This window comes from Paenibacillus sp. DMB5, assembly GCF_001517085.1.
Classification (GTDB): Bacteria; Bacillota; Bacilli; order Paenibacillales; family Paenibacillaceae; genus Paenibacillus_AQ.
Window position 1 is genome coordinate 1 of the sequence record NZ_LRAC01000144.1, and the last position, 57,671, is coordinate 57,671.

The 57,671-nt window shown below is 50.3% G+C and carries 46 protein-coding genes, 5 pseudogenes, 1 riboswitch and 1 other annotated feature (1 of these 53 running past the window's edge); of the genes and pseudogenes, 37 read left to right on the forward strand and 14 right to left on the reverse strand.

Translation table 11 applies throughout. From position 1 onward, the window contains the following. The 7 genes from AWJ19_RS24735 to AWJ19_RS24765 all read left to right on the forward strand — a co-directional run. Positions 1 to 907: AAA family ATPase (locus AWJ19_RS24735; RefSeq protein ID WP_157890084.1), on the forward strand; the 907-nt coding region annotated here is incomplete at its 5' end. 197 nt (positions 908 to 1,104) lie between these two features. Beyond that, positions 1,105 to 5,244 (forward strand): HEAT repeat domain-containing protein, encoded by a 4,140-nt coding sequence (locus AWJ19_RS24740; RefSeq protein ID WP_068727921.1) that lies wholly within the window; start codon positions 1,105 to 1,107, stop codon positions 5,242 to 5,244. A gap of 513 nt (positions 5,245 to 5,757) precedes the next feature. Next, positions 5,758 to 6,744, forward strand: a complete 987-nt coding sequence (locus AWJ19_RS24745; protein ID WP_068727922.1) for a hypothetical protein — start codon at positions 5,758 to 5,760, stop codon at positions 6,742 to 6,744. Next, positions 6,744 to 6,962: a hypothetical protein gene (locus tag AWJ19_RS24750; RefSeq protein ID WP_068727923.1), complete on the forward strand. Its 219-nt coding sequence runs from the start codon at positions 6,744 to 6,746 to the stop codon at positions 6,960 to 6,962. The genes AWJ19_RS24745 and AWJ19_RS24750 overlap by 1 nt, the downstream gene beginning before the upstream one ends. 253 nt (positions 6,963 to 7,215) lie before the next feature. After that, positions 7,216 to 7,947 (forward strand): hypothetical protein, encoded by a 732-nt coding sequence (locus AWJ19_RS24755; RefSeq protein WP_068727924.1) that lies wholly within the window; start codon positions 7,216 to 7,218, stop codon positions 7,945 to 7,947. 320 nt (positions 7,948 to 8,267) lie between these two features. Then, positions 8,268 to 8,576: a hypothetical protein gene (locus tag AWJ19_RS24760; RefSeq protein ID WP_068727925.1), complete on the forward strand. Its 309-nt coding sequence runs from the start codon at positions 8,268 to 8,270 to the stop codon at positions 8,574 to 8,576. Further along, the gene (locus AWJ19_RS24765) at positions 8,563 to 9,015 is read left to right on the forward strand and encodes a VOC family protein (protein WP_241781873.1); all 453 of its coding nucleotides are present in this window, start codon (positions 8,563 to 8,565) and stop codon (positions 9,013 to 9,015) included. Before AWJ19_RS24760 ends, AWJ19_RS24765 begins: the two co-directional genes overlap by 14 nt. Here the strand turns inward: AWJ19_RS24765 and AWJ19_RS37700 are convergent. Continuing rightward, positions 8,958 to 9,398 (reverse strand): annotated as a pseudogene (locus tag AWJ19_RS37700) (DUF2785 domain-containing protein); the annotation flags it as partial. The gene AWJ19_RS24765 and the pseudogene AWJ19_RS37700 overlap by 58 nt on opposite strands. 751 nt (positions 9,399 to 10,149) lie before the next feature. On the opposite strand from AWJ19_RS37700, the gene AWJ19_RS35400 reads away from it, so the two are divergent. The 3 genes from AWJ19_RS35400 to AWJ19_RS24780 all read left to right on the forward strand — a co-directional run bounded on the left by AWJ19_RS35400 (position 10,150) and on the right by AWJ19_RS24780 (position 12,099). Continuing rightward, a complete protein-coding gene (locus AWJ19_RS35400; RefSeq protein ID WP_157890085.1) occupies positions 10,150 to 10,293 on the forward strand; it encodes a hypothetical protein in 144 nt (47 codons plus the stop codon). Between the two features lie 95 nt (positions 10,294 to 10,388). Next, a complete protein-coding gene (locus AWJ19_RS24775) occupies positions 10,389 to 11,453 on the forward strand; it encodes a suppressor of fused domain protein (RefSeq protein WP_068727926.1) in 1,065 nt (354 codons plus the stop codon). 79 nt (positions 11,454 to 11,532) lie between these two features. Next, on the forward strand, positions 11,533 to 12,099 hold the full coding sequence (locus tag AWJ19_RS24780; protein ID WP_241781874.1) for a histidine phosphatase family protein: 567 nt from the start codon (positions 11,533 to 11,535) through the stop codon (positions 12,097 to 12,099). Positions 12,100 to 12,209: 110 nt separating this feature from the next. On the opposite strand, the gene AWJ19_RS36865 is transcribed toward AWJ19_RS24780, so the two are convergent. Both AWJ19_RS36865 and AWJ19_RS36870 read right to left on the reverse strand, forming a co-directional pair. Beyond that, positions 12,210 to 12,662, reverse strand: a complete 453-nt coding sequence (locus AWJ19_RS36865; RefSeq protein ID WP_241781875.1) for an AraC family transcriptional regulator — start codon at positions 12,660 to 12,662, stop codon at positions 12,210 to 12,212. After that, entirely contained in the window at positions 12,632 to 13,069 is a 438-nt protein-coding gene (locus tag AWJ19_RS36870) for an AraC family ligand binding domain-containing protein (RefSeq protein ID WP_241781876.1), read from the reverse strand. Before AWJ19_RS36870 ends, AWJ19_RS36865 begins: the two co-directional genes overlap by 31 nt. A gap of 166 nt (positions 13,070 to 13,235) precedes the next feature. On the opposite strand from AWJ19_RS36870, the gene AWJ19_RS24790 reads away from it, so the two are divergent. The 10 genes and pseudogenes from AWJ19_RS24790 (at position 13,236) to AWJ19_RS24835 (ending at position 26,589) form a co-directional block, all read left to right on the forward strand. Beyond that, the gene (locus tag AWJ19_RS24790) at positions 13,236 to 14,537 is read left to right on the forward strand and encodes an alpha-glucosidase/alpha-galactosidase (RefSeq protein ID WP_068727927.1); all 1,302 of its coding nucleotides are present in this window, start codon (positions 13,236 to 13,238) and stop codon (positions 14,535 to 14,537) included. 13 nt (positions 14,538 to 14,550) lie between these two features. Further along, entirely contained in the window at positions 14,551 to 15,165 is a 615-nt protein-coding gene (locus AWJ19_RS24795) for a sugar O-acetyltransferase (protein WP_068727928.1), read from the forward strand. Positions 15,166 to 15,631: 466 nt separating this feature from the next. Beyond that, a pseudogene (locus AWJ19_RS24800) lies at positions 15,632 to 16,123 on the forward strand (response regulator); the annotation flags it as partial. Between the two features lie 83 nt (positions 16,124 to 16,206). Further along, entirely contained in the window at positions 16,207 to 17,172 is a 966-nt protein-coding gene (locus AWJ19_RS36875) for a helix-turn-helix domain-containing protein (protein WP_082708103.1), read from the forward strand. Positions 17,173 to 17,198: 26 nt separating this feature from the next. After that, on the forward strand, positions 17,199 to 18,965 hold the full coding sequence (locus AWJ19_RS24810) for a histidine kinase (RefSeq protein ID WP_068727931.1): 1,767 nt from the start codon (positions 17,199 to 17,201) through the stop codon (positions 18,963 to 18,965). Between the two features lie 277 nt (positions 18,966 to 19,242). Beyond that, positions 19,243 to 20,553 (forward strand): extracellular solute-binding protein, encoded by a 1,311-nt coding sequence (locus AWJ19_RS24815; protein WP_068727932.1) that lies wholly within the window; start codon positions 19,243 to 19,245, stop codon positions 20,551 to 20,553. A gap of 110 nt (positions 20,554 to 20,663) precedes the next feature. Then, on the forward strand, positions 20,664 to 21,551 hold the full coding sequence (locus AWJ19_RS24820; RefSeq protein ID WP_068727933.1) for a sugar ABC transporter permease: 888 nt from the start codon (positions 20,664 to 20,666) through the stop codon (positions 21,549 to 21,551). Then, positions 21,551 to 22,375: a carbohydrate ABC transporter permease gene (locus AWJ19_RS24825; RefSeq protein ID WP_039877315.1), complete on the forward strand. Its 825-nt coding sequence runs from the start codon at positions 21,551 to 21,553 to the stop codon at positions 22,373 to 22,375. Before AWJ19_RS24820 ends, AWJ19_RS24825 begins: the two co-directional genes overlap by 1 nt. A gap of 33 nt (positions 22,376 to 22,408) precedes the next feature. Then, entirely contained in the window at positions 22,409 to 25,462 is a 3,054-nt protein-coding gene (locus tag AWJ19_RS24830; RefSeq protein ID WP_068727934.1) for a glycoside hydrolase family 2 TIM barrel-domain containing protein, read from the forward strand. Between the two features lie 227 nt (positions 25,463 to 25,689). Continuing rightward, positions 25,690 to 26,589 carry a DUF6612 family protein gene (locus tag AWJ19_RS24835; protein WP_068727935.1) on the forward strand — a complete coding sequence of 300 codons (900 nt, stop codon included), beginning with the start codon at positions 25,690 to 25,692 and terminating at the stop codon, positions 26,587 to 26,589. A gap of 69 nt (positions 26,590 to 26,658) precedes the next feature. On the opposite strand, the gene AWJ19_RS24840 is transcribed toward AWJ19_RS24835, so the two are convergent. Next, the gene (locus AWJ19_RS24840; protein WP_068727936.1) at positions 26,659 to 27,822 is read right to left on the reverse strand and encodes a KamA family radical SAM protein; all 1,164 of its coding nucleotides are present in this window, start codon (positions 27,820 to 27,822) and stop codon (positions 26,659 to 26,661) included. Between the two features lie 146 nt (positions 27,823 to 27,968). Next, positions 27,969 to 28,110, reverse strand: a riboswitch (cyclic di-AMP (ydaO/yuaA leader). A gap of 148 nt (positions 28,111 to 28,258) precedes the next feature. On the opposite strand from AWJ19_RS24840, the gene AWJ19_RS24845 reads away from it, so the two are divergent. After that, complete coding sequence (locus tag AWJ19_RS24845) at positions 28,259 to 28,750, forward strand: isochorismatase family protein (protein WP_068727937.1); 492 nt, start codon at positions 28,259 to 28,261, stop codon at positions 28,748 to 28,750. Positions 28,751 to 28,854: 104 nt separating this feature from the next. Here the strand turns inward: AWJ19_RS24845 and AWJ19_RS24850 are convergent, their stop codons facing one another. Further along, entirely contained in the window at positions 28,855 to 29,955 is a 1,101-nt protein-coding gene (locus AWJ19_RS24850; RefSeq protein ID WP_068727938.1) for a hypothetical protein, read from the reverse strand. A 158-nt stretch (positions 29,956 to 30,113) separates the two neighbouring features. Here AWJ19_RS24850 and AWJ19_RS24855 point away from each other — a divergent pair, with 158 nt between their 5' ends. Next, on the forward strand, positions 30,114 to 31,250 hold the full coding sequence (locus tag AWJ19_RS24855) for a copper amine oxidase N-terminal domain-containing protein (RefSeq protein WP_068727939.1): 1,137 nt from the start codon (positions 30,114 to 30,116) through the stop codon (positions 31,248 to 31,250). Between the two features lie 101 nt (positions 31,251 to 31,351). Here the strand turns inward: AWJ19_RS24855 and AWJ19_RS24860 are convergent, their stop codons facing one another. Continuing rightward, positions 31,352 to 32,392, reverse strand: a complete 1,041-nt coding sequence (locus AWJ19_RS24860) for an LLM class flavin-dependent oxidoreductase (RefSeq protein WP_068727940.1) — start codon at positions 32,390 to 32,392, stop codon at positions 31,352 to 31,354. A gap of 208 nt (positions 32,393 to 32,600) precedes the next feature. Here AWJ19_RS24860 and AWJ19_RS34905 point away from each other — a divergent pair, with 208 nt between their 5' ends. Next, positions 32,601 to 32,870, forward strand: a complete 270-nt coding sequence (locus tag AWJ19_RS34905) for a hypothetical protein (protein WP_128083690.1) — start codon at positions 32,601 to 32,603, stop codon at positions 32,868 to 32,870. Then, a complete protein-coding gene (locus tag AWJ19_RS24865; RefSeq protein WP_241781877.1) occupies positions 32,843 to 34,087 on the forward strand; it encodes a peptidase G2 autoproteolytic cleavage domain-containing protein in 1,245 nt (414 codons plus the stop codon). The genes AWJ19_RS34905 and AWJ19_RS24865 overlap by 28 nt, the downstream gene beginning before the upstream one ends. Before the next feature lie 259 nt (positions 34,088 to 34,346). Here AWJ19_RS24865 and AWJ19_RS34910 read toward each other — a convergent pair whose 3' ends face one another. After that, positions 34,347 to 34,550, reverse strand: coding sequence for a hypothetical protein (locus AWJ19_RS34910; RefSeq protein ID WP_128083691.1), 204 nt, complete (start codon positions 34,548 to 34,550; stop codon positions 34,347 to 34,349). Between the two features lie 33 nt (positions 34,551 to 34,583). On the opposite strand from AWJ19_RS34910, the gene AWJ19_RS24870 reads away from it, so the two are divergent. Beyond that, positions 34,584 to 35,111: a WG repeat-containing protein gene (locus AWJ19_RS24870; protein ID WP_068727941.1), complete on the forward strand. Its 528-nt coding sequence runs from the start codon at positions 34,584 to 34,586 to the stop codon at positions 35,109 to 35,111. Between the two features lie 112 nt (positions 35,112 to 35,223). Further along, positions 35,224 to 36,513: an arsenic transporter gene (locus tag AWJ19_RS24875; protein WP_068727942.1), complete on the forward strand. Its 1,290-nt coding sequence runs from the start codon at positions 35,224 to 35,226 to the stop codon at positions 36,511 to 36,513. A gap of 91 nt (positions 36,514 to 36,604) precedes the next feature. Here the strand turns inward: AWJ19_RS24875 and AWJ19_RS24880 are convergent, their stop codons facing one another. Further along, entirely contained in the window at positions 36,605 to 37,804 is a 1,200-nt protein-coding gene (locus AWJ19_RS24880) for an oxalate decarboxylase family bicupin (RefSeq protein ID WP_068727943.1), read from the reverse strand. A gap of 196 nt (positions 37,805 to 38,000) precedes the next feature. Here AWJ19_RS24880 and AWJ19_RS24885 point away from each other — a divergent pair. The 4 genes and pseudogenes from AWJ19_RS24885 (at position 38,001) to AWJ19_RS24895 (ending at position 43,483) form a co-directional block, all read left to right on the forward strand. Continuing rightward, positions 38,001 to 39,556, forward strand: a pseudogene (locus AWJ19_RS24885) (tetratricopeptide repeat protein). A 47-nt stretch (positions 39,557 to 39,603) separates the two neighbouring features. Further along, positions 39,604 to 39,872: a binding site (T-box leader), on the forward strand. 90 nt (positions 39,873 to 39,962) lie between these two features. Next, positions 39,963 to 41,674: pseudogene (locus tag AWJ19_RS24890) on the forward strand (glutamine--tRNA ligase/YqeY domain fusion protein). A gap of 48 nt (positions 41,675 to 41,722) precedes the next feature. Continuing rightward, a complete protein-coding gene (locus AWJ19_RS37400) occupies positions 41,723 to 41,854 on the forward strand; it encodes a hypothetical protein (protein WP_277815839.1) in 132 nt (43 codons plus the stop codon). Between the two features lie 333 nt (positions 41,855 to 42,187). Further along, positions 42,188 to 43,483, forward strand: coding sequence for an Nramp family divalent metal transporter (locus tag AWJ19_RS24895; protein WP_068727944.1), 1,296 nt, complete (start codon positions 42,188 to 42,190; stop codon positions 43,481 to 43,483). A 74-nt stretch (positions 43,484 to 43,557) separates the two neighbouring features. On the opposite strand, the gene AWJ19_RS24900 is transcribed toward AWJ19_RS24895, so the two are convergent. The 3 genes and pseudogenes from AWJ19_RS24900 to AWJ19_RS24910 form a co-directional block, all read right to left on the reverse strand. Beyond that, on the reverse strand, positions 43,558 to 44,865 hold the full coding sequence (locus tag AWJ19_RS24900; protein ID WP_068727945.1) for an extracellular solute-binding protein: 1,308 nt from the start codon (positions 44,863 to 44,865) through the stop codon (positions 43,558 to 43,560). 121 nt (positions 44,866 to 44,986) lie between these two features. Next, positions 44,987 to 45,823: a carbohydrate ABC transporter permease gene (locus tag AWJ19_RS24905; RefSeq protein ID WP_068727946.1), complete on the reverse strand. Its 837-nt coding sequence runs from the start codon at positions 45,821 to 45,823 to the stop codon at positions 44,987 to 44,989. Beyond that, positions 45,823 to 46,712 (reverse strand): annotated as a pseudogene (locus tag AWJ19_RS24910) (sugar ABC transporter permease). Before AWJ19_RS24910 ends, AWJ19_RS24905 begins: the two are co-directional and overlap by 1 nt. A gap of 253 nt (positions 46,713 to 46,965) precedes the next feature. On the opposite strand from AWJ19_RS24910, the gene AWJ19_RS34915 reads away from it, so the two are divergent. Genes AWJ19_RS34915 through AWJ19_RS24925 form a run of 3 tightly spaced genes read left to right on the forward strand, consistent with a single transcriptional unit; the run spans position 46,966 to position 50,474 of the window. After that, entirely contained in the window at positions 46,966 to 48,171 is a 1,206-nt protein-coding gene (locus AWJ19_RS34915) for a hypothetical protein (protein ID WP_068727947.1), read from the forward strand. Positions 48,172 to 48,188: 17 nt separating this feature from the next. Continuing rightward, the gene (locus AWJ19_RS34920) at positions 48,189 to 48,875 is read left to right on the forward strand and encodes a histidine kinase (protein ID WP_068727948.1); all 687 of its coding nucleotides are present in this window, start codon (positions 48,189 to 48,191) and stop codon (positions 48,873 to 48,875) included. Between the two features lie 3 nt (positions 48,876 to 48,878). Continuing rightward, positions 48,879 to 50,474: a response regulator gene (locus AWJ19_RS24925; protein ID WP_082708102.1), complete on the forward strand. Its 1,596-nt coding sequence runs from the start codon at positions 48,879 to 48,881 to the stop codon at positions 50,472 to 50,474. 28 nt (positions 50,475 to 50,502) lie between these two features. Here AWJ19_RS24925 and AWJ19_RS24930 read toward each other — a convergent pair whose 3' ends face one another. Beyond that, entirely contained in the window at positions 50,503 to 51,630 is a 1,128-nt protein-coding gene (locus tag AWJ19_RS24930; protein WP_068727949.1) for an N-acetylmuramoyl-L-alanine amidase, read from the reverse strand. 160 nt (positions 51,631 to 51,790) lie between these two features. Between AWJ19_RS24930 and AWJ19_RS24935 the strand changes: the two genes are divergently transcribed. Further along, the gene (locus AWJ19_RS24935; protein ID WP_068727950.1) at positions 51,791 to 52,795 is read left to right on the forward strand and encodes a TIR domain-containing protein; all 1,005 of its coding nucleotides are present in this window, start codon (positions 51,791 to 51,793) and stop codon (positions 52,793 to 52,795) included. Between the two features lie 3 nt (positions 52,796 to 52,798). Further along, the gene (locus AWJ19_RS24940) at positions 52,799 to 53,026 is read left to right on the forward strand and encodes a hypothetical protein (RefSeq protein ID WP_068727951.1); all 228 of its coding nucleotides are present in this window, start codon (positions 52,799 to 52,801) and stop codon (positions 53,024 to 53,026) included. Between the two features lie 239 nt (positions 53,027 to 53,265). On the opposite strand, the gene AWJ19_RS24945 is transcribed toward AWJ19_RS24940, so the two are convergent. After that, positions 53,266 to 54,543: an MFS transporter gene (locus tag AWJ19_RS24945; protein WP_068727952.1), complete on the reverse strand. Its 1,278-nt coding sequence runs from the start codon at positions 54,541 to 54,543 to the stop codon at positions 53,266 to 53,268. A 110-nt stretch (positions 54,544 to 54,653) separates the two neighbouring features. On the opposite strand from AWJ19_RS24945, the gene AWJ19_RS24950 reads away from it, so the two are divergent. Then, positions 54,654 to 55,538 carry a hypothetical protein gene (locus AWJ19_RS24950; protein WP_068727953.1) on the forward strand — a complete coding sequence of 295 codons (885 nt, stop codon included), beginning with the start codon at positions 54,654 to 54,656 and terminating at the stop codon, positions 55,536 to 55,538. Between the two features lie 111 nt (positions 55,539 to 55,649). On the opposite strand, the gene AWJ19_RS24955 is transcribed toward AWJ19_RS24950, so the two are convergent. Next, positions 55,650 to 56,738 carry an LLM class flavin-dependent oxidoreductase gene (locus tag AWJ19_RS24955; RefSeq protein WP_068727954.1) on the reverse strand — a complete coding sequence of 363 codons (1,089 nt, stop codon included), beginning with the start codon at positions 56,736 to 56,738 and terminating at the stop codon, positions 55,650 to 55,652. 377 nt (positions 56,739 to 57,115) lie between these two features. Between AWJ19_RS24955 and AWJ19_RS24960 the strand changes: the two genes are divergently transcribed. Next, positions 57,116 to 57,671, forward strand: the 5' portion of a protein-coding gene (locus AWJ19_RS24960; protein WP_068727955.1) for an ABC transporter ATP-binding protein. It continues 221 nt past the right edge of the window; the window shows 556 of its 777 coding nt (coding positions 1-556); its start codon is at positions 57,116 to 57,118; its stop codon lies beyond the right edge, outside the window.

Below are 57,671 nucleotides of genomic sequence, written 5' to 3' on the forward strand. Positions count from 1 at the left end.
ATTAAATGCGTTCTATATAGATGGAAAAGAAGATTTGTTGAAAGATTCTTTTCAAGAAATCGAGGCCTTATACAGAAATATCGAATATTTACGTAATAATTGGTCTGATCAGACTGAATTGAAAAAAACTAAAATTAATGAAGTGCTCTATTCAGGTGATATTCCGTCAATAGAATCAGGGCATCCTTTCATTGAAGTTGAAATTTTATATATGAAGGATAAAGCCCACTTCGTACAGATATGGGACGAATCCCCTGTACGCCGCAGTGTCCGTTTAGGGCGGAATTGGGAAGCTATTGGTGAACACCTTTTCAAACAATTTGTCGAGCAACACGTGAGCGATCCTTGGACGATTTTAAATCGATGGGTTAATCAAGAGGAATTAATGCCAGAAGAAATAAGACTTCACCAAGCTGATTTAGCTAAATTCTTTAAAGAAGATCAAAGGATTTTCTGGCAGAAGCTTCAAACCTCCCGGATCAATGATTTAATAGACATTACCTTGTACAGAAGTGACGGATCTCGAGCTGGTTCACTAACGGATAATGGTTTGTCAGACGGTCAAAAAAACACAGCTATTCTAGCTCTTTTATTTGCAGATGGTACAAATCCCATTGTAATAGATCAACCGGAAGATGAGTTGGACTCTGATTTTATATACAACGAATTAGTACCTCTTTTGAGGAAAGTTAAACACAAACGACAGATAATCTTAACTACTCACAATGCAAATATACCGGTAAATGGTGATAGCGAGCTTGTTTATGCTCTAAGTACTGTAATGGGTAGGGGGACTGTGAGGGCTGAAGGAGGATTAGAGAAACCAGTACTGCGTAATACTGTACTACAAGTTATGGAGGGTTCGGAAGAGGCATTTCGTAGAAGAAGAGAGAAATACTCCTTCTAAATAGTATGTGACAAACGATAGATACTCTTGCCTCATACTGTTTATGGGATGCATTTGCTGTATCAGCAGTTATAGTATTGGTAAATGATCTGAGTTCACAGAAAGAAAATCAAAGATGATGAGTATAGAAAGCTGATTATTCTGACATTGAAATAATTAAAAGGATTCCTTCAGGGAATCAGAAGAGGGTTAAATATATGAGCAAAGGTGGATTTGGGACAGCTCCGTACCAAGGTTACGAATATCAGATTTATGTCACTGTTTGGCTAGCGCTTAAACTAATAATTGAATCTCAACACAGCAATAGTATATTCATAGAGCCATTAACAGGTGAAGATGTATCGGTTAATCTTTCTGATGATACAGATTTAACGTCTAGCAACATTGGATTTTCACTGGGTGGGATGCACTTGGAGATACAGATCAAGCGGAAAACCACTGGTGCTTGGTCCGTTTCGGAAGTTGCTAAAATGGTTCGTGGAGAGGATTTGGATCCCTATTCATCGGCAAAACGCATGTGGCCGATCGTTTCGCTAGTCGAACGAAGCGATTACAGATATGTATTAATAACAAATACAACAGTGACGCAGTCATTAAGGCCTTACATTTTGGAAGATATTCTTGAAGTGTCAAATGCCCATTCTCTACTTTCTTCATTTTCGAAGGGGGTGAGCCTACAGCGATCCGATTTAATTGCACAACGTATAGGCATACTTGAGCATCAGGATATGACAGTACTAAACTACAAGATTAGAGAGCTACTCCACAGTAAAGCTTATGTTCCCCAAGGACATATTACTGAATGTTTCACAGAGTTAGTATCTCAGGTCAGAGAACGCCTGCTTGGAATTCATTCTCAAGAATGGAGTAGAAATGAAATTGAGACGGTAATCCGAAATTACGGTGGACTTCCAAATAAACCAGAACAAGTAATGAATTTTATCCCGCCTTCCTCTTACCCAGATATGATTCAGGCTCTTGAACAAAAAAATGCTTTGTTACTGTCGGGACCACCCGGTGTGGGGAAGACGATTGCAGCTAATAATTTGGAGTATATGCACAAGACGATGGATCCTCCCTTTACTATAGTAACCGAAGAAAAGACTCCAACAGAGATTGGCAGATTACTTCAGTCACCTGGTAGATATTTGTTTTATTTATCAGATCCATGGGGGCAAAGTAAGTTGGAAGAGGATGCGGCGAAATGGACAAGCGAGCTGCCAAAGTTATTAAATCTAGCAAGTGAAGATAAACGCTTTCTCATAACAACAAGGACAGCAATTCAGAAGGAAGCGAAGGCTGCGGAACATTTTCATTTCACCTCTATTACAATGAAGTTACTAGCACAGCATTACCAAAAGGATGAAAGATTAAGAATGTTGTGGTTGCATGCCGGAATGGTTGACTCGTTTCAGAAGGACTTTCTCAACGTACATCAACATACAATTGTAAAATCCCTTTTAGTGCCGATGTCTATTTCAGAGTTTGCCCATCGACTGAAGCGCTCCGATATGAAGAAGGAGAAAGTGTCTTTAAAAGAAATGCTCGAACAATCTAATGTAGATACGATCAGCCGGACTGTTCAACAAGAACTCTCCGGTTTGGAGTGGGAGGTAAAATCAGAGGTAATTGTGTTGTGGTCTTTATTTTCCATTAACCGCAGTCCGTCAGAAAAAATGCTGAAGGAATTTGTTGCAGCAGTAGAGCAATCAGATTCTACTATAAAACTTCATATTAGGAAATTGACTAATTGGATGGTTCAAGCGCAATGGTTAAAGAAAGAAGGCTTTTTGTATACCGCCCATCCGACGGTCATAAAAGGGTTAGAGCTAATAGTTGCAAATGAGCCGGATCTTACCGTCCAGGTGACAAGCGCTTTACTAAAAGGAGTGTTCAATGTTAGTCGACAACTGACTTTCGAACTTCTGAAATGCTTTAATGGGCGTGTTGAAGATGTTCCAGACAAGGTTCTGGAAGGAATTAATACTTACTTGCGTATGGCTTTATTAGAAGCACATGATGAGATGTTCGTCGATGCACTTAGAGATTTAGTGAGTTGGTCCACGGATAATAAAGACCCGATTGTGCTACTGAGTAAAACTATTTTCCGTAGCGATCGAGGTGGTAGTATGGGGTTCAAGAGGTGGGAGATGCCGAGCTTCTCACCCGAAGTGATACAGCTTATTTCAGCCTCGGAAGGGGCCCGAAGTGTAATGAGCAAATTTATCTCTTATTTACTGCCTCAGACAAATGTTATATACGGAGATTCATTGCTCTCGTTTCTTGAAATGCTTGGCTGGGAGATGGCTGATTCGTTTTTGCGAGGAGTCCCCTCCTTGATTACGGAATCAAGCTTTAACGATAAGCTTGTCATCGCTGGTGCGTTGTCTGGATCACATCCGCCATATGAAGAAATACTATCCCATGCGTTAACGGAATTGAGAGCAGCAGAGCATTGGTACCGAAACTACAAGGAGCTAAAACGAAAGGCAGAACAGGCAGAATTAGACGCTTCGTATGCTTCTCATGTCTATGAGCAGCCAAGCGATAGGTTCTCACCTATTACCGGAGTGATTAAAGAAGTGCTAAAGATTAGAAGGGATAAGGAAGGGTATAAATGGATTGTCCAACATACTCATGTCATGGATTTATTGGAAGAATGGGCGGCAGTTTTAGCAGAAGAAAATGCTTCGGATCAAGAGTTGATGGCTATGTTAGATATATGTCGGACGAATGGAAGAACGGATGTCTTTGAGGTTATTGCCAAGAAGGGTAGGAAAAATCTAGTTCCTGTATTAATTGACTATTTAGTTACAAGTGAAAATAGTGAAATCCATGCTTGTATGAACGCGCTTGTAACACTATGCGATGATAAGCAGTGGCAAGAAGTTGTTATTCAAAGAAAAAAGTCTATGGACTTTATCCTACGAGCTGAATTGGTGTTTGATTGCTACCATCAAGATTCATTGGGTGAACGCGAATCTAGGTTGCTGAGTCTTTTTGAGTCTGTAGAGGCAGATACTATTTCCTTTTGTTTAATAATGTTTAAGAAAGGGATTGAAGGGCTTCCTTTGGAGGTAACGGTCGAGCACCTTGATTTATTGAAACAACTTGCTGAATGGACAGGCGAACATATGGCTATCTGTGCCATATATGTACTTGCTGCATATGATGAGCCAATTCAATCCTTCCTTTCTCGTCTAGTGCAAAGCGATGATTATCGAATTAAAGAAAATATTATTACCCTTCTTGATTATGAAAACTCGGAGGATAATCGTAAAACGATCAAACAGTTTCTGCAAGATTCTGACTATAGATGCCGCCGGAGTGCAATGAAGGCTCTAGCTCCTATGAGCAATTTGGAAGAAAGGCTGAGCTTGTTAGAAATGGCTGCGGACACCAGCGCCCCGATCCGACTTGAGTTAGCCAATATTTTAAAGGAACATATGTGGGGCGAGGGAATTCCGACTCTAATCACATTACTATCAGATACACGAAACTTTAATGAAGGTTATGGAGGCCTTGAAGAATATAAAGTTGCTCGAGCTGCAGTACAAGCATTAATGGCATACCCCGACATACCCATGAGTCATATGAATGAAATTTTGGGCTTTGCCGTAGACGGAGTAACTATCCACCATGATATAGAACTGAGCTATCAACTGATTGATTTAGTTTCTCGGTTCAGACATGAAAATGTGCCGGGAATAATGCGTAACTGCTTAGACAATTACCAGGAGATGACCGGTTATAAAGGTAAAGGATTCCCGATTCGTTATGCCGGTGCTTGGGGCTATGTTCATCAAATTATTGAACTAAATTACTATCCTGATGAAGCAGATATGAACACTTTGATTGAGGGTGCGCTACATCACGATTACCGCTTAACTGGTCCGTGCCTAATAGCGCTGGGGTATGCGTCTCTCAGTTCTAAGTCTTATGTCAGAAAACTGCTCCAACTACCACTGTCAGAGGATCAATTCTTTTTATTATACGCTTCTGCGACGTTAAGTAATAATAAGGAATTATTAGATGAACTAGATAAGGCGCCTCAGGTAAACGGTGATTATCCAGGTCTCTTGTTTTTAGAATGGTGGCATTGTCATAAATGTCCAAGCAGAGAAGAGTGGAAGACATTTTATGTCGGAGATACGATAAGTCAGTGGATTGATAAAATGCAATCAATGGGTGGAATATGGCTGAGTATATGTTTTCTCATTAATAAAATGTGTGGCGATGTGATTAAGGACACTTTTGTCATTCCAGATGCAAGGGGAAATGACTTGGAGAATATTATTCCTATTATGAACTTACGAACGATGGCAGGGGGAGAGTAGGTGTTATTTGCTTATATAGCGTGTAATGTATCTAGGATTTACTCATTCTTTGCGTTATTTGTAATTAGCCAAATGTTCCAGATATGGTACCTAAGCTTAAAAGAGCACTATTGAAAAACATAGTTATAATCTTTATTTATCTAGGCGAAAGTTGACGGATACAAACTTAAACGTTGTCTGACACAATTGCAATTCGTTTTTCAAAATCAAATAAACAATATAAATACTACTTTTAGGTAGAAGGTGAGTTACTTAATGTTTATTTTAGGTAAATCAAATGATGATAAGGGAAAGCAATTAGAGGAACTAACTAAAAGAATATTGATTTAATTAAATTATCAAAATATAACAACTAATTATATTGGCCCGGGTGGGGAAGAGATTGATGTAGTTGCAGATTTTAAAATACCTAATATTGGTATGAGCATAACTAGAAGATTGATTTGTGAATGCAAGGCATATAAAACTCCACTAGATACATCAAGTTGGTTGAAGTTTTTAGGAAAAGTGTTTGTGGAAGAATCAAGTAAGGAAGAAGTTTATGGCTGCTTTATTGCTTTATCTGGTGTTAATGGTAATGTAAAAGGGAACTATGAAGAAATAAGAAAAAATCGCTCCAATATCATATTAGTTACTGGGGAGTCTTTGAACGAAGCAGTTACTCAGATGTACAACTTGGGCAATTTAAATGATATAAATGAAAAAATAAAAAGATTAACAAATAAAATGATAAGAATGATGGAAATTTGCTATTACGATAATGATGTTTATTGGATTGTTGTTTTTAACAATGATGAATATACTCTGCTTAACTCTTTAGGTGATTTTTTAAGTGAAGAAACTGCATTAATTATTAGTTCATTAATTGAAAGTTCAAATGCATATGGTAAATACGTAGACATCATGAAAGAAAATCAAGCAGCACTAAGATTCTTGTATACCAAAAAAGCTGTCTTGTCTGGAATTATGATTAATAATGGGTGTATGAAAATTGAAGAACTTATAGAGTTTTATTTTGGTATTAGTGATATATCTAGTGAAGAAATACTCCATAGTATAAACGAATTATTACGCTTAGGTTTTATAGAATGTAAAGGATCTAATGTATGCATTGCAAATGATTTTGATGACTTAATTATTGATTTTTTTCGATTTTTTCTATCGGAAGATTTTATTTTTATTCAAGCAGTTGGCTGCGAATTTTATGACAGTTGTATTAATGATGATCTTATCAATAGGTTAGAGGAAATTCAATATGGTATGCGTTTTTCTTCAGAAGAAAGAAGTGCAATTAAGAAATTGATAAAATTATCTCCATCCGCTTTCTCTAGGTCGCTTTATCCAGAGGAAACGATATCAGGTTATTATCGGCAAGGATTAAATGATAGTAAGATCGAAGAACATAACCGAAAATATTTTGTGAAACTATTATATGATAATTTCATTGGGGATTTTAGAAATCAATCCTATATTAACTATTTTATGAAGTTAGAGAGATAATGGAAATCCAAAGTGACCAAATGTTCAAAATAAAAGGGGAACATGGATTAATTACTCAAGGTGATTTTTCTAACAGAATCACTATTATGAAGGTTCCTGACGAACATGGTGGGGGACATGTTCAAGCGTTAGTTATGAGTGATCATCCGGAACCGTGGGAAGGCCTTGGTATTTTAACAAAAAAGGCAGAACCAAGTGATTTGAATGGCACAAATTGAGATTGATAACTCATTAATTGAAGAAGGCAATTACGTCAGATAACAATATATTCACGTATTTGGGCATACGCCTTCTGTCCGGTAGGGGGATTTCGAGGAAGTAGGAGCAGTCGGACATACCCAACATTTACTGGGCGTTGTGAATACGAGAACGTTATAAGAAATCAGTGTAAAGACGTAAAATTAATCATGTTTAAATTATATAGGTAGTGCAATAATTTGCGTATAAACAAAATAGAAGGTGAGCAAACCATTGACTATGTATCACTCTTTGAAATATTACTTAAAAATAGGGTATTTACCTATTCTAGATAGGTATCGATTAAAGGATATTAATATTGAATACGGTTGTTATATTGCTTTAGACGTGTGTCTTCCACTGTATAAAGTAATGGAGATGAATGCTCAAAGTTTAGAAGACACGTGGGGAAAAGTAAATGATTATATTGCTAATTCGTTAAGAATTATTACTGACGTTTATGGTGAAGAATTAGAGATTAATGCAGACGGTAAATTAAGAGATGTTGATAGAGAAATAATAAACGAAATTAAGGACCAATTGAAAACACCTCCTGCAGCATGCTACCCTTTATATTTTATATCTGTTGGTGATGGTATAGATGAAAGACTTGTATACGTAGGAAAGACATCTTCAAAAACACATCGCTTTGCAGGAGGGCATAGTGCTGGACTAAAGCTTCATGCACCTGAATATGAGGGAATGAGTAAACACATATACTTTGGCACGGTTGTTTTCTTAGATAATAATAAAAATTATATGCCTTTAGAATTTATTCAACCCTTTGAAGATGCGAAAAATCTGCTAAGCAACTTAGAAGCTGGGCTAATTTTTAATTTAAAGCCTGAATTAAATTCAACTTACTTGAATAATAGTTACGCACTGTTTGATATGTATGTGAATATTGAAAATCACTCAAGTAGAACTGATTTACTAAAAAACAAGCAAGTAAATATCCAAACATAATTTTTTGCGTTTTACCTTCTAGATATAGCGATTTATGAAAAAATATATATAAATGATACCGAATTAAATTGGTAATAGTAAATAAATTTGATATATACATCAATATTTTAGTTACAATCTTTATTTTCCCGTCTATAAATTGCAGTTACAAACTTTAATCTCATACTTATCTATAAAAAACACTGGAATATCAAGGGGTTAGAGTTACAAAGTATATTTAACACATTCAATACACCTAGAGGGCAGCCTGAAAGTACATTCAGGCTGCTCTCTTTTTATTGGAAAAGTAGTGGATAAGCTGAACCAAGGGGGAGTGCGAAATGAATAGACTAACCTCTCATAATTGTAATTTGAATATTTGGGATCATCTGCCTGATGCGGTATGGGATAAAGTTTCTGATCTATACCAAAGTATGCCTGGTTGGAGAGGATTTACCGATGGGATTCCATACTGGTTTGGGAAGGAGGAAGATGAAGTTTATATTACGGCGTCCGTTGAGCCGAGCGGATTATCATTTTATGCACAGATGAACCAAGATGATTGGTTGTTATGGATAGAGACTTTTAAATCGGAAGCGACAAAGGTATTAGGGTTTGATGTTGGAGAACCCGAAGATGGATTTATTTAATGAGGAGAGGGAGAAGAAGATGAAGCCAATCATTGACCATATCCAAATTACTGTAAAAGATATTCGGGTCGCAGAAGCATTTTATGATAAATTTCTGCCCTTGCTGGGTTACGATATCCAGAACAAAGCGAGTATAGCGATTTCGGAACATGATTTCATCGTTGTCGAGTATTTGCATCCTTCACTGGCGTTTGGGATCACGTCGCCCAGAGCTGCTTTTCAAAATGAAGAAATTCACCGCCGCAAGCCCGGATCATTACATCATCTCGCGTTTAAAGCAGAAACTAGAAAAGAAGTGGACGATATATATTTGAGCTTAGTGGAGATTGGAGCAATCATAGTAGAACAGCCCAGGCTGTATCCGGAGTATGCTCCTGATTATTATGCGGTTTTCTTTAAGGATTTGGAAGGTATCAAATATGAGGTCGTCTGCAGATAACAATGCCTGAAGGCTGGCATGAATTCGGGACTCTTCTCCACGTCAGCGAACCTTTGTATCCATTGCTCTACATAACTCTGACCGAGTATCTTTCTATTTAAAACACTAATGACAGGTCTTACCATGCGTTCATCTTCCCCGTCGGAGTAAATCCGCTCTGTTTATAGCATCTTGTTGTAAACCCAATTGAAGATGGTTAAAAGGTCATTCTGATCCGGCTCCGGACATTGGGGCAACTCATTTAAAGCATCAGCTGCATGGGCTGTGGCGCGGGCCCAGCCTTTTTGTTCGTCGTAGCCGCGGTAATTGCGCTCTTTCCGGAGACTGTAAAAAACGCATTGTTTAATCTGTTGAATATTCTTTTTTGAGAGAAAAGGGGATGCATTGTGCCTCGTGGCTGTCTTCTTTTATTAATTTGTGCCGTGAATTGCTGGGTTGGTAGTATTAAAAATAATAATGAAAATATGGACGCTTCAAGCGATTGGACAGCTGTCTGAGGAGGATATTACCTTTTGCCCGACAACAGAAAGTAACAGCATTGCTAATCTGGTTGCTCATATAAGTGGTGAAGTCCACTCGCGCATTGAAACTATTCTATACAATATTCCAGATACAAGGGATAGAGATAAGGAGTTTACAAGGGGGCTGGAAATGTCCAAAGAGCAGGCGATGAGCAAGGTAAACACTGCTTTTGACATCCTTATTCAGTATCTTGAACATCTCAAATCCATTTTCATACAGGACAGATCATTTTGCAGGGACATGAAACTTAGTGGGACGCTTACGGAGCAGTCATTCAGAAAATAACTTCAAGCTTCAAAAAACAGCTGTTTAACGATATATCCATGCTGAGATTTCGGAATACGCTTAAAGAAACTGTTCCAGCGATGAAGACAGCGTACACTTTGTATTGGATACCGGAGCAGGGCGAAGATATTATTACTTTTCTCGTGGATATGGACTATGTCGTTACGATAGAATTGGACCGCTACGACCATACGATAGCGCCAATAGTTAATGTGGATTCAATAGAAAGTCTGCATACAGGCCTCAGCAAGATTAATCAGATCAGAATAGCCGTAGCCTTGGATTTAGCTAAAAGCGATCTGGCCCGAGTATCACCTGATTTCCGAAGTGGAATTTGAAACGTTTGAAGTCTGGAGCGAGGAGCAAATTACGGACCGCAAGCAGACGTGTGTAATCATCAACCGTCCTGTCATCTGCAGCGGTTATCTGGGAAAAGCGGTGCTGGATCGCTCACTGCTTCGTGACCTTTAGCCGGAACTGGAGACTGCGGTATTACTGGTTAGTGAAATGTTGCTCCGGGTAATATTGGAAATGATACATAACTGCCGAATACAGGAGGGAGTCAAATGAGCGAGGAAGAAGTCCAAGCATCCGGCTGGGACGCCATTGATGAGCAGATGAACAGATTGTACGGTGAACAGGAGCCGAAGCATTACGGTGCCCTCATCCCTTACAGCCTGGGAGGCAAGGACCCGCTGCAGGGGATCAGTGCTTATAAGGCGGAGAGGCCCTATCTGCATTGGCATTTTGTAACGTATGGGTTCTCGGAGCTATATGAAAAAGAGTCCAATGACCCTGATTATAGCGGCTACGGTTTTGAGCTGACCTTCCGGCTAATCCGTAACGCTGATGAGGAAGAGCCTCCGGCCTGGGCGCTGAATCTCCTGCAAAATATGGCGAGATATGTATTTTCGAGCGGCAATATTTTTGCGTCCGGTCATTATCTGGATGCGAATGGCCCGATCTGTCTGGAGGCCGATTCCAAGCTTACTGCGCTTGCTTTTACGGATGATCCGGAGCTTCAGGCGATAGATACGCCTAATGGGCGGGTCGAGTTCCTGCAAATGGTAGGGATCACAGCTGATGAGCTGGAGGCAATGACTACCTGGAATACGAATGCCTTTCTGCATGCGGCGCAGGAAGAGCTCCCGTATTATATCACCGATCTCTTGCGTGATTCGCTGCTGGAGGTTCCCGGTATACAGAGTGCAGTACGTGAAGGGATTGAGCGCGACGGGTCCAGCACAGGCTTTTTTTATGTGGATCAGCTGGAATGGGAGCCGGGCAAAAGCCGCCTGTTCGGCAAGGCGCCGGCCGTTCTTACGATGGGCGCCAAGCAGGCCGAGATGGTAGCCAGACTCCTTAGTGCCCGCCTGATGAAGGGGAAGGAACTGGCTTTAATAAGTCAGCAGCTGCAGGTCATTCTGGAGCTGGCAGAGGAGACTGGCCTGAGCGAAGGTGATAAGTTTGTCCGGATTAGCCTGAGTGAAGCTGCTGTAAGGGAACTCTCAGCGACACTTCTGCCTATGGAGGGGGAATATAAGCTGTCCTCGGCCAAAGGGCTGATCGTGCGGGTGAACAAGACGTATATTAAGGATCAGGATGGCCGGGTAGTGGACACCATAGGTTGAGATGGAGTCAAAAAGAGCTAAACTTGCGTACACCATCTACCAGCAATGAATTCGGCCAAGGAACCAGGAGGATCAACCCTTGAACACCATTCTTTATCTTATGCGTCATGCCGAATCGCCCTATATAGCGGGAATGGAGCTGGAACGAGGCCTATCGCCCAAAGGACAGCAGGATGCGGAACGGGTAAGGTTAACACTGCATAACAAGCCAATTGACCACTTTTACTCCAGTCCTTATGCACGGGCGATTTTGACGATTAAGCCGCTGGCGGAGGAGCGCGGACAGGATATTCTGCTTATAGATGACCTGAGGGAGAGGACAATCGGAGATATAGCCGGTACCGGATTTTATGAAGCTAAACGCTTGGTCTATCAGGATTTCACGTTTTCTTTTCCGGAGGGAGAGTCTTCTGAAACGGCACAGAAGCGTGGTATCCGGGTAGTAGAGGAGCTGCTCAAACGACATGCTGGAAAAAGCATTGCAATCGGAACGCATGGCGACATAATGACGCTTCTTCTGAACGGGTATGACCGGCACTATGATTTTGAATTCTGGCAGTCTACATCGATGCCGGATATTTATAAGGCGGAGTTCAACGGTCTGCAGTTAAAAAGGGTAACGAGGGAGTGGAGCGAACACAGTTAATACAGTTAATTGTGCGAATACTCTCAAAACCCGGCATAGGCCCGATTGTAAGCCTGATTAGAGTGCATTATGACTCAATCAGGCTTTTTTCGCGTAGGGTCTCCGTCTGCTCACCGCCGCAACCCCTCTCTAAACTGACTAGGCGACTCCCCCGTCCACAGCTTGAACTGCTTGGAGAAGTACAAAGGATCGGTGAACCCGCAGGAGTTACCCACCTGTTCCACGCTTAAATTGGTGCGTAGCAGCTCCTTGGCCCGTTCGAGGCGGACCTGATTGATGTACTGCTTGGGGGAGAGGCTGGTCAGCTGTTTGAACACTTTGGTGAAATGGGTCCGGTGATAGCCCAGGGAGGCGGCAAGCTTGTCGATGGACACCGGCAGCATGTATTGGGTCTGGAACCAGCGGATGGCCTGCTCCACTGCACGTTCGGAGTCTGTTAAGGCTTCGGCTGAGGAGTAGCGCAGCTTAGGGGCATTGAGGCGGGCGAATTCGGCAAGAAGAATACGGAACCAGCCGTCCGTAGCCAGAGCAGTTACCATTTCACCGGACTGTTGCCCCAGCACCCGCTCGATACTTTCAAAAAGGCCTGCCAGATGTTCCGGATCAGCACCCCTGACGATGGGATCGGTTGTGGTAATGCCGGTTTTTTCAGCATCTCCAGGGCATGCGGGCCTTGAATGGCAACCCAGCGGTAGCTCCAGGGCTCGGTATGGTCAGCTTCGTAGCTGAATAATACGCCGGGAAAAATAACAAAGGTATCCCCTTGACCGAGCCGATAGCTTTTCCCCTGCCAGACAAAGGTGCCGTAGCCGCTCTCTACAGTATGAATCAAAATGTATGGATGAACGGCGGGGCCGATTTTGTGGCGGGGCTCGGGCCTGGCAGCGCCGGCAAAGGCTATATTCAGATCCGCATTTAATAGGTAGGGGTTAATCTGTATCCTATACTCATAATGTTCCGGGTTCTCCATAGCGGCACCACCTGATTTTAAAATGGATGAAAATAAATGATACTACAAAACTCCATGTAAAGGTGGCAATGTTCCATGCCTATTATGCTGCTGTGATTTTATAGTAAGGGATATAAACAACATTATCAACAGAGTGGTAATGAACACAAAAAGGAGCGTACACATAATGAGCAAAATTGTATTTTTAGGAGCCGGAAGCACTGTTTTCGCTAAAAATGTCCTTGGAGACTGTCTGCTCACGCCAGCCCTGCAGGATTTTGAGATTGCCCTGTTCGATATTAATCCCGAGCGTTTGCGCGATTCCGAAATTATGCTTAACAATATCCGCAAGACTTCTGGAAGCAGATGCAACATAAAGGCATATACAGACCGTAAAGAAGCACTGCGCGGAGCCAAGTATGCGATCAATGCGATCCAGGTCGGCGGGTACGATCCGTGCACGATCACGGACTTTGAAATCCCCAAAAAATACGGCCTCCGCCAGACCATTGCGGACACAATCGGGATCGGCGGGATTTTCCGGAATCTGCGGACCATTCCTGTGCTGGACGAGTTCGCAGCGGATATCCGCGAGGTCTGTCCGGATGTGCTGTTCCTGAATTACACTAACCCGATGGCGGTGCTGACCAACTATATGAGCCGTTACGCCGGGGTGCAGACGGTCGGGCTATGCCATAGTGTGCAGGTATGTGTGCCGGAGCTTTTTAAATCACTGGGAATGGATGATCATGGGGTTAAATCACGGATAGCCGGGATTAATCACATGGCCTGGCTGCTGGAGGTTTCGCGTGACGGGGTAGATTTGTATCCAGAGATCAAGAGACGAGCCCAAGAAAAGCAAAAAGCTGGCAAGCATTCCGACATGGTCCGGTTCGAGCTGATGAATAAATTCGGCTATTATGTAACAGAATCTTCTGAACACAGTGCGGAGTATCATCCTTATTTTATCAAAAGAAACTACCCGGAGCTGATTGACCAGTTGAACATTCCGCTGGATGAATATCCGCGCCGCTGCCGCGAACAGATCAGTAACTGGACGAAGATGAGAGATGAGCTTGTGGGGGATGTTAATCTGGAGCATCAGCGGTCACACGAATACGCATCCTATATCCTTGAAGCCATTGAGACGGATATCCCTTATACGATCGGCGGGAATGTGCTGAATACCGGATTAATTACGAATCTTCCGGATGAGGCCTGCGTCGAGGTACCGTGTCTCGTTAACAGAAACGGGATCAGCCCGACCTATGTCGGAGATCTTCCGCCGCAGCTGGCTGCACTGAACAGAACGAATATCAATACCCAGCTGCTGACGATCGAAGCTGCCAGAACCGGCAAAAAAGAGCATATCTATCATGCGGCGATGCTTGATCCGCACACGGCTGCCGAGCTGTCATTGGATGATATTGTGGCATTGTGCGATGATCTGATTGAAGCACACGGCAGCTGGCTGCCTAAATTTAACTAAGGAGATTTAAGCAATGAGTATGAAAGACAAGCTCCATGACATAAGTTTGTACCTGCCCGGTGATGAGGAGCTGATGAAAGCGCAGACGCTTTGTCTCGAACAGCTCTATGACTTCAACCGGACCCGGCCAAGTGAATACGATAAAAGAATGGCTATGCTCAGGAAGATGTTTGCGGAGATCGGGGAGAACTGCTACATTGAACCGCCGTTTCATGCGAACTGGGGCGGTAAGCATGTGCATTTTGGCAAAAATATATATGCGAACTTCAATCTGACGATGGTGGATGATACCCACATTTATGTCGGGGATTACACGATGTTCGGCCCGAACGTGACTGTAGCTACAGCAGGACACCCTGTTCTTCCTGAGCTGCGGGAACAGGCATATCAATATAACGCGCCCGTTACAATCGGCAAAAACTGCTGGATTGGCGCCGGCGCGGTTATTCTTCCGGGAATTACGATTGGCGATAATACGGTAATCGGTGCAGGCAGCATCGTTACCAAGGACATTCCTGCTAATGTCGTGGCCATCGGCAATCCGTGCAAGGTGCTGCGTGAGATTAACGGGCAGGATGAGCAGTTTTACTTTAAAGGGCGGCGGATTGTGAGGGAGGATTTGGTGTAGAAACGGAATAATATGTGTACAGGACTGCGCGCAGGCGCAGTCTTTTATTTATGCGGTAAGCTCAATTGACAGCCTCCCACCACATACCTATAATTTAAATCATTATGAAAGCTGTTTCACATTCCGATAGCCAACCTGTTAAGGTAAGATGGAACCCCTTTATTTAAGCGGGTTTCATTTTGTTTTTTTATAAAGATTAAAATTAGAAATTAAAAATGGGGGCAGTGGCGGAAGTGAAGTTTGGAACTGTAGGAGCGGTAGCGACCGCCTGAAAGCTTTTCACAGAAAAGCTAGCTACGGAAGCATATGCTGTCTGCGGATTTCAACCGCGAATAGCGGTACAATCGAAGAAATCTGCAGACAACAGCGGCCGGAAGTCCAAACATTCTCTGGAGTCACAGCTTGACCCGTTATATAAAATTAGAAATTTAATCTCTATAAAGTATAGTTCCAAAAAGGAGAAGCCATGGATACAACGTTATGCAAAATAGTAGTGGTGGATGATGAGATGCTGGTGCGGCAGGGGATTATTCATCTGCTGGACTGGGAAGGGGAAGGCTTTCAGATTGTCGGGGAGGCGTCCAACGGCCGTGAGGCGTTTGAGCTGATCGAGTCGCAGCGGCCGCATATTATCCTGACGGATATTGTCATGCCGGTAATGGACGGGGAGGAGCTGATCCGGCTCGTCAAGGGCATGTATCCGGAGATTGAAGTGATTGTGCTCAGCAGCTTCAGCGAGTTCGAATATGTGCGCTCAACGTTTCAGAGCGGGGTGGCCGACTATATCCTGAAGCCAAGGCTGGAAGCCGCATCACTGCTGGCCGTACTGAAGAAGACGGCGCAGCGGATTCCGGTTCTGCAGCAGGTGGACTGGAGAAACGACAAGCGGCAGTCAGCCGACTATATTCTGGATAAGCTCGTCTCCGGCTATCCGGTGGAGTATGAGGCTGAGGCGCTGCAGGAGCTTTTGCCGTTTCCGGGCTATGCGCTCATGGTAGCGGATATAGGCGATGAAGCGTCGGCCATCAGCCGTAAGGAGGAATGGCTGGAGAACAGCATCCGTTCGCTGCTGCAGAGCGGCGGCAATCCGCCGGCCTTCCGGCGGCTGTCCACGCAGGACGGACATGTCGTCTATTGTTTAACCTGCCTGAAGACGGCATGGAGGCGCTGATCAGGATGGCCGAGCAGGTCTTTACCACCGGGATCCGGGCCAATATGTTTCAGAGTCTGGCCGTCAGCCGGACCTTTACGAAGCTGCCGGAGCTTCACACGGTCTACTCGCAGGAGCTGATGAAGCTGCTGGACCACCGCTTTTTCCTGCCGGAACGCTGTCTGCTGGTTGATCATGGCGGAGAGGCACAGCCGGGACCAGTCTTTGACCAGGAGGCGTTCGCTGCAGAGCTGAACCGGCAGGAGTTCGACCAGGCTTTTGCCCGGTTAAGCGCTTATGTATCCTCGATGTCCGGCCGCCGGGATACAGGAGTGTCCGAGTTCAAGTCCTTCCTGTGCCACAGCATTTTTCAGATCATCGGCATGCTGCTGCAATTCCATTACGAGGCGCGGGCCCTGGATGAGAGCAAATACGAATACTTCCGCTCGATTCATGAAGCAAGGCATGTCGGGGAGACAGAGGCCAGACTGCTGCAGTTTCTGCAGGATGCGAACGAATGCGTTACGAAGAACCGCGGCGGAACACCGGCGATGCAGAAGATACTCCTGTACATCGACGAGCATTATTCGCGCCAGCTTACGCTGACGGAAGTCGCCAGGGAGTTTCATTTTAACCCGTCCTATTTGTCGAATTATTTTACCCTGCACAATAAGGAGGGCTTCAACGAATATTTAAACCGGGTGCGGATCGGCAAAGCCTGCCTGCTGCTGAAAGAGAACCCCGGCCTGTCGATTTCCGAGATCAGCAGCCTTGTCGGTTATTCAGACCACAGCTACTTTACCAGAGTGTTCCGCAAGCTGATGAACGTATCGCCAAGCCAATACCGGAAAGGATAATCCGGAATCCTAAGAAGGAGCCTGAAATGGGATTAATCGAAAAATGGCTCGGAAAGCTCAGAGACCAGAGCCTGTTCAGCAAAATATTCGTTGTTATGGTTATCAGCATTGTGCTCGTTACCGTACTGATTACTACAGTGACTGCGCAAATGTCGCAGACGCTGTTCGTGCAGACCTTCAGCATTACCAATTCAAAAATCATCGACCAGATCAAAAGCGCACTGGATAACTCGCACTATACTACCGTTAATACAGCGATAAATGTCGGGCAGAGCGGGGTAATCCGCAGCTTCATGACCGAAAAGGACGGCAGCTCGCTGGCCAATTTCCGGCGGTATTACAGCATGCGCGACCAGATGGACCGTATTCAGTCCGGCATCGGGGCCGCCAACATCGGCCTGTCCATTCTGGGCGGGAACGGCAGGAGCTATACCAGCGATGTCACGTACTGGTCGGGCTCTTCCGCGCAGCTGAGGGACAATCCGATTACAGCGGCTGCGCAGGAGCAGGGCGGGAAGCTGTTCTATAGCTTTATGGACGCAAGCCCGCTTAATTCAGCGGGCCGTTATCTGGTTGCAGCGAAGGCACTGACTGCACCGGGACTTATAGAACCATACGGTACCCTGTACATGTTCACGCGTGAAAGTGATTTCCGCAAGAACTACGCCAGCTTTACGAGCAAAGGCAATGATGTCATGTTTCTGGATACGGCCGGGCGGATTGTGTCAAGCAACCGGACGGAGCAGATCGGCAGTTATTCGCCCGACCTCCTGAGCAGCGCGAAGCAGATTGCCGAGGCGGGGCTTGCCAGCCAGGAGCTGACCATTGACGGAAGAGAAGTCATCGTGCTGGCCGATTATCTGCCGTCCTATAACTTTTATATTGTGAATCTGATTGATAAAAAGGAGACCATCGGCACGCTGTTTGATAAAAAGATGCTCTTTCTGATCGGCGGAGCGATTGCCGCGGTTGCGGTGCTCTTGATTTATTTTTTGACCAAACGCCTGACGTTGTCCCTGCGCACGCTGGTCAAAAAAATGTCCAATGTGACCAAAAAGAATTTCCATAACTATATGTCTGTCACCGGCAGCTATGAAACGAGGCAGCTAAGCACGGCATTCAACTATATGCTTAAAGAGCTTAATGACTATGTCGCCCAGCTGGTGGAAACGCAGAAGGAGCAGCGGAATGCCGAGCTGGCCGCACTGCAGCAGCAGATCAATCCGCATTTTCTGTATAACACGCTGGCCTCGGTCAATATTCTGGTGCAGCGGGGCAGCAAGGAGCAGGCGACGGAGACGATCCATGCCCTCATCTCGCTGCTTCAGAATACGATCAGCAATGTGAAAGAGACCATTACGGTGGAGGATGAGCTGATTAACCTGAAGCATTATGTTTTTATCAATCAGGTGCGCAACGGCAGCCGGGTCAAGGTAGAGACGTTTGTCTCTCCGGACTGTATGGGGGCTAAGGTACCCAAGCTGATTCTGCAGCCGTTTATTGAGAATGCCTTTTTCCATGCTTTCAATATCAAGACCTCGGGCTATATCTATGTCACCATCATGAAGGACCGGGATACACTGCACTGCGAGGTGGTTGATACAGGAGATGGTATGGATCTGGACAACAAGGAGACAATCCCGGCTTCGACAAGCAGCCGTCAGCTGTTCAGCGGCATCGGCATCCGTAATGTCCATGACCGGCTGCTGCTGCTCTACGGTGAGCCTTACGGCGTAACCATCACCAGCACCCCTGGCCAGGGGACAAAAGTCTCTATCAGAATTCCTTGCTGAAAAAACGCATTGAACCGCTGCCTTTGCAGCATACTATAACAGCTACGCCGCGAGCCGCGCCGCATCCCGGCGCCGGCTTCTTGCATCTGGGCGGCCTGTTTGACCTAAAAAAAGTACGAAAGGAGAAAAATAATCCTAATCCATAGAGCATGGAAGCGGATACAGAAGACAATATTATCACTATTTTAACTAAAATCATTTCTAACGAAATGAGTATCCAGAATGATATTCTGTTTAAAGAAAGCACTTTCAAATACATGTTAGGGGGATATACATCATGAAGAAAAAAGCTACCGCGCTTCTGCTCGCCGGATTTACACTTCTGACCGCCTGCTCAAGCAACGCTAATACTAATAACGAGGCCAATACCGGTGCTGAAGGAAATGCAGCTGGCGGAAACCAGAAAATCACCGTCTGGGCGTGGGACAAAAACTTCAATATTGCTGCAATGAACCTGGCTAAGGACGCTTATGTGGCCAAAAATCCGGATGCACAAATCGAAGTTGTTGAGTACGCACAGGATGACATTATCCAGAAGCTGAACACAGGCCTTAACTCAGGCTCGGCTTCCGGTCTGCCGAACATCGTGCTGATTGAAGATTACCGTGCACAGAGCTTCTTGCAAACGTATCCAGACGCTTTTCAGGAACTGGGCGATGCCATCAATACGGCTGATTTCGCTGAATATAAGCTCGGGCCAACCAGCTTTGACGGCAAGCAATATGGCGTACCGTTCGACTCCGGTGTTGTAGGACTCTATGTCCGCACCGATTATCTGCAGGAAGCAGGCTATACTACTGAAGATCTGCAGGATATCGACTGGCAGCAGTACATTGAGATCGGTAAAGCCATTAAAGAAAAGACAGGCAAAGATATGCTGACTCAGGACCCTAACGATCTGGGGCTGATCCGCATGATGATCCAGTCCGCTGGCTCCTGGTACCTGAAAGAAGACGGAACAACACCTGACCTGAAAGACAACGCGGTTCTGAAGGAAGCATTCGAAAGCTACAAAGAGCTGATGAATGCCAACATTGTTAAGATCAATTCCGACTGGAGCTCCTTCCTGGCCGGCTTCAACAGCGGTGACGTTGCTTCCATTCCTACCGGTAACTGGATTACACCTTCTGTAAAAGCATCGGCTGACCAGTCCGGCAAATGGGCGGTAGTACCGTTCCCTAAACTTAAGAATGCTGCAAACTCCGTACACGCATCTAACCTCGGCGGCAGCTCCTGGTATGTGCTGAACAATGACGGTAAAGAAGCAGCGGTTGAATTCCTGGGCGCAACACTCGGCTCCGACGTTGATCTGTACCAGAAGCTTGTAACAGACGTAGGCGTTGTAGGTACTTACAAACCGGCTGCTGAAGGTGAAGCTTACGGCGCGGCTGATGAATTCTTCGGCGGACAAAAGGTTATCGCTGACTTTGCAAAATGGACAGCTGAAATTCCTAACGTAAACTATGGTCTGCACACTTATGCTATTGAGGACATCCTCAAGGTTGAAATGCAGAACTTCCTGAACGGGACTGCGGTTGATAAAGCGCTTAGCGATGCACAGTCCCAGGCTGAATCCCAAATCCAGTAAAATTGCTGTTACACCTGATGGATCCGTTGTCCTCCCTACCTGCCGTCTAGAGCCAGGGCGGAGGACAGCGGCTTCTCCTTTTAAAGATTTACGCCTGTATAGAGAAAGGAATGAGAGCTGTGAACCATACCATGCGCAACCGCGCTAAGCTTACCGGCTGGCTGTTTATTGCCGTTGCCGTCCTCATGATCTGTCTGTTTTATTTCTATCCGATGATTCAGGCGTTGCTGCTCTCGTTCAAGACGGGCGCAGGGGCTAACCTTCATTTTGACGGATTAACGAATTACAAGCGTCTGCTCAGCGACAAAACCTTTTTTACAGCAGTGAAGAACACCTTCCTGTTCCTGATTGTCCAGGTGCCGATTATGATCGTCTTTGCAATGATGATCTCGGTCCTGCTGAATGACAGCAAACTGCGCTTTAAAGGCTTTTTCCGTACAGCGATTTTCCTGCCTTGCGTAACTTCACTTGTAGCTTACTCCGTTGTGTTCAAATATCTGTTTGGCAATGACGGCCTGATTAACCTGGCTTTAATGAACATGCACATCCTGTCTGAACCAATCCAGTGGATCTCTGATCCTTTCTGGGCGAAAGTTACGATTATCATTGCCATTACCTGGCGCTGGACTGGATACAATATGATTTTCTTCCTCTCCTCGCTGCAAAACATCGACAGTTCCATTTATGAAGCTGCAAAAATTGACGGTGCTTCGGGCCCGAGACAATTTTTCTCGATTACCGTTCCGCTGCTCAAGCCGATCATTCTGTTTACGTCGATCACCTCAACTATCGGTACCCTGCAGCTGTTCGATGAAATTATGAATATAACCAAGGGAGGTCCCGGCAACGCGACGCTCTCCATTTCCCAATATATTTATAATCTTTCGTTCAAGTACACGCCTGACTTCGGATACGCCGCGACTGTGTCGTACTCCATTGTAGTCATGATTATTATTCTGTCCTTCCTTCAAATCAAACTGGCAGGTGATGATAAATAATGAGAAGCTTACGCCGTGCCCCAATTTATATTTTTCTGTCGATTGTAGCGTTTGTTTCGATTTTCCCGTTCCTCTGGATGATTATCAGCGCCACCAACCTTTCGGTGGATGTCACCCAGGGCAGAATGCTGCCCGGTACAGCTCTGTTCGACAATATCAGAAAGCTTACAGAGTCAATCAACCTGGTGCCTGCGCTCTGGAATACACTCAAAATCGCTCTGACCACAACCGTTCTGGCCCTGCTGGTTGCTTCCCTGGCCGGATACGGATTTGAAATTTACCGCAGCAAAGCGAAGGATATGGTCTTCAATCTGTTATTATTATCCATGATGATCCCTTTTGCCGCGCTGATGGTTCCGCTGTATCAGATGTTCTCCAAGCTGTCGGCTGCTGCTCCGCTTATCGGGGTTAATACAGTCGCTGCAGTGGTTCTTCCGACCTTTACGACGGCGTTCCTGATCTTCTTCTTCCGCCAGAGCTCCAAGATGTTCCCTCGTGAGCTGCTTGAAGCCGGACGGATTGACGGATTATCGGAGCTGGGCCTGTTCTTCAAAATCTATATGCCGACGATGAAGACGACCTATTCCGCCGCCGCAATCATCACGTTCATGTCCAGCTGGAACAATTACCTCTGGCCGCTGATCGTGCTGCAGACACCGGAAAAACGGACGATTCCGCTGCTGATCTCGAACCTGGGCTCCAGCTACTCCCCGGATTTCGGCGTTATTATGGCCGCAGTCGTTATCTCTACGCTTCCGACAGCACTTGTCTTCTTCCTGATGCAGAAGCAGTTCGTTGCCGGTATGGTGGGATCCGTGAAATAATGATTGAAAGTTCACTTTCTATCTAAGGAGGAAATGAAATTGGCAGTTACCCCAAGCCTGAGCTGGCTGGAAGATCCGGGCACCTTTAAGGTAAACCGGGTGGAGGCTCATTCGGACCACCGATATTATACAAATATGGCTGAGGCAGAGGCCGGAGCACCGATGGATATGCGCTTCAGCCTGAACGGAAGCTGGAAATTCAGCTATGCGCCGAATCCGGCAAGCCGTGTGGAAGGTTTTTATAAGGAAGAATATAATTGCACCGGCTGGGATAACATCCAGGTTCCCGGACATATTCAGCTGCAGGGCTACGGCCGTCCGCAATATGTCAACACGATGTACCCTTGGGATGGGCTGATTGATCTCCGTCCGCCGCATATTTCTCCGGACCATAATCCGGTCGGCAGCTATGTTAAGGAGTTCCGCCTGCCGGAAAATATGGAGAACGGGCCGCTGTTTATTTCGTTCCAGGGTGTAGAATCGGCGTTCTATGTGTGGCTGAACGGTGAGTTTGTCGGCTATGCCGAGGACAGCTTCACTCCTTCGGAATTTGACCTGACCCCTTTTATGCGGGCAGGCAAAAATAAGCTGGCTGTTGAGGTATACCAGCGCAGCACCGGCGGCTGGCTGGAGGATCAGGATTTCTGGCGTTTCTCCGGGATTTTCCGTGAGGTGTACTTATATACGGTTCCTAAAGTTCATATCCGTGATCTCGAAGTACGGGCTGAGCTGGACGATACTTACACGCAAGGCAGCCTGAACGTAACCATGCGCCTGCTGGATACGCCGCAGGAAGCAGTCAACGCCAAGCTGGAGCTAAAGGACCGGGATGGGGAGGTTCGTCTGAGCACGGAAGGAACCTTTAACGGGCAGGAGCTTACGCTCTCCGGAGAAGTAGCAGATGTTCTGACCTGGAGTGCAGAGAACCCGTATTTGTATACTGTTTGTCTCACTTTGACGGGGGCAGACGGAGCCGTTGTGGAAGCTGTTGTGCAGAAGGCAGGCTTCCGCCGGTTTGAAATGAAGAACAAGCTGATGTGCATTAACGGCAAGCGGATTGTATTCAAAGGCGTCAACCGCCATGAATTCAACTGCCGCAGCGGCCGCAACATTACCCGCGAGGATATGCTATGGGATATCGAGACGCTGAAGAGAGCCAACATCAACGCTGTGCGTACCTCGCATTACCCGAACCAGACGTTATGGTATGAGCTGTGCGATGAATACGGGGTTTATGTGATCGATGAGATGAATCTGGAAACTCACGGCTCCTGGCAGAAGATGGGCGCGGTTGAGCCGTCCTGGAATATTCCGCACAATGACCCGAAGTGGCATGACATCGTGCTGGACCGCGCGATCAACATGGTAGAACGGGACAAGAACCATCCATCCATTCTGATCTGGTCCTGTGGAAACGAATCGTATGCAGGGCAAGTTATTCTGGATGTGGCGAACTGGTTCCGCAGCCGGGATAACAGCCGCCTCGTTCACTATGAAGGCGTGTTCTATGACCGCAATTATAATGATACAAGCGATATGGAGAGCCGGATGTACGCGAAGCCGGCTGACATCGAGGAATATTTGAACAGTAACCCGGACAAGCCTTATCTCAGCTGCGAATACATGCATGCGATGGGTAACTCCGTTGGCGGCATGCATAAATACACCGAGCTTGAGAACAAGTACCCGATGTACCAGGGCGGCTTCATCTGGGATTACATCGACCAGTCCATTCTGAAGAAGGACCGCTATGGTAACGAATTCTTCGCTTACGGCGGTGATTTCGGCGACCGTCCGACGGATTACAGCTTCTGCGGGAACGGCATTGTGTTCGCTGACCGGAAGTGGACACCGAAGATGCAGGAGGTTAAATTTCTGTATCAGAACTACAAGCTTGCGCCGGAGCAATCAGGCATCCGTGTGACTAATGAAAGCCTGTTCGCAGGAACCGAACATTTGGCACTGGAATACAGCCTGTACTGTGACGGCGAGCTGCTCGGCAAGTGGACAACAGAGGTCAGCGCAGCTCCGCAAAGTGAAGTACTGGTGCCAATTGATCTTCCGCAGACAGCAGGAACACCGGGCGAGTACAGCATCCAGGCATCCTTGGTGCTGAAAGAAGCTGAACTTTGGGCCGAAGCTGGATATGAAATTGCCTTCGGCGAGCATATCTTTAATGTGGAAGCCGAACCGGCTGAACTGCCGGCAGGTGCACTGAATGTAGTGGAAGGAGACGTGCAGATCGGCGTAATGGGCGAAGGCTTCACTGTAATCTTCTCCAAGCAGGTCGGATCACTGGTATCCCTGAACTACCACGGACACGAGATGATTGAGGCTCCTCCGGCACCGCTGTTCTGGCGTGCGACTACTGATAACGATAAAGGTACCCAGCTCGGATACCACGGCGGAGCCTGGTATGCTGCCAGTCTGGCCCGCAAATGCGTAGAAGTAAGCCTTGAGAAGCAGGAGGGTGCAGTAACGGTAAGCTTTGATTACCGGTTCAGCATTCATGAAAAGCTTGAGTTTAAAACGGCTTATACCGTCTATGGTGACGGAACAGTAAGAGTTCGTACACGTTATACCGGTGCTGCCGGACTTCCGGATGTGCCGATCGTAGCCTTGTCCTTCAAAATGTCGGCTGACTATGGGCAGTCAGAGTGGTATGCGATGGGACCTGAGGAGAACTACATCGACCGGGCATTCGGTGCCAGACTTGGCGTATTCAGCCGGAAGGTGCAGGACCTGCCGTCCCGCTACCTTGTACCGCAGGAATCGGGCAACCGCACCGGCGTCCGCCGCGTGAAGATTACCGATAACGCAGGCATCGGGCTGCAGATTTCAGCTCCGGCAAGCGCACCTGTAGAGTGCACTTTGTCGCCTTACACGGCATTCGAGCTGGAGCATGCCGCTCATCCGTTTGAGCTTCCGCAGGTTCACTACACTGTAGTAACTGTAGCCGGCAGACAAATGGGCGTCGGCGGCGACGACAGCTGGGGCGCACCGGTTCATCCGGAATACAAAATTCCTGCGGACCAGACGCTGGAATATGAATTCTTCCTGTCCGGTGTGGGATTGGGCGAGCGTTAATTTAATATTGCAGAAGTGAAACCGGCCCCGGTCTGATTGCCATCAGACGGGGCGGTTTTTGTTTGTCTTTTAGAGTCCAAGGACCGTTTACAGGTAATTAATCCCATGATAAATTATTGGAGGGACAAGCGTCCTTCAGTACTACACTAAAAATCGGATAGCCGCACAGGCAGCCAGGGGAGAGGGTTGCTCTGGCCGGCGTTACCATCCGAGAAGGGGAATTCGGAATGAAAAAAGTACTAAAAACAATCGGCACAAGTCTGGTAGCGGGGGCCCTGCTGCTGTCGGGAGCGGCTGGGGGGGTGTCCGGTACTGAGACGGTGTCGGCCGCAGCATCAAAGGCGCCTGCTGCTAAAGCGCCTACTGCGGATCAGGTAATCAGCAAGGTAGCAGCAGCGGCGAAGACACTAAAGAATTTTCACATTGATGTGACCAAGAAACAGGATGTGCAGAGCGGCGGCGTGAAGATCAGCAACACCAACACGCTGAATCTGGATATCAACCGCCTGCCGGCTTTTGCTGCAGCAGGAAGTGTAAAGGTCAGTCTGCTGGAGACTTCTTATGAGCTGTACGCTAATGACAATGAGTTCTACTATCTGGTGGACGGCAGTGAGCTTATCGCTGATTCTGAAGAGACTTACGAAGATAGTGAAGACGGCAGCAGCACTGATGTAGTGACGGACGGCGACGGAGAGCCGATTGATCCCGATGCGCAGTATTGGATTGACCTGCAGAAGGAGGAGTGGGATACCTTTTACTCCAAAGGCCAGTATGATCCTGCGGCCATGCTTGACTCCGTCAAAGCCTACAAAAAGGCGATGAAAGTAAGCACAGCAGGTGCACAGACTGTTATGCAGTTTACACTGACTGATCCGGCAGCGGCCAAGGCGGTTATTACCTTATACGATCAGGAGAATCTTTGGGATGGTGAGACTCTGCTGCCCAAGAGTGTAACCTGGAAGGTATTCGTCAACACCAAGACATGGCAGACAGAGAAGCTGACCGTTGACCTGAGTTATGTATTGGCTGCTGACGGAGCGAAGGATACCTACACCACCAAAATTGAAGCCAAATACTCCAAGAACAACAAGACTGCACCGATTGTGAAGCCGGCTGAGCTGGAATAGGTCTTATCATATGGAACAGCCCCGGTGAGCACGTGCTTACCGGGGCTGTTGCTGTCTAAACAGTAAACCTCACTTTGCAATAACCGTCTCCTGCACAGGTACATCAGCTGGAAAGACACCCGCGCTTTTCTTCACGGGTTTGCTCCAGTACTGCTCGTTTCCAGGCAGGTCATCGAACCATTCTGCGTCCTCCGGGCAGTCGAGGATCATGAATTTACCGTACTCCTGCTCCCGGGACTGATGGTATTTGAGATAGGCTTTGCCGTCCTCGATGGCCAAAATTTCGATTTTGCCGGAGGAGTGGCTCATGGAGAGCCGGACTCTTTTGCCGAGACCGGAGGTTCTGGCTTTGGCTTCCTCGACGATCCGGTACACCTGCTCAAGTGGCAGGACAAACTCACGGTTGCCGGCGATCGGCCGGTTAATAAAGAAATAGTAGGGCGTAATGCCTGCCCAGGACAGGCGATCCAGCAATTCGCCCAGCACAGCGGGGTCATCGTTGATTCCCTTGAGCACCGGAGTCTGGTTGACGATGATTGCACCGGCATCATGCAGGGCTCTGACAGCACGCTTGGCTTCAGGTGTAATCTCCCGCGGATGATTGATATGCGCCATGATGTAGATTCGCTTGTCTACAGTAGAGTGGGTGCGGATCAGCTCCAGCAGCTCGGGGTCCTGGGAGATACGCATCGGGTTAAATACTGGCAGCTTGGAGCCAAGGCGGATGATTTTAACATGCGGGATAGCCCTCAGGCTCTCAATAATGAAGCGCAGCCTGGTCGTGGAGAGAATCAGACTGTCGCCTCCGGTCAGCAGAACGTTGTTGATCTCCGGATGGGCGGCGATGTACTCGATTCCGGCGGAGACATCGGAGGAGGCCTCCTTGACATCGTTGCGGAACAGCCGTTTACGGAAGCAGTAGCGGCAGTAAGCCCCGCAGACTTCGGAAACAATCAGCAGGGCGGTTGTACGGTACTTGTGCTGGCAGCCCGGCACCACATAATTAGCCTCCTCATCAGAGGCATCCCACTGCCCATACTCCATAAGCTCACCCTCACCAGGAACAACCAGCCTGCGGATCGGATCATCCGGGTCCTCCCAGTCTATCAATGACAGATAGTAGTCGTTAGCCCTGAACACAAATTTGTCCGTAACCTCCCTCAGCCGGGATTTCTCTGCTTCGGGCAGCATTTCCATTTTGCCTATGTCGGTTATGTATCGTACCTTTTGCACATGAATCTCTCCTTTGATCTCGTATTGGCGAGGACAAGAGGGAGCCTTGATGTCAAAAAGCCAAACTGGCAGCCAGCAGGGTCTCTAAAAAACACAAAAAGAGACCCTTAGCACAAGGGTCTCATGTTATTAGAAACATAATAAAGCAGACCCATCCACTACTGACGAGGTTAGCTGACGGACTCGGGTAAGATGGTACCCTACATTGTATAGCTCAATGATTCGCCCCAATTGACTGGTTCCCCCGCTTTCCAGCTGGAAATGCTGGAAATTAAGCGTAGATCAAGTATAACCTGCAAAGTTTGCAGAAGTCAAAGCTGTTGCTGGTCTGCGCAAGGTAATATTTTTGCGGTAATTATAGTTAAACTTTATTTGGTATCCCGCCTGATTATGTTGTACGATATCGGCATATCTTTTTACAACAAGGAGGGCCTTGATGAAGCTGAGCTATTTGATCATTGATATGCAGGAAATTCATGTGCGGGATTCGGTCGATCAGAAGACGCTGGACCGCAGCTGTGAATATATTAATTATGTCGCGGACATGCTCCGGGAGAAGGGCCAGCTGGTCATTCATATTCAGGATATTGAAGGAATAGAGGAGGCTACCAGGGAGCGCTATAATATCATTCCCGAGATTCAGGTGGCGGACAGTGATCTGAAGGTAACCAAGGAGTACTCGAACGCATTCTGGAAAACAGAGCTGGAGCAGCTTCTGAACGAACACGGCGTGGAGCTGCTGATTATCTCCGGCTTCTCGGTAGAGCACTGCGTGCAGTTCACCTACAACGGGGCGAGTGAGCGGGGCTTCCGTCCGGTTTTGCTGCAAAATGGTGTTTTGAGCGCACACAGCGACGTAATCACTGCAGCATACAGGGACCGGAATCTGATTTCTTACCCGGTGATTCCGTATTTGATTAGCCAATAAAAAGAAGACACCCCTTTCCGTAACAGTGATTGCTGCTGCGGGCGCGGGGTGTTTTATTTACCTAAGGAACTATCCGGTAGCTGACCATGCAGCTGTAGTCCTGTTCATTTTAGAGCGGTAAAATGGCCGGATGTATCCCATTGGAGAAACAGGCCGGAGGGCGCATGGTATAGATCAGGACATAATGTCTGATCAGCGTATTCTATATCCCCGGTATCAGGGTTTAAAACAGAAAGACCAATGTCCGGACCCCATAATATAATCTTGTCGTGAACCAGTGCCAGTTGGGCATGTGGATGAACAAAAACCCCCTTTATATCCGAATGCATCCGGTATGCCGGCATCCGCGGGAAAAATTTCATTTGCTCTCCGGTTCTGACATCAAAGAGAACCAGCATAGGGGAATATTTATCCTTTCCGTAAATCAGCAGTTCCTCATCCTCTTCATCATACATATCGGGTGAAATCATCCCCCATACCGCGAATGTATAATCATCTATCCAGGTTACAGGATAGTCCCAGTCCTCCGTAGATTCCCACACGCAATGCACTGTCGGCCCATCCTCCGGCTCCCAGCAGTTGGTGCTCCAGGACGGGAGATGCCAGGCGCGGATGCGGCCTACAGGATGCCAGATCCAGCCCGTGTTAATGATCCATTCCCCGTCTGGGGACACATGCAGCTTGCCAAAGAAATAATCAAGGTAGTGTTCCGGGGTTGTCTGTTCTTCGCTTTTGTACACTGGTGTCTTACGTTCAGTCAGCAGTTCGCCGGATACTACATCGACTATATCCAGACGGTTCCATTCTGAGCCCTTGATAAGGACGGTGCGGTTATTCAGCTCCGCGAAGGCCAGAGGAAAGGTGCAGGTATTATAATGATAATCATCCCTGGACAGCTTCATTATCTCTTTATGGTTCTGCAGATCATAGAGGGCGGCATACCGGCCGAAACGGTTGGAAATAGCAACATATCGTTCATCCTGAGAGAGAACCATTTGCTGCGGATGCGCCAAATTCAATTCGGGAATATCCACCTGTAGCAGTTTGACCGCAGTCCCTGAATGCAGTTCAAGCCTCCACAGCTCTCCGCAATGGTTCAGCGCCAGCAGGGATACCGTCTGGAGCTCCGTACTCTTTAGTGCGTGTACAGCGACAATTGTACCGGGATCTGGTACCAGTACGGGGAAGGTAACCTTTTGGAACATAGCAGAAAGCCTCCTCAAAAGATCTGTAATCCTCATGGTAATGTTAATAACCAGTTTACCAGAGGATTTTATTTTCCGGTGCTTAATAATAGAAACTTTTTCCAAATACTCTCGTCCAATACTACAGAAGCTATTCCATTATAGGGGAGAGTTACATAATGAGAAATTGGAAGCTGGCAGCCGGTATTCTGGCCACGGCCATCGCATTAAGTCCGGGAGCGGCATCTGCGGCTGAAGGCAGCGTGATTCAACTGAATTACAAAGAGACTTCCTTGGGGAGCAGCCAGGTAGTTACGGCAGGTACTACGCTTGTTCCGCTGCAGCAGCTGGCACAGACGATGGGTTACGCCCTCACCTGGAACCAGGGCACGAAGTCGGCTAAGCTGATCCGCCCCGGCCGTGAAGTTACTATGACAGCCGGTACTGTTAGTGCAGCTGTAAATGGCACCGCATCAACGCTGACTAAAGTGCCCCGTATCCTCAAAGGGAAAGTCTATGTACCGCTGGTATCTGCAGTCAGTCTGTTGGGCGGCAAAACGGTGTATGACAAAGGCACGGGCAGCTTGAACATTGTGGATGAGCTGCGCTACTCCGTTGCTTCGGCTCAAGGCAGAACCTACTGGGTGTCACAAAAGAACGGCGATGTATTCTATAGTGCCTCGGCTTCCGGCAAGCCTGTGCTGATCGGGGAGTTGCCGTTTGCTGATCTGACCTATACCCACAGCCTTGAGGCTAAGAATGTGGGCAAGGGTACGGAGCTTTTGCTGCTCACGGATAACCATTATGCCATGTTCAATGATTTCAGCAACAGCTACCAGGTGCTGATCAAAGACGGCAAAGTCATGAAGCAGATGGACTATCACTATATAACCAAGTCATACATAAAAGCCCCGCTGCTGAAGACAGACCAGCTCTACATGACCGATGGCGGGAGCGTACAGTACATTAATGCTGACGGCAGCCTGGGGAAGTTTTTTGATCTGGAAGCTATCACAGGCACAGAAGGAAATTACACCATCGAATATGCTGCGGAAGATATTATGCTTGTACGCTTAATAACAAATACGCAGCTGTATGCGATTCACACGGCAAGTGGAGCAGGTATCAATCTTAGCGAGCAGCTGATCAGTGCCGGGGACCGTAAAGAATGGGACCGGGCGGACGGATCGGATGAGTTTTATCTGAAGAAAATGCTGGTGCTGAAGAAGCGGGAGGGCAACGTGATGACCTTCACCTATGCTACGCTGCCTGACGGAAAAGTGAAGACTGTGACGTACAAGGTGGCTTCGCAATGATTCCACGGAGAAGGTTTCCCGGCTGTTAATGCCTATAACAAAAAGATGCCCTGGCAGGCCGGGGAAGGCCTGCCAGGGCATCTTTTCATATGGAGAAAGGATTATTTCTTCGCCAGCTCCTGCCGTACAATCGGCGCTACCTTGGTGCCGAGCAGCTCAATTGCGCGCATGACCTCGCGGTGCGGCATCGTGCCGACGTTGACGTGGAGGAAGAAGCGGGTCACACCGAGATTTTTGTGCAGCAGAATAATCTTCTCTGCTACATACTCGGAGTCTCCAACATACAGTGCTCCGCGCAGGCTGCGGGCATCGTCATAGGTGGCCCGGTTGTAGCTCTGGCCCCAGCCGCGTTCACGGCCGATGACATTCATCTGCGCTTGGGTGGAAGGGTAGAACAAGGCCGCTGCCTGTTCAGTGGTTTCGCCGACAAAGCCGTGGGAATGGGTCGCAATCTGCAGCTTGTCGGGATTATGTCCGGCCCGCGCCGCTGCTTCCTTATACAGCTTCACCAGCGGAGCGAAGCGTTCCGGCATGCCGCCGATGATGGCAAATGCAACCGGAAGGCCGAGCATCCCGGCCCGGATGGCCGACTCGGGATTACCGCCTGTAGCGATCCATACCGGCAGCGGGTCCTGTACCGCACGCGGATAGACAGGCAGATTGTCAATTGCCGGACGGTGGCCGCCGCGCCAGGTTACCTTCTCGGAGGCCCTGATTTTGAGCAGCAGCTCCAGCTTTTCTTCGAATAATTCGTTATAATCGTCAAGGCTATAGCCGAACAGCGGGAAGGATTCAATAAAAGAGCCCCGGCCTGCCATGATCTCTGCCCGTCCGTTCGAAATGCCGTCAAGTGTGGCGAATTGCTGATAGACCCGTACCGGATCATCCGACGACAGTACGGATACGGCGCTTGTAAGCCGGATGTTCTTGGTCATTGCCGCTGCAGCCGCCAGGACAACCGCAGGTGCGCTTCCGGCATAGTCGGCGCGGTGATGCTCTCCGATTCCGTACACATCCAGTCCGACCTGATCGGCAAGGACAATTTCCTCTACAGCCTCACGCAGTCTTTCAGCATGGCTGATTACCTCACCGGTCACCGGATCGGGTGTCGTTTCCAAAAATGTGCTGATTCCTATTTCCATCTAAATCCGCCTCCCTCTTCTCATACAGATATATTACTATACTTTTTAATGTTTCTCAACTTTAGTAAGTGAAAATCAAGGATTTATTCCGCGATACCATGCCGGGCCGTGTCATGCGCCAATTTGGATAACTTGGACCGTTCAGCCGTTACTGGCCTTCTCTGTGGGACATAGCTTATTGTATTACGGACGAAAGCGGTGATCAGGAGTGGGAGAAGAATTAGGGAATACGGCGAGCGGTTTCGCCGCTCTTGCCGAAGGACTGAACACGACTGCAAGCGGGGCGGCAGCTCATGCGAAGGGCTTTGCTACCCTTGCCAGCGGGGACAGCTCGCATGCAGAGGGCAGCAATACGGTTGCGAGTGCCAGCGCGTCCATGCGGAGGGACATCTTACACAGGCAACGAATGATACGGCTCATGCGGAAGGCACTTCCACAACGGCCGGCGGCGTGGCTTCGCATGCTGAAGGATATCTGACCCATGCCCTTGGAGACGGTTCGCATTCCGAGGGTTCCATGACAATGGCAGCCGGGGCGGAGGCTCATGCGGAAGGCAATGCTACGCAGGCCTGGGGAGACTATTCGCATACGGAAGGCCTCAGCACATCGACTCAGGCCGGTGGAGCGGGTGCCCATGCCGAAGGGGAGGGGAACTCGGCGGCCGGAAGGGCGTCCCATGCCGAAGGCGGCGGCACTGATCCGCTGGGCAATCCTGCACCTAACTTTGCCGGCGGGGCCGGTTCCCATGCCGAGGGGGTTGGAACCACTTCGCTGGGCTTTGCCTCCCATGCGGAGGGCGGAACTTTAGACATAACGGCTGCGTCAGGGCCGGTGGCGCTGGGCGATTTCTCGCATGCCGAAGGGCAGAGCACGACCGCCAGCGGGACAGCCAGTCATGCGGAGGGCCTGCAGACTACGGCCAGCGGGCCGTCTGCCCATGCGGAAGGCGTTAGTACACTGGCCAGCGGTTTATACGCTCATGCAGAGGGTGCGAGTACTACGGCCGACGGGCAGGCCTCGCATGCCGAAGGCTTTATGACGCAGGCCTTCGGGGCAAATTCACATGCTGAGGGCGAGAACACGACTGTTACGCCGGGCCACCCGGGCTCGCATATTATGGGCCAGAACGGGTCAACCCGGTTTGCCTACTCCTGGCATCTGGCGGGCGGGCTGGATGTAGGGCCGAGTCTTAACTCGGCGGTAATCGAAGGGGCTACAGGGAATCTTTATCTGGACGGTACTGTTATTTCCCCGGCTGCAGCTGATTATGCGGAGATGTTCGAGACGTCTGACGGCCAGGCGCTGGAGCCCGGATATTTTGTCACCTTTGACGGAGCCAGCGAGAAGATCCGCAAAGCGAATGCCGAGGATGACTACATTCTGGGGGTAGTAAGCGGAAGACCTGCCATTCTGGCGGATGCCAGCGATTTGCGCTGGCACAAGCTATTCGTGATGGATGAGTGGGACCGGATCCAGTATCAGGAGGTTGAAGTACCGGAGGTCCGGGATACAGAGGGCAACGTGGTCCGCGCTGCCTCATCCAAAACCGAACCGGTGCTGAATCCGGAATGGAACGCCGCAGAGGAGTATATTCCGCGGATCGAGCGGGACGAATGGGTAGCGGTAGGGGTCATCGGCAAGCTGCTTGTCCGTGATGACGCACCTGCGGCCGGGAGGCTACTGCATGCCGAATGATGAAGGCATTGCAACGTCAGCTGCCGCGGGATACCGGGTCATGAACCGGACCCGGGATGATCAGGTGCGAATTTTTGTGAGATAAGCCGGAGCCGTGAGCAAGACGGGTGAGAGGTGCATTCCGGACCATCACACGGTTTATTTCCAAAGGCGTACTCTGTAAAGAGACACACAGGGTTACCTTCAGCGTCCGCTCAACACCAAAGCCGGGCAGCTCCCCGATCCTGTATCGGGAGCTGCCCGGCCTGTTGGCGTGCGGCTAGGATTTATCCTTCTTTACGGCAAGCTGTACGATCATAATGACAAGGGCAAGCAGGGCGATAAGCTGATCTGTACTCATGGTCCGATCCTCCAATCCGTAGTGCAGGATGGCTCTCGGACCGGCATCTCCCCTCCCCGGAAGCTGCTTTTGTTTCCCTAATGAAGCATATGAATTGCTGAATACCATTAGTACTTCATTCACTAAATAATTAATGCTGCAAGTTAACGGGAGGCCGTGGCCATAAACGCAGGAACCGGATGGACGGCTGTAGAGGCAAGTACCAAGGCTAGTACCAAGGTAAGTGCCAGTGTAAATACGATCAGAGTTGCCGGAACCCCGCTGGACTTTGAGACCGTCAAACCGATAACGATGCGGCGTTTCATGAGGGACTCTTGTTCGGTCTGCAGGCTGACGGTACAGAAGTGTACTATAATACTTCGGGAAAACAGGCATTCACACTGCGAAGGGCCGGCAAATGTCTATAACAGCGCCGGTAAAGCCGGCTTCATTAATACCGCTGGTAAGCTGGTTATCGGTTATCAGAAATACAACCATGCTTTTCCGTTTCACGAAGGCGTTGCGCTTGTGGGAATTAGCGACCAGACCGGCAGGAAGGCTGACCGTTACGGGTACATCAATACAAGCGGAAAGCTGCTGACCAAGCTCATCTATACACGGGAATCCTCACCCTTTAACGGCGGTTATGCGGTGGGCGTTACAGATATAGGCACCGGCTACATCCTGAGTAAATTCCCCACTTGATTATTCCTTATCCGCAGGATAGCATAGAGGGAAATGTCTATGTTTCATGGGATTAATTTCAGTTGGGGAGTGTTGGGGGCATGATCGTCCTGAGCAGGTTGGAGGCTGGATTGTGGTTGTTCTAGCCAGTCTGATTTTTGTGGTTACATTGTTTTTTGTCATTTGGCAGCCTCGCGGCTTGTCCATTGGCTGGTCAGCCTGCGGGGGCGCGCTGCTGGCGCTGATCGCCGGAGTAGTAAGCTTTACGGATGTGCGGGATGTAACGCTGATTGTGTGGAATGCTACGCTGGCGTTTGTGGCGATCATTCTGATCTCACTTATTCTGGACAGAATTGGCTTTTTTGAGTGGGCGGCACTGCATATGGCGGCTGCAGCCCGCGGCAACGGGACACTGATGTTCATTTACGTCATTTTGCTGGGGGCAGTGGTTTCAGCCTTTTTTGCCAATGACGGGGCTGCGCTGATTCTGACGCCGATTGTGCTTGCGATGGTAAGGGCGCTGAATTTTGATGAGAAAAAAGTATTTCCGTTCATTATCGCCAGCGGATTTATCGCCGATACGACCTCGCTGCCGCTGATTGTCAGCAATCTGGTCAACATCGTGTCTGCCGATTTCTTCGGCATTACCTTTATGCAATACGCCGGGCGGATGCTGCTGCCTACCCTGTTCTCCCTGGGGGCCAGCATCGGGGTGCTGTATTTGTATTTCCGCAAAAGCATACCGGGGTGCTATGACGCCCTCCAGGTCAGAGCGCCGCGTGAAGCGATCAAGGACCACCGGATGTTCCGGCTGTCCTGGGCGGTGCTGGCGATGCTGCTGGCCGGGTATTTTGTGAGCGAGTTCCTGAGTATTCCGGTTTCGCTGGTTGCCGGTGTGATCGCGCTTCTCTTCCTGTTGATGGCCAGCCGGAGTCCGGCAATCAAGACCATGGAAGTGGTCAAAGGCGCGCCGTGGGCGATTGTGTTTTTCTCGATCGGTATGTACGTCGTAGTCTACGGCCTGCGCAATGCCGGACTGACCGATGTGCTGGCCGATATCATCAGCAGGCTGGCAGGGCACGGGCTATTCGCAGCAACGATGGGCATGGGCTTCCTTGCCGCCGTTATTTCTTCCATTATGAATAACCTGCCGACTGTGCTGATCGGTGCGCTGGCTGTGGATACAGCAAATGCAGCAGGGCTCATCAAGGAAGCACTTGTATATGCGAATGTCATCGGCTCCGATCTGGGACCGAAGATTACACCGATCGGTTCTCTGGCTACGCTGCTGTGGCTGCATGTCCTGTCCTCCAAGGGAGTGAAAATTTCCTGGGGCACCTATTTCAAGACAGGGATAGTCCTTACTATACCGACCTTATTCCTTACTCTATTAGGGCTGTATTTGACACTGAAGCTGTTCTAGCTGCGGCAGCACGCACACGCACGAAAAGCACATCGTATTCACAAACAGCGGTCCGGACAGGCTATGTCCGGACCGTTTTTTAATATGAAATTCAACCTTTCTCTGTTTCATGGCCGCACCCCGGATACTTTACAACAGGCCATTTAACCTTGCGCAGGGCATCCATCAGCCCGGCTCCGATGTGCAGGTTGCTGCTGACCAGCTCATGCGGGGTTAACGCCATCCATTGGTTCAGGGAGACATCGGCGAACCGGTCGCTTTTGAACATTTCCAGAAACCATAGCGTCTCTGTGCCGGTATTCTGGATGTAATGGCCCATGGCGAACGGCACATAGCCGACATCCCCGGCCCTGTAATTGAAGGTGCGGGCTGCGCCGTTGCCGCCGAACACGGTCATCCGGCCCTGGCCGCTCAGATAGTACTGCCACTCGTCATTGTTCGGATGCCAGTGCAGCTCGCGCATTGCGCCGGGCTCAATCTCGACCAGTGCTGCAGCGATATTCCGTGAGATGGGGAAATTGGAGGAGTCGACAATCCGCACACTGCCGCCCGGTGTTTTCAGAGGAGGCTGGGCCAGCAGCCGGTGCTTGAAGCTCAGCGGAATTTCGCCGTAAGGAGACTGTATCTTCTGCTGATCAAGCACCCCGGGCACCTGATCCTGGTAGATGTACACCTGTTCCTTTGGAATACAGTCAAAGGCAGACTCAGATACCCCGAAGTTAGCCGCCAGCACTTCCTTGGGTGTATGGGCGAACCAGTCAGAAATGGACAAGGTGTTTAGGTCAGAGAAGCTTCCGTCGTCGAAGACCAGCAGAAATTCACAGCCCTGCCCGAGTCCCTGGATGGAATGGGGGATGCCGGGGGGAAAATACCACAGATCGCCCGGACCGACATCGGCGATGAAATTGCGCCCGTTCTGGTCAACGGCGGTAATCCGGGCACTCCCCAGCAGCATATAGGACCATTCCGCCTGCTGATGCCAGTGCAGCTCCCGGACGCCGCCCGGCGTCAGGCTCATATTAACTCCGGCGAGCGTTGTAGCGGCGGGGAGCTCCCGGACCGTAACCTCCCGCGACCAGCCGCCGTAATTAAGCTGCATATGGGCATCCGAAAAAGAAAACTTCAGGTTTGGGATAAGCCCGTTATCGGTGACAGGCGGGACGAACATGTCCGGGTTCTCCCGGTCACGCAGCACATCGCGCGGACCGAGATCCACATTGCCGGCACCGTCATTTCTGATGGGCTGGGGGATTGGCGCGTTACCTTTCAAGGGGGATTGTTCAGAATTCATAACGGCTCCTTTCCGGATTACAGGGCATAATGTTTACTCTATATGATCTGTGGCTGCCGATTATGATTGTGATTGGCGTCCGGCAGGATGTATGATTGGGTGTAAGCAGCGGAATATGGTATATTTCGTTCATATACAAACACAGTGCAGCAGCAGGCAGGCTGCAACAATAGCAGAGAGCAGGTTCAAAAACGAGATGACAACAGGTGAACAACAGAGATACCGCTTCAGCGAGGCCCCGATATGGGAGCTGCAGCGGACGTATTACGAGCAGCTTGGCATGCAGGCCTGGAACAATGACCAGGTGCCGCAATATATCACAAGCAACCCGATGATCGGAACGGCGTATGCTGAGATGATCTTGGGATTTTTACAGGACCGGGCCGCCAAGGGTTATACGGCTGAACCGGTTATTATCCTGGAGCTGGGGGCGGGAGCCGGCCGGCTGGCCTTCCAGACCCTTCAAAAGCTAAGTGAACTGATTGAGTATGCGGGAATACCGCTTCCGCCGTTCAAATACGTGATGAGCGATCTTCCGCTCCTGAATATTACCGGCTGGCAGCAGCATCCGCGGCTGATCCCCTTTGTGGAGCAGGGGATTCTGGACTTTGCCCGCTTTGATGCTGTGGCGGACACGGAATTGAAGCTGGTACACAGCGGCGCGGTCATCCGTCCGGGTGATCTTGCACAGCCGCTGCTCGTTATCGCGAATTACTTCTTTGACAGCATTCAGCAGGAGCTGCTGTATGTGGACGAAGGCAAAATTTTCGACTGCGAGGTATCCCTGAAGTATCCGGAGCAGGCGGAGACCATGACTACTTCCGAAGTGCTCAGAGATATTGTGCCGGAATATCATTATGTCCGTGCTGCTGCCTATGAAGAACCGGACTATCCGTTCCAGGAGGTCATTTCCTTTTACCGGCAGCAGCTCGAGGACTCGCATATCCTGTTTCCGGCTGCGGCGCTTTCCTGCATGGAACGGCTGGAGCGGCTATCCCGGACAGGCTTTATCCTGCTGACGGCAGATAAGGGAGACCACCGGCTGGAGAACTGGGAGTTCCTTGAGCCGCCGAAGCTGATGCATCACGGCAGCATCTCACTGACGGCGAATTATCATGCCATGCAGTATTACTTTGAGCAGAAGGGTGCGCAGACACTGACGACTCCGCATCATTACAAGAATCTGAACGTAGTCTGCATGCTGATGCTGAAGGACCCGGATGCCCATGTGCAGACCCGGCTGGCCTACCGGAGAAGTGTTGAACGGTTCGGACCGGATGATTTTTCAGCATGAAGCTGTGGATCGACAATAATTATGATTCCATGGGAATGCAGCAGATGCTGGCCTTCTGGCGGCTGGGCGGCTATGATGCCGAGCTGTTCATCCAGAGCGCGGAGCGGATCTCTGCCCTGCTGCCGGATGCCAACGACGAGGAGCTGCTCGACCTGCAGCTGGGGATTCATAAGATGTGGGACGGGTATTATCCGATGCCGCAAAAATATGATCTGGCCCTGGATACCGGACTGCTGCTGTTCGAAATGGACGAGTACAGGGAATCGCGCCGGTACCTTGAGCTGTCGCTGGCCGAGGGCGATGAGGAGCCGGTTGTAACCGTGCTGTACTGTCTGGCGATCTGCTGCTACGAGCTGGAGGATGATGCGGGTGCGCTGGAATATACCCGGAAGGCGCTGGTTATCGAGCCTGATCATGAAGAAGCGCTGGATCTGATGAATGCGCTAAGCCAGGGCTGACAGCCGCTTTACAGCAATGGATTGATTTGTTATCCTAGATCCAACAATGAAACGCGATGATGAGAAGAGTAGATACATGCAGTCCTTCACAGAGAGCCCCGGACGGTGAAAAGGGGCAGGGAAAGCCGTATTGAACCAAGCCTCTGAGCGGCGTGTTGGAACCGGCAGCCGGGGATAATGCGACAGGAGCTCCTGTTACAGAGCTAGAGTATAAGCCTTGCTCCCGCAGCTCTGCGGACAATGCCGTACTTGATGAGATTAATATGGCGACATATTAATGAACCTGGGGTGGTACCGCGAGAATCTCGTCCCCAAGACTAATCAGTCTTGGAGGTGAGGTTCTTTTTTGTTGACCAGAGAGGTTTAATAAGCGGAGATTTTACCCATACACAGGAGGTTATTCGAAATGAAAGAGCTATCTGCAGAAACCGGCATAACTTTAGACGATACGGCAGCTGCCAATGAAAATTTTATGGAAAAGCTGATCTGGGAAGACGTGGAGACCGGAGTGTTCAGCAGGGCTGTCTGCACCCGGTTTCGCCGGAGCCCAACGGCTATCTTCATATCGGCAGCGCGTTTGCCATCCATACCAACTATTGTATGGCCCGTAAATTCGGCGGCACCTTTCATCTGCGTTTTGACGATACCAATCCGTTAAAAGAGGACATGGAGTTCGTAAACGCAATTATCGAGGATCTCGAGTGGCTGGGCTGTAGTCCGGGAGAGCATATTTATTACGGCTCCGACTATTCGGAGCAGATCTATGAAAGTGCAGTAACTCTGATTCGCAAGGGAAAAGCCTATGTCTGCGGGCTTTCACCGGAAGAAGTGACTGCCTACAGGGGCACATTGACACAGCCGGGAACAAACAGCCCGTACCGTGACCGCCCGGTGGAGGAGAATCTGGCTTTGTTCGCCGGAATGCGGCAGGGCGATTACCCCACAGGCTCCATGGTGCTCCGGGCCAAAATCGATATGGGCTCGCCCAATATCAACCTCCGGGATCCTATTCTTTATAGAATTATTCACGCGCCGCATTACCGGACCGGGAATGAATGGTGCATCTACCCGATGTATGACTTTGCCCATCCGATCCAGGATGCGATTGAGGGAGTGACCCATTCCCTGTGCTCGCTGGAGTTCAAGGACCACCGGCCGCTGTATGAATGGGTGCTGAATGAGCTGGATATCCCAGAGCCGCCGCGGCAAAGGGAGTTCGGCAGAGTCAACCTGACCGGAGTTGTTACGAGCAAAAGATACCTCCGCCAGCTGGTGGCCGGCGGCCATGTGGACGGCTGGGATGATCCGCGGCTGCCGACGCTGCGCGGGCTGCGCAGACGGGGCTTCACCCCGGAGAGCATCAAACGGTTTGTAACCGAGATCGGGATGGTCCGAAGCCAGTCGATGGTGGACTTTTCGTTGCTGGAGCACGTACTGAGACAGGATCTGAAGGCCAGTGTGCCCGCCGTGATGGCCGTGCTTGAACCGCTCAAGGTAGTGATTACCAACTATAGCGGACCAGAGACAGAGCTGCTGAGTCTGGATAACAATTGTGAAAATCCGGAGCTGGGTACAAGAGAGGTCCCTTTCAGCAGCGTGCTCTATATTGAACGTGATGACTTTATGGAGCATCCGGTGCCGGGCTTCCGGCGGCTGATCCCGGGCGGTGAGGTGCGCCTCAAGGGGGCGTATATCATCAAGTGCAGTGAAGTGATCAAGGACCCGGTCACCGGGGAGATCAGCGAGCTGCGCTGCACCTATGATCTCGAGACGAAGAGCGGCAGCGCCATGAGCGGCCGGAAGGTCAAAGGGACGATCCACTGGGTATCCGCCAGCCATGCGGTGCCCGCCGAGGTGAATTTGTATGAGCAGCTGCTGAAGGATAACGAAGGGCCGAAGGAGGAGAGTGAAGCCTGGGAGGATGTCCTCAATCCCGATTCCATCCGGACTTTGAAGCACTGCCTGGTCGAGCCTTATGTGCTTGAGGCGCTTGAGCTTGAGCGATTCCAGTTCATCCGCCACGGCTATTTTACCGCCGACAACAAGCTGTGCAGTCCTGAGCATCTGGTGTTCAACCGGATCGTGCCGCTGAAAGACGGGTGGAAGGGGAAGAAATAGGGCGGGATAAATATTAATGATGCTTGTTTGGTGAAGATGGAGATGGAGATGGAGTTGAGATTATCCGAAATTATAGCGAAAATCCACTTAGTTATCGTTGGTAAGCTGGTGCAGAAGCTCAGCGGGCTGAAGGCGCAGGTGAAACAGCTGCGTGAAGAGCGGCAGAATCCAGTAATATAAGCAGATGTCAGAGAGCGGCGGGGAAAAGAAGAGTTGAGGCGGGAGACGGGGAAACCCCTGGTCCCGTCTCTTTTTCATATAGGCCAGCCCTCCTGCTATTTACGGGCAAAAGACCAGCCGCTGATTGCCAATCTCCGATTCGCGTTAAATGTATCTATGTATGCAACCGGAAAGTGAACCATGAAAATTACATTTACATTTTTCAGAATGAGGAATATAATGAGTATAAAATTAAAGTTGCATCAGGGAAACTTAAATGTGTGAACACAAATTTTCGGCACGAAGACAACTTCCCGTATATATAGACAACTTCCGGTGTAAGGAGGATTTAACATGATCGAGCAGACAGCTGTGGAGACAGGCAATATCATAAAAGCTAAACAAACTAAAGTTTCGGCACAGGCCGTATTAAATGGAGATGTAAAAGGACTGAAGCGGCTGCTGCCGTTCCTGGGCCCGGCCTTTATTGCTTCAGTAGCTTACCTGGACCCGGGCAATTTTGCCACCAATATTACGGCTGGCTCGAAATACGGCTATCTGCTATTGTGGGTAATTGCCGCTTCCAACCTGATGGCAGTGCTGATCCAGGCGCTATCCGCCAAGCTCGGTATTGCAACAGGCAAGAACCTGCCGGAGGTAGCCCGGGAGCAGTTTCCGAAGGGTGCAGCCATCTTTTTATGGATTCAGAGTGAGCTTGTTATTATCGCTACGGATTTAGCAGAGTTTATCGGGGCGGCACTCGGCCTGTATCTGCTGTTCGGCATTCCGATGCTGCCGGCTGCTTTGATTACGGCTGCTGGATCATTCGCAATACTTGAGCTGCAGCGCCGGGGTTACCGGAGTCTGGAGGCAGGGATTGCTTCGATGGTGATGGTCGTCGTCTTGGCCTTTGCCTTTCAGGTCATTATGGCGAAGCCGGATGCCGGGGCCGTGGTGGCGGGAATCTTCACTCCGGCGTTCCAGGGGGTAGACAGCGTGCTGCTGGCCGCAGGTATTCTCGGCGCAACCGTTATGCCGCACGCGATCTATCTCCATTCGTCTCTAACCCAGAGCCGGGTGGTGGGGGTAGACGAGAAGCAGAAGAAGCAGATTTTTAAATGGGAAATGATCGATATTGTCATTGCGATGGTGATCGCAGGAGCTGTAAATATGGCAATGGTGATTGTATCCGCAGCCTTATTCTTCAAAAACGGGCTGGTGGTCGAAGATCTGGATGTCGCGTTCGAGCAGTTCAGCCATCTGGCCGGACCGGTGACGGCAATTGCCTTTGGCCTGGGCCTGCTGATTGCCGGCTTATCCAGCTCCTCTGTAGGCACAATGGCCGGAGATGTGGTCATGCAGGGCTTCATCAACAAGAGAATCAACCTGTATCTGCGGCGGGCGATTACAATTATTCCACCGCTGGCGATCATCGCCTTCGGAATCAATGCGACCAGCGCGCTGGTTATGAGCCAAGTCGTATTGTCGTTCGGGATTGCCTTTGCACTCATTCCGCTAGTCATTTTCACCAGCAACCGCAAGATTATGCATGGGCTGGTTAACCGCAGAATTACTACTATACTCGGCTGGATGATCTCGGCGCTGGTAGTCGCGCTGAACCTGTTCCTGATCGTAGAAATGTTCGTTTAAATACGGCCTGCTCAAAAAAGCACCTTCAATTCCGCTTAGGCGGTTTTGAAGGTGCTTTTGCATAATCAGAAAATCTATTGCTTCACAATATCCTGTACCGCCTTATCCAGCTTCTCCAGCAGCTGGCCGCGGTCGATCTGCTCACCGAGGTATTCCTGCATCGCAGCGCCGAAGCCCTGGGTTACGCCGTCAGGGAACATATCCCAGTTCCAGCCGAGTGCGGTAGCCGATTTCTCCTGCACGGCAACGGCAACCTGGCCGATGTCGGCAGCGTCAGCAGCAATGTTCGTTTCTGCAGGAATGAATTTGAATTCCTTGGTCAGATACTTCTGGCCGGTCTCCGAGGTAACAAGCCAGTTCAGGAAGGCTTTGGCTTCTTCCGGATGTGCGGATTTGCTGTTCACGATATAGTTGTTCGGCACGCCGACGAGGATCGTACCTTCTTCGTCATTGATCGGCAGCGGGAGGAGGCCCAGGTTCAGCGCCGGATCGATTTTGTCGATGTCGCCCTGGGTCCAGTTGCCCTGCAGCATCATGGCTGCTTTGCCGGAGGCGAATTCGGCAACCTGTGTAGCATAGTCGGTCGTCATTTTGTTGTCCTGGGCGTTGTCGAAGATCACATCAACAAGATCAAGCCATTGCTCGAATACGGCATTGCCTTTGATCGTCTGCGTGCCTGCCTTGACATCCTCAATGAACTGCTTCGGATCAGGCTGGTGGGCCAGACCTACGTTAACGAGGTGAATCCCCATTGACCACCATTCATTGGTTGCCTCAAAAGGAGTAATGCCGGCGGCTTTGAGCTTAGCGGCAGCGTCCTTAAGCTGGGTCAGCGTTTTAGGCTCTTCGGTAATGCCGGCCTGTTCAAACAGATCCTTGTTATAAATAAGTCCGTAGCCCTCAACGTTCATCGGCATGCCGTACAGCTTACCGTCGACGGTAGCAGGAGCTTTGGCGGTTGGAATCAGATTGGCCGCCCAAGGCTGGTCAGATAAGTCGGTGGCGCGGTCCATGTAAGGGACCAGGGCGGTATAGCCGCCGTTGTTAAAAATTTCAGGTTCAGATCCGGAAGCGATCTCAGCCTTCAGCAGAGCGCCGTAGTCTTCACCGCCGCCGTGCGTCTCCACTTCAACCTTCACGCCGGTTTCCTTCTCGTATTCTTCAGCCAGTGCATTCAGCTGCTCGGCGATTTCAACCTTGAACTGGAACATTTTAATCGTCACATCTTTGGCGGGAGCCGCCGTTGCTTCAGCCGCAGCTGTCTCTTTTGGCGTATTGACGGCAGCCCCGCCGTTGTCCGCATTATTGCTGCTGTTGTTGCCGCAGCCTGCTACAATCAGAGTGCAAACGGTTGCCATAATCAACGCAAGCTTTCTTTTCATAGAATAACCTCCCTGGTCTGTGGTTCCTGCAACTAGATCGTATAGCATCCGGATGTTCACTTACACTTAATATTTTGCTCGAAAAAGTGGATATTGTTGCAGCCTTTGATTATGCACCCGGTTATCCCTTAACAGAGCCGGCGGTTACACCTTCCACAATATAACGCTGCAGCGACAGGAAGAACAGCAGAATCGGCGTAATCGCCATGACCAGTCCCGCAAGCGCAAGGTCCCACTTTTTCGTGTATTGCCCGAAGAATTTCGTCACGGCCACCGGCAGGGTGGTCAGATCCTTATTGCCCCCGATCACCAGCACCGGCAGCAGATAATCGTTCCAGATCCATAATGTATTGAGAATAATGACAGTCACAATGATCGGCAGCAGGAGCGGGAACACAATCCGGAAAAACACGCCGTAAGGATTAGAGCCGTCAACCCGGGCAGCCTCCTCAAGCTCATAAGGTACGCTTTTGATAAAACCGTGGAACAGAAAGACCGACAGCGGCATGCCGAAGCCGAGATAACAGGCCACAATGCCGTACAGCTCGCCGCGCAGCTCCAGTATACTGGTCACCCGGACCAGCTGCAGCATCAGGGACTGAAAGGGAATAATCATCGCCGACACCAGCAGCAGGAACACAAAGCTGTTGAACCGCGACGGTTTTCTGACAATCTGGTACGCCGCCATGGAGCTGAACATTACGATAAAGATGACGCTTAGCACCGTAATGGATAAAGAATTCCAGAACGCCTGCGGAAAATCAATCGCATCCCATACCTTGGAATAATTATCCCAGTGGTAAACGGCAGGGAAGGAAGCGGCATCGAGCAGGATTTCCTTGAGGCTTTTGACTGAATTGCTCAGCACCAGATAGAACGGCGACAGGAAGACGAGGGCCAGAAGAATAGCCGCGATCTCCAGTACAAAATGCTTAGGACGGTATCTGCTTGTATCCATTAAGCCGACACCTCTTTCCGTTTGGTCACCCATACCTGGGTAACAGTAATCAGCGACACAGCTACGAAGAACAGCAATGCCTTGGCGGTGCCGAGCCCGTAACGGTTGTTAATCAGCGCTTCCGCATAAATGTTATAGGCCAGCGACTGCGTAGAGGTTCCCGGTCCGCCTTTGGTCAGCGACAGATTAAGGTCGAACATCTTAAAGGCATTAGAGGTGGTCAGGAACAGGCAGATAGTGATGGCCGGCATGATCAAAGGAACATAGACACTTCTGAACAGCTGCGGGGCACGGGCGCCGTCAATCCGGGCTGCTTCAATCAGATCCTTTGGAATCCCGGCAAGGGCAGCGATATAAATGACCATCATATAGCCGGCGGTCTGCCAGACGAACACGATGACAAGTCCCCAGAAGCCGGTGCCAGGTGTACCCAGCCAAGGGAGCTGGAAGAACGAAATGCCGGTGATCTCCCCGATCGTGGCGAAGCCTTTGGTGAAAATAAACTGCCAGATATACCCGAGCAGAATACCGCCGATAACGTTAGGCATGAAAAAGATCGTCCGCAGCACCTTCTTGGTCTTCAGTGTGGTCATCAGCAGAAAAGCCAGCAGCAGCGCCAGCGCATTGGCCGCCACTACGGAGACAACCGTGAAGCGCAGGGTGAAGAGCAGGGATTCCCAGAACTTATCGTCATTCAAAAAATCCGTTTCCAGTTGGCCGCGCCGGTCCAGACCGCTTTGTCCAGATCGAGCCCGTTCCAGTCCGTGGAAGAGTAGTAAAAGCCGAGAAAGAAAGGGGTGACCACAATGGTCAGGAAGAAGAGCAGGCACGGTCCGAGGAACACGATTTGCTGGCCCCAGCCTCTTTGAAGCCGCAGAGCTTTTCTCATATGGAATCTCCTTTGTGTAGTTTTTCTAACGGTTCACGACTCCATTATAGAAAGCCTCCGCCGGCTTCAACACTCAATTTGATGCTTAGAAAAGTGGATTATATTGCAGCACGCCCTTTCAATGCCGGAAAAAATTCATAGTAGCGCTGCGTACGAAACTCGGTGTATGCTGTCGTTGCGAAGATTGAACACACTCAAATGATAGCGTTAACAATAGAAAACGGATGTCCGAACACTTATCGGGAGGCCCTTCATGTTCAAAGATAAGAAAGTATATATTTCACGCAATCCTTTATCCTTATCTTTCTCGCAGAAACGGATACCGTCCTGTCACGGACGGCGTAGCCGTTTCTACTTGAAAAACAGTATCCGCACCCGGCTGATGGCGCTTGTGCTGCTGGCCTCCGTGATTCCGTCGGGAATCTCGGTTACGTTCTCCTATCTCTACACTAAGCAGTCGGTGACGGAGCAGTCCGTAAAACAGAATACAAAGCTGCTCACCCTCGGGGAGGGGAATCTCAGCAGCTATTTCAGCGGGATGAACCAGCGGGCGATGTCGCTATACAGCGGAATCAATGTGCCTAGCTCCTTTTATACGACGCTGCTTACGGCCAAAGCTCCGGAGGATCTGCCGGAAGGTACGGCTGCGCCGGATACGCGGGCGGTTATATCCACCCAGCTGTACAATCTGTTCCTCTCCGATCAGAATACATTCCAGATTCACCTGTATGTCCGGGCATCCCGGCAGTCCAATCTGCTCCTGGGCGGGCTGTTCCGCCGTGAATCAGGGAAATACGTGCCTGCGGCTGTTCCGGGCGGGACCTACCGGCCGTTTCTCGAAGTAACCCATATGGATCACCAGTACGGGATGAAATCCGGCTTCCCCAATTTAAAATCCGGGACGGTGCCCGTTTTTACCGCCCACTTTCCGCTCTACCGGGCGCCCAGCGCCGATGTGCTGGCCGACCTGTCGGTCGACTTCCGGCTGGACGAATTGGAGGGAATCGCGAGGTCGATGTATAATTCCGGTACGGAGCGCCTGTATGTGCTGAATGAGCAGGGGCAGGCACTGTATTCGTCTGATCCGGACTGGATCGGGGAACGGGTGACAGCAGGCTGGAGCCAGCTTCCGCAGGACAGTGAAAGCGGCCATTTCAGCTGGAAAAAGGACGGGTTCGCAGGGATTGTAATGTACCGGCATATCGACGCCCCCCTGTTCAAGGGGAGCATTATCAAGCTGGTGCCATATGGGGATCTATACGCCGATGCGCGGGTCATTACCAGATTTACTACCGGTATAGGCGTATTGTTTCTGATTCTCGGCGGTATCGTTGCAGTTGTGATTTCCATCGGCTTCACAAGACCGATCAAGAAGCTGATTGCCTTCACACAGAAGGTGCAGATCGGCCAGCTTGATGCTCATGTGGAAGCGAGAGCGAGGATGAATTTGGTCTGCTGACCCGCAAAATCACCGGTATGACCCACACCATCAATGATCTGATCGTCAAGGAATATAAGCTGGAGCTGGCCAACAAAACAAATCAGCTGAAGGCGCTGCAGGCCCAGGTCAACCCCCACTTCCTGTACAATGCCCTGCAGTCGATTGCCAGCCTGTCCCTGCGTTACAATGCTCCGAAGGTGTATGATCTTATCTACTCGCTCGGCAGCATGATGCGCTACTCGATGAACACGGAGCGGACGCAGGTGCCGCTGCGTGATGAGCTGGAGCATGTGCAGAACTACGTTATTCTGCAGACTGAACGCTTTGGCGAAGAGAATCTGCGGCTGGATATCGAAACCGACGAGGCTGTTTTAGAGGTTATCGTACCGAAGATGATCCTGCAGCCGATCGTCGAAAATATTTTCAAGCACGGATTCGCGGATGGAATCCGCGAAGCGGTGATTACCATTTCCTGCACGCTTGATAAGCAGGGCAGGCTGATTCTTGCCGTCAAGGATAACGGCAAGGGGATTCCGGAGGCGAGGCTGGCGGAAATCGCTGCAGGGCTTGCCCATAGCGGTGGCAATGAGCATGAAGCGATCGGGCTGTCCAATGTACTGGCCCGGCTGCGGCTGCAGATGAGCAGCGGGGCTGAGCTGCAGCTGCGCAGCGAAGAAGGCCACGGGGTGACGGTTACGCTGCTGATTCCCCTGGAGAGCTGAAACATGACATACACAAAGGAGCGGGAAACGATGAAGGTACTGATCGTAGATGATGAGAAGCATGTGCGGGAGGCGATCCGCTATTTTGTGCCTTGGGAGAAGCATCAGATTGACGGCATCTTTGAGGCGACGAACGGGCAGGAAGCGATGCAGGTCATGGAGGAGGAGCAGCCTGCGGTTGTGTTCACCGATATGCGGATGCCGCTGATGGACGGCGCCGAGCTTCTGGAATGGCTGCACGGCCATTATCCGGAGACCAAGACGATTGTGATCAGCGGCTATCAGGACTTCAACTATGTGAAGCCGGCAATCGTCTACGGCGGGACGGACTACCTGCTCAAGCCCCTTAACAGCAGGCAGCTGATCGACGCGGCAGAGCATGCCTTCAAGCTGTGGCGGGAGGAGGAGGCGGAGCGGCAGCAGACCCGCAGCCGAAATATACAGCTGAATGTGCTGCGGCCGCTCTACTGGGACAAAATGCTCTCGGATCTGGTGGCCGGCCATGCCTCCTTTAAGGAACTGAAGCCTGCGCTGCACGAAGAGCTGGGCATGCCGGAGCATGCGGCGGGCTGCAGGGCAGCGGTCATCTCGCTGCAGCATAGTGACTGCCGGCTGCTTCAGCGGTTCCATGGCGATGTCGGGCTGACCTCCTTCGTGCTGGCCAATGTCTGCAACGAGGTCATCACAGCGGAGAGGAGCGGATTCGCCTTCCGCAGCTGGCAGGCGGGTGCGGATATTGTGATGCTGTTCTGGGCCGATGTGACGGAAGCAGAAGCACGGCTGCAGCGCATCAATGAGTCGGTTAGACAAGCTTACGGAATACAAATCGATATCGGTCTAAGCCAGGTTTGCGCTTTTCCGGAAGGCCTGCAGTCTGCTTTCCGCCAGGCGCGGGAAGGGCTGAATGAACGCAATCTGCTGCAGCGCGAAGGACGGATTCACCTGTACAGGGAGCAGCAGGGGGATAGTGGATCTGAAAAAGACTACGTCCTGGATACCCTGTCCGATAAGCTCGGAATAGCTGTATTATCCGGTGATATGGAGCGGATGGAGCGGGTAATTGCCGAGTGGGGAGACAGGCTGGGCGGGTTGCCTGTGCTGACAGAGAGCAGCCTTATGCGCCAGCAGGAGGAGATTTGTGCCGTTCTGCAGCGCTGGCGGCCTGAGGCGGAAATCCGGATTGAACCCTGCTATGACGAAGAAGGGCTCTTCTCCGTCAGTAACTGGCAGAAGCAGCTGAAAACCCTGCTGCAGCGTTTATCCCAGGGAGGCTCTTCAACCCCGGACAGCCGGCTTGTGCAGGACATCAGGGACTATCTGGAGCAGAACTATGCCCGGGATATGACGCTGCAGCATATAGCCGAGCGTTTCTTCATCAGCCGCGAGAATGTATCGCGCAAGTTCAAGCAGATCAGCGGCGAGAACCTGTCGGATTATTTAACTTCTCTGCGGATCAGCAAGGCCAAGACGCTGCTGCATAATACGGGCCTGCGGCTGTCGCAGATCTCCGAGCTGGTCGGCTATGAGGATGAGAAGTATTTCAGCCGGGTATTCAAAAAAGCCACCGGTCTGACGCCACGCGAATACCGCAAGCAGTAAGCTGCTTGCGGTATTATTGTGCCAGGTATTATCTGAAATAATCGGCCAGCCCTTCGGCAATCGCCTTGGCGGCCTTTTTCTGATAGCTGGAGGTGCGCACAATCGCCTCATCGTAAGGATTGCTCAGGAACCCGAGCTCCACTAGGGCAGCGGGAATCCTGTTCTCCCGAAGAATATGATAATTGCCGTAGGACAGTCCGTTGCTCTTGAGCCCGATTCCCTGGCCCAGCCGGTTCTCGATCGCCCGGGCCAGCCGCAGGTCATCCGATTCCGAATAGAAGAAGGTCAGCGTCCCAGATACATTCTTTGGCGAAGAATTGTAATGGATGCTGACAAAAGCATCGGCATTCACCGAATGGCCGATCTGCACCCTACGGGCAAGCGTAGGCTTCTGGCTTGCTGTTGTCCGTGTCATGCGGACCTCCGCGCCTTTGGCGGTGAGGTAATCTCTCACGTAAAAGGCTGTCTGCAGCGTCAAATCCTTCTCCATTGTGTTATAAGTAGTACCCAGCATGCCAGGATCGCTGCCGCCGTGTCCGGCATCAATAACGATCAGCTTGCTGCCGATTCTGCTTGCTGACTTGGAGCTTGTGCTTGTGGCGGATGCAGTGGTCACTCCGCTTGATGAACCCCCGGCGGAAAGGTATTGTGCCGATACCCAGCCGACTTCACCTGCGGAGGTGCGGATACGCGCCCAGCCGTCCTGGCGGGCCAGTATGGTTACTTTATCTTTGGCCTTCAGCGAGCCTACCACGTCGTAGCCGGTCCCCGGGCCTCCCCTGATGCGCAGGGAATCAGCGGTTACTGTTGCCGTACCGCTGCCGGAGGAGGATTTGGCCTGTGAGACGGAGGAAGAGGCTGCTGATGAAGCTGAACTGCCCTCTGTCTTCTTGAGATAGTATCCGGCTACCCAGCCGGTGAGCGAACCTGCGCGCACCTTCATCCAGCCGTGCTGCTCATCGGTTACCGTAACGGTTGCGCCGTTTTTCAAAGAACCGACAGCAGAAGCTCCTGCGGCCGGCTCGCTCCGCACAATAAGTGAACTGGCGTATACCTTTGCTGTATAAGACGCTAAAGCGTCCGCCTGGCTGCCCGTAAGCAGGGCACCGGTTGCGATGCCGGCCAGCAGTATTGCTTTATGTATGCTTTTGATCATATGAAGCCTCGTTTCCCCGGATAATTAAAATCCTATTACCCGTTTCATCGGCAGAGGAACGGAATTTGTTTAAAAACTTAAGAAAATGAGGCTCTGTTCCTAGATGGAAAGCGGATGTATAATTATTACAGATCGGGGAAAATAACAAAGGAGCGCATCCGTGACCAGACCAAAATGTTTCATTGGATCATCGAGAGAATCCATCCGTTATGCAAGGGCGATACATGAGCAGCTGAAGCGTGAGGCCCAGGTAACCCCCTGGTATGCCAATGCTTTCCGGGCGAATGAATATACGATGGAAGCACTGGAGCGGCATCTGGATGAAAGTGATTATGCCGTATTTGTCTTCTCGCCTGATGATGTGGCCCAAATCCGCGGCAAATATTATTATGTGACCCGGGATAACACCCAGTTTGAGATGGGACTGTTCTGGGCCCGGCTGCGCCGCAGCCGTGTATTCTGCCTGCTGCCCGACCGCATCGAGCCGCGCAGCGATCTGATTCCCGGCGCCAACGTGGAGGAATATCATCTCCTGTCGGATCTGACCGGGCTTACGCCGCTGGAATATGAATGGCGGCATGAGAATCCGGTGGCGGCTGTCGATGTCAGCTGCGGGAAGATCATCGACAGTATTCATGAGCAGGGAGTATACAGTGACCCGCACAAGGAATTGGCGCAGCTGAAGCTTGAACTCAGGCGGAAAGAAAGTATCCTTCATTTCTTTTGGCAATATAATAGTAATGTAGCCGGACCTGAGGCAGCAGAGAAATACCAGGCGCTCAGCGAGGCTGTCCGCAACTCCTTCGTGCCGCCGGAGCAGTGCCGGGTGATTGGCGCCGCCTTGTGGCGGGCCAGCGGGGAGGAAGGGCTGAAGCAGGTAGGCGGCAATGTAGGCCGCGGGCATGTTTATCCGTTTGCGCCGGATGACGGCAAGCAGGAGAAACGGCCCGGCGTGATGGACGCCTTCTTAAGCCGGGAATGGACCTTTTTTCAGCGTACGGAAGTTGCGGAGGTCTATATCCTATGCTATCCTTTAGGTGAAAAGCATGTCCTTTCTGTCCATTTTTCAGGCAATGACGGGCTGTCGGCCGAGGACTTGAAGGCAGCCGTCAGGTATAACCGCGATTTGTTCCGTACCGTCAATCATTTAGTGGGAGGGGACTAGAGCATGAAGAACATGAAGGGTGTAGTCAGTCTTTCTGGCGCTGTCCGCCGGTCCGCAGGCGGGAGCTCAGGCACAAGCCGCAGTAGAGGCAGGAAGAACGGCGGCCGTACCGCCAGACCGTCTGCGGCGTCAGATCACGTGTACCTCGCACCGTCCGTAAACGGCGGGGATGAGGAGTACAAGAAGCTGGTCAGCGGCAAGGTCGATAACAAGAAGCCATCATTTGCTTAATGAAAATTGGTTGAAGCCTAGTTGGTCCGTTCAGGTTCCCGGTAGATCCGGGGGCCTTTTTTTGATTTTTTGGGGAGCAGCTCCCCTTGGCCGGAATAGCCGAACAGGCAGACCGGAATAGCCAAAATCAAAGGCATTTTTGCCTTTGAATTGGCCGGGCAGGCCGAAATAGCCAAAATCAAAGGCATTTTTGCCTTTGAATTTATCCAACCGCTGGAGCTACTACTGACGTACTGTGCCTAGCTCAACCGCCGATGGGATTTGTCGGTTGCAGCATCCGGAGATGCACCGGCTTTTTCTCTATTCCGAGTATGCAGATGCTTCCGCCGTGCCGCCCGGATCAGTCCCGAGCCGGTCAGTGTAATGACCGCCAGCAGCCCAAATACAGGCCAGGCCGTCTGGAAACCGAATAGCCCTAGCAGACCTCCCCCGACAAGCGGGCCGCTGATCGTCCCCAGCTTCACAATCTCCGTACAGCCGAAGTACAGGCCTTTATTTTCCGCAGAGGACAGCTCATCCACCAGGGCATCAAACCGTGCGCCGATCAGCAGCTCACCCAGACTAAATACGACAATGAATAACAGCAGCGGAAGGTAAGCGGCAGGAAAAAGAAAGAACAGAAAGCTGAGTCCGATCAGCAGATTGCTGAGCAGCACCACATTGAACGGATTCCAGGCGGAAATCAGGCGCAGCACAGCAAACTGGGCAGCGAGGATCACAATGGCGTTAGCCGACAGCAGAATGGAGTATAACCGGGTACCGTCCGCAAGCATAGCAGTGTTCGACAGAAACAGGGAGACTGTTCCGTTCAGCTGCGAATAGCCGAAGTAGGAAAAGCTCATACCCGCGACCAGCAGCAGGTAGACATAATCTTTGCGGATCACGGAGAGGGCCTGCAGGCTGCGGACGCTTTTGACCGGAACGTGAACAGGGGAATTAGCAGCAGAAGAAGCATTGCGGAAAAATAATTTCGTGGAAGCCCCGTACAGGATATACATGCTGCCGAGGATAACGTAGGGGAACAGGGTCATTTTCATATTGAACACCAGGCTGAGCAGCGGACCGGCAAAACACCCCACGTTAATCGCCGTGTACCGCAGATTGAATACAAGCAGACGATGCTCCGGAAGAGACTCAGTAGACAGCACCTTTTTGCTGGCTGGTTCAAAGAGGGAATAACACAGGCCGTTCAGGGCGTTCAGTACAAGAAAGCTCCAGAAGCCGCCGGCAAAATAAAAAAGAATGAACACTGTTCCCCAGACGAGGGGGGTGTACAGGAGGATTTTGTGGAGCGGAAGTTTATCGGCAAGCGCGCCGCCCAGCCAGCTGAAGGCTACGCCCGCCAGCGGATTCACTGCGAGGATCAGGCTGGTGGGCAGGAGCGGGATGTGCTTTTGACTCATCAGAAAAATCGACAGATAAGGGACGCTCATGAACAGGGCTGTTCTCGTAAAAAGAGTCCCCGCCAGTATATTCCACACCCTGCTGTTCAACTGCCGTGCTATGCGCAATTTCATCGTTACTTTCCCCCAGGAATGAGTATTTTCTTTGCGCCGAGTGTAGCATATAATGGAAAATATTCTTGTGAAATGTGCCGGATACTCACACGGGGCGGAGGGGACAAGCAATGTTTCTCGGCAAAACGATCGGGCAGATCCGCAGGTCAAAAGGAATCAACCAGGCCGTACTGGCCGGCGGCATCATGAGCCGCTCCAACCTCTCGCGCTTTGAAGGCGGGCATTATTACCCTGGCTACGACAAGCTGATTCTGCTGCTGGACAAGCTGGAGATGTCGCTGGAGGAGCTGCTGTTCCTGCATCAGGACAATGCCCCGCAGGTGAAGCGGACGCTGCATCTGAGCCTGACTGAGGCAGGCAACCGCTATGATTTTGACCGGCTCAGGGCGGTCAGCCGCGAGTGCCGCTCCATGTATGAGTCTACACAGACTGAAGCCTACTACCACTTGTATCTGCTTGGCCAGGGAGTGCTGATCCAGCATCAGCAGGCCGACGAGATCAGGACACTGCCTGAAATTGCGGCGTATATCAAACCGTATTTGCTTGGCGTAGACAGATGGTATCTGTACGAGTTCAAGCTGCTGAACAATTTTTTGTTCACACTGAGCAGCAGTGATGCTGTTTTTTTCGGCCTCAGAGGAGCGAAGGAATTTGACAGATATCAGTCTTTTCCTGAGAGCAGGACAGTCCAGCAGCATTTACTGCAGAACCTCTCGATCCTGTGCCTCAAGGAGCGCAATTATGAGCAGAGCCTGCTGTTTCTTGAGCAAGCGCTGCCGTTGGCCGACAAAACCCATCTGCTGTACGATAAAATTATTACGCTTATCTATTACGAGCTTGCTTTGCTCTGTCTGAAACGGAAGGACAGCACGGCTGAAATGAAGGTCTATCTGAATATCCTCAGACAGCTTGAATTCGAAGACAGCTACGAAGCTATGCTCAAGGTGTGCCGCTGGCATCTGGGGGAAGGGTTGGGAATGACCGATGAACAGTAATGTGGCATATGCAAAGAAAAGCTGCACCGTCCAAGAGGGTTGGACAGTACAGCTTTTTTGGTCTGTTATTGTGGGCTGAAGCGGGAATAGATGGCCACCGGGCGATGAAGCTCAGCTGTTCTTTTTGGCGATTTCCCGGCGGACAACCGGAGCGACCTCTGTAGCAAGCAGTTCAATGGCGGTAGCTACTTTGCTGTAAGGCAGGCCGCCGATGTCGAGCTGGGTCATGAAGCGGTTATGGCCAAACAGCTCATGCTGATAGAGGATCTTCTCGATAATCTGCTGCGGGCTGCCGACAGCCAGCGTATTGACCGGGGAGACGAAGCGGCCAAAATCACTACGGGACACCCGGTATTCCTGCCCGGGCTGCGGGCTGATGGCGTTGCGGTAGCTGTAATAGTACGGGTAGTATTCCTCGACCGCCTGCTGTGAGGTTTTGGCGATGTAGCCGTGGCTGGTGATGGCGATCTTCAGATCTTCGGCAGCATGTCCGGCTGCGGCACCGCTTCGCCGGTAGGTGGCGGCAAGGTTCTGGAAGGGCTCCGGGCTGCCGCTGAGAATAGCAATGGCCATCCCGATGCCCAGCCGCCCGGCCTGCTCGGCGCTTTCGGGAGAGCCGCCGATGCCGACCCAGAGCGGGAGCTTCGGCTGCAGGGGACGCGGGGCGATCTCCGCATTCTTCAGCGGTGAGCGGAAAGAGCCGTTCCAGCTCACGACCTCATGCTTGTTCAGCTCCAGCAGCAGCTCCAGATTCTCGGCGAACAGCTTCTTGTAGTCCTCCAGATCATATCCGAACAGCGGGAAGGACTCCAGAAAAGCTCCCCGTCCGTTAATGATCTCCGCCCGGCCGCCGGACAGCAGATCCAGCGTGGCGAAATCCTCGAAGATCCGTACCGGATCAGCGGTGCTCAGCACCGTGGTTGCGCTGGTCAGCTTGATCCGCTTGGTCACCTGGGCAATGGCAGCAAGCACAACCGGCATGGAAGAGATGACAAAATCCAGCCGGTGATGCTCCCCGACACCAAAAACATCGAGGCCGGCTTCATCCGCAAGCTTGGCTGCCTCAATTACCTCCTGCAGCCGCTGCTGCGGGCTGATCCGCTGCCCGGTATGGCAATCCGCCACCAGGTCGCCCAATGTATAGATGCCGAATTCGAATTCCGGAGCAGTGTCCGGCTGTACATTGTTAATATTAGTCATAAATACAGACCCCTTATATCCTGGAATAGTTGTCACGCTTGTCCGTTATACATAGCATAGGGATTATTATAACATAACAACTTACAAAATGTAAGTTTATGAGTAAATGTTTCTTTTTGGGCAAGCCTATTACCGGCAGCAGTCTGCCCTGTTAAATACTTTGCTATTCAAATTTAATTGTGTCTTTTTGTTGACAGACCCGCGGATAGGTGATATTTTAAATGCACAAATTCAAATTGTTTTACTTTGAATTACATTGGCCGACTGTACAAACAGAGGTGCCCGTGCTATCCAGCACGTGGTCCCTCTGTTTTTTATTGCAATAAAAATACCGGCTGAACTATAGGTCAGCCCACACACCTGAAGGAGGAACCGGGATGGGAGAGGTAATGCTGTCCATTGCACAGCTGAACAAAAGCTTTGATACCGCCGGAGGACAGGTAAAGGCGCTGCATGAGGTAAATCTCGACGTGCAACAGGGGGAGTTCATCACCGTGATCGGCCCGAGCGGCTGCGGAAAAAGCACGCTGCTGCGCATCGTTGCCGGACTCGATACCGGCTATACCGGCAGTGTTACGCTGGAGGGGCAGACGATTGGCGGTCCCGGTATAGACAAAGGGTTTATTTTTCAGGAGCACCGGCTGTTTCCGTGGCTTACCGTTGAGAAGAACATTGCTTCAGATCTGCCGCTCAGCCGCCCGGATGTCCGGCAGAAGGTGGATGAGCTGATTGAGCTGGTGAAGCTGACCGGCTTCGAAAAAGCCTACCCCCGCGAGCTGTCCGGAGGAATGGCCCAGCGGGTGGCGATTGCCAGGGCACTGCTGCGGAATCCGAAAATCCTGCTGCTCGATGAGCCGTTTGGTGCGCTTGACGCCTTTACCCGGGCGCATATGCAGGCGGTGCTGCTGGATATCTGGCGGAAGAACCGGACAA

Coding starts and splice junctions, on each gene's coding strand:
- AWJ19_RS24855 (WP_068727939.1), top strand. CDS start 30,114: ATGAGAAATTGGAAGCTGGCAGCCGGTATTCTGGCCACGGCCATCGCA.
- AWJ19_RS24905 (WP_068727946.1), bottom strand. CDS start 45,823: ATGGATACAAGCAGATACCGTCCTAAGCATTTTGTACTGGAGATCGCG.
- AWJ19_RS24950 (WP_068727953.1), top strand. CDS start 54,654: ATGTTTCTCGGCAAAACGATCGGGCAGATCCGCAGGTCAAAAGGAATC.
- AWJ19_RS37400 (WP_277815839.1), top strand. CDS start 41,723: ATGGAGTTGAGATTATCCGAAATTATAGCGAAAATCCACTTAGTTATC.
- AWJ19_RS24825 (WP_039877315.1), top strand. CDS start 21,551: ATGAGAAGCTTACGCCGTGCCCCAATTTATATTTTTCTGTCGATTGTA.
- AWJ19_RS24895 (WP_068727944.1), top strand. CDS start 42,188: ATGATCGAGCAGACAGCTGTGGAGACAGGCAATATCATAAAAGCTAAA.
- AWJ19_RS24880 (WP_068727943.1), bottom strand. CDS start 37,804: ATGAATTCTGAACAATCCCCCTTGAAAGGTAACGCGCCAATCCCCCAG.
- AWJ19_RS24790 (WP_068727927.1), top strand. CDS start 13,236: ATGAGCAAAATTGTATTTTTAGGAGCCGGAAGCACTGTTTTCGCTAAA.
- AWJ19_RS24925 (WP_082708102.1), top strand. CDS start 48,879: ATGACATACACAAAGGAGCGGGAAACGATGAAGGTACTGATCGTAGAT.
- AWJ19_RS24955 (WP_068727954.1), bottom strand. CDS start 56,738: ATGACTAATATTAACAATGTACAGCCGGACACTGCTCCGGAATTCGAA.
- AWJ19_RS24775 (WP_068727926.1), top strand. CDS start 10,389: ATGAGCGAGGAAGAAGTCCAAGCATCCGGCTGGGACGCCATTGATGAG.
- AWJ19_RS34920 (WP_068727948.1), top strand. CDS start 48,189: ATGACCCACACCATCAATGATCTGATCGTCAAGGAATATAAGCTGGAG.
- AWJ19_RS24750 (WP_068727923.1), top strand. CDS start 6,744: ATGGAAATCCAAAGTGACCAAATGTTCAAAATAAAAGGGGAACATGGA.
- AWJ19_RS24815 (WP_068727932.1), top strand. CDS start 19,243: ATGAAGAAAAAAGCTACCGCGCTTCTGCTCGCCGGATTTACACTTCTG.
- AWJ19_RS24765 (WP_241781873.1), top strand. CDS start 8,563: ATGGATTTATTTAATGAGGAGAGGGAGAAGAAGATGAAGCCAATCATT.
- AWJ19_RS24810 (WP_068727931.1), top strand. CDS start 17,199: ATGGGATTAATCGAAAAATGGCTCGGAAAGCTCAGAGACCAGAGCCTG.
- AWJ19_RS24930 (WP_068727949.1), bottom strand. CDS start 51,630: ATGATCAAAAGCATACATAAAGCAATACTGCTGGCCGGCATCGCAACC.
- AWJ19_RS36870 (WP_241781876.1), bottom strand. CDS start 13,069: ATGGAGAACCCGGAACATTATGAGTATAGGATACAGATTAACCCCTAC.
- AWJ19_RS24945 (WP_068727952.1), bottom strand. CDS start 54,543: ATGAAATTGCGCATAGCACGGCAGTTGAACAGCAGGGTGTGGAATATA.
- AWJ19_RS24835 (WP_068727935.1), top strand. CDS start 25,690: ATGAAAAAAGTACTAAAAACAATCGGCACAAGTCTGGTAGCGGGGGCC.
- AWJ19_RS24740 (WP_068727921.1), top strand. CDS start 1,105: ATGAGCAAAGGTGGATTTGGGACAGCTCCGTACCAAGGTTACGAATAT.
- AWJ19_RS24760 (WP_068727925.1), top strand. CDS start 8,268: ATGAATAGACTAACCTCTCATAATTGTAATTTGAATATTTGGGATCAT.
- AWJ19_RS24830 (WP_068727934.1), top strand. CDS start 22,409: ATGAAATTGGCAGTTACCCCAAGCCTGAGCTGGCTGGAAGATCCGGGC.
- AWJ19_RS24860 (WP_068727940.1), bottom strand. CDS start 32,392: ATGGAAATAGGAATCAGCACATTTTTGGAAACGACACCCGATCCGGTG.
- AWJ19_RS34915 (WP_068727947.1), top strand. CDS start 46,966: ATGTTCAAAGATAAGAAAGTATATATTTCACGCAATCCTTTATCCTTA.
- AWJ19_RS24845 (WP_068727937.1), top strand. CDS start 28,259: ATGAAGCTGAGCTATTTGATCATTGATATGCAGGAAATTCATGTGCGG.
- AWJ19_RS24820 (WP_068727933.1), top strand. CDS start 20,664: ATGAGAGCTGTGAACCATACCATGCGCAACCGCGCTAAGCTTACCGGC.
- AWJ19_RS24940 (WP_068727951.1), top strand. CDS start 52,799: ATGAAGAACATGAAGGGTGTAGTCAGTCTTTCTGGCGCTGTCCGCCGG.
- AWJ19_RS24795 (WP_068727928.1), top strand. CDS start 14,551: ATGAGTATGAAAGACAAGCTCCATGACATAAGTTTGTACCTGCCCGGT.
- AWJ19_RS36875 (WP_082708103.1), top strand. CDS start 16,207: ATGGCTGGAGAACAGCATCCGTTCGCTGCTGCAGAGCGGCGGCAATCC.
- AWJ19_RS24850 (WP_068727938.1), bottom strand. CDS start 29,955: ATGTTCCAAAAGGTTACCTTCCCCGTACTGGTACCAGATCCCGGTACA.
- AWJ19_RS24900 (WP_068727945.1), bottom strand. CDS start 44,865: ATGAAAAGAAAGCTTGCGTTGATTATGGCAACCGTTTGCACTCTGATT.